The organism is Flavobacterium sp. NRK F7, from assembly GCF_024054195.1.
In the GTDB taxonomy this organism is placed as follows: Bacteria; Bacteroidota; Bacteroidia; order Flavobacteriales; family Flavobacteriaceae; genus Flavobacterium.
Genome location: NZ_JAMXLB010000001.1, coordinates 57,672 through 115,342, shown reverse-complemented (window position 1 = coordinate 115,342; position 57,671 = coordinate 57,672). Strand labels below are relative to the sequence as shown.

Annotated in this window: 51 protein-coding genes and 1 tRNA gene (2 of these 52 cut by a window edge); 31 read left to right on the top strand and 21 right to left on the bottom strand. The window is 31.4% G+C overall.

Annotated elements, in window-relative coordinates; genetic code table 11:
* The 3 genes from metF to NHF47_RS00450 form a co-directional block, all read left to right on the top strand.
* Positions 1-871, top strand: the 3' portion of a protein-coding gene (gene metF / locus NHF47_RS00460) for a methylenetetrahydrofolate reductase [NAD(P)H] (RefSeq protein WP_252763073.1). Its footprint begins 86 nt before the window's first position; 871 of the gene's 957 nt are visible here — the last part of the coding sequence; its start codon lies off the left edge, out of view; its stop codon occupies positions 869-871.
* A gap of 286 nt (positions 872-1,157) precedes the next feature.
* Positions 1,158-1,547, top strand: coding sequence for a tol-pal system YbgF family protein (locus tag NHF47_RS00455; protein ID WP_252763072.1), 390 nt, complete (start codon positions 1,158-1,160; stop codon positions 1,545-1,547).
* A gap of 199 nt (positions 1,548-1,746) precedes the next feature.
* Positions 1,747-2,196 carry a hypothetical protein gene (locus NHF47_RS00450; RefSeq protein ID WP_252763071.1) on the top strand — a complete coding sequence of 150 codons (450 nt, stop codon included), beginning with the start codon at positions 1,747-1,749 and terminating at the stop codon, positions 2,194-2,196.
* A gap of 3 nt (positions 2,197-2,199) precedes the next feature.
* Here NHF47_RS00450 and gldA read toward each other — a convergent pair whose 3' ends face one another.
* Positions 2,200-3,111: a gliding motility-associated ABC transporter ATP-binding subunit GldA gene (gene gldA / locus NHF47_RS00445; RefSeq protein ID WP_252763070.1), complete on the bottom strand. Its 912-nt coding sequence runs from the start codon at positions 3,109-3,111 to the stop codon at positions 2,200-2,202.
* 264 nt (positions 3,112-3,375) lie between these two features.
* Between gldA and NHF47_RS00440 the strand changes: the two genes are divergently transcribed.
* The 12 genes from NHF47_RS00440 (at position 3,376) to aroA (ending at position 17,017) form a co-directional block, all read left to right on the top strand.
* On the top strand, positions 3,376-4,203 hold the full coding sequence (locus tag NHF47_RS00440; RefSeq protein ID WP_252766043.1) for a prephenate dehydratase: 828 nt from the start codon (positions 3,376-3,378) through the stop codon (positions 4,201-4,203).
* A complete protein-coding gene (locus NHF47_RS00435; RefSeq protein WP_252763069.1) occupies positions 4,200-5,342 on the top strand; it encodes a pyridoxal phosphate-dependent aminotransferase in 1,143 nt (380 codons plus the stop codon). Before NHF47_RS00440 ends, NHF47_RS00435 begins: the two co-directional genes overlap by 4 nt.
* On the top strand, positions 5,342-6,196 hold the full coding sequence (locus tag NHF47_RS00430) for a prephenate dehydrogenase (protein ID WP_252763068.1): 855 nt from the start codon (positions 5,342-5,344) through the stop codon (positions 6,194-6,196). The genes NHF47_RS00435 and NHF47_RS00430 overlap by 1 nt, the downstream gene beginning before the upstream one ends.
* 52 nt (positions 6,197-6,248) lie before the next feature.
* Complete coding sequence (locus tag NHF47_RS00425; protein ID WP_252763067.1) at positions 6,249-7,331, top strand: bifunctional 3-deoxy-7-phosphoheptulonate synthase/chorismate mutase type II; 1,083 nt, start codon at positions 6,249-6,251, stop codon at positions 7,329-7,331.
* A 68-nt stretch (positions 7,332-7,399) separates the two neighbouring features.
* Positions 7,400-7,921, top strand: a complete 522-nt coding sequence (locus NHF47_RS00420) for a hypothetical protein (protein WP_252763066.1) — start codon at positions 7,400-7,402, stop codon at positions 7,919-7,921.
* A 153-nt stretch (positions 7,922-8,074) separates the two neighbouring features.
* Positions 8,075-9,055, top strand: a complete 981-nt coding sequence (gene rsgA / locus NHF47_RS00415) for a ribosome small subunit-dependent GTPase A (RefSeq protein ID WP_252763065.1) — start codon at positions 8,075-8,077, stop codon at positions 9,053-9,055.
* Positions 9,056-9,063: 8 nt separating this feature from the next.
* Complete coding sequence (gene dtd / locus NHF47_RS00410) at positions 9,064-9,516, top strand: D-aminoacyl-tRNA deacylase (RefSeq protein WP_252763064.1); 453 nt, start codon at positions 9,064-9,066, stop codon at positions 9,514-9,516.
* 2 nt (positions 9,517-9,518) lie between these two features.
* A complete protein-coding gene (locus tag NHF47_RS00405) occupies positions 9,519-11,417 on the top strand; it encodes a DUF3857 domain-containing protein (protein ID WP_252763063.1) in 1,899 nt (632 codons plus the stop codon).
* A 4-nt stretch (positions 11,418-11,421) separates the two neighbouring features.
* The gene (locus NHF47_RS00400) at positions 11,422-13,368 is read left to right on the top strand and encodes a DUF3857 domain-containing protein (RefSeq protein ID WP_252763062.1); all 1,947 of its coding nucleotides are present in this window, start codon (positions 11,422-11,424) and stop codon (positions 13,366-13,368) included.
* Positions 13,369-13,373: 5 nt separating this feature from the next.
* A complete protein-coding gene (locus tag NHF47_RS00395) occupies positions 13,374-15,389 on the top strand; it encodes a DUF3857 domain-containing protein (RefSeq protein ID WP_252763061.1) in 2,016 nt (671 codons plus the stop codon).
* Complete coding sequence (locus tag NHF47_RS00390; protein ID WP_252763060.1) at positions 15,389-15,715, top strand: nucleotide pyrophosphohydrolase; 327 nt, start codon at positions 15,389-15,391, stop codon at positions 15,713-15,715. The genes NHF47_RS00395 and NHF47_RS00390 overlap by 1 nt, the downstream gene beginning before the upstream one ends.
* Positions 15,716-15,769: 54 nt before the next feature.
* A complete protein-coding gene (gene aroA, locus NHF47_RS00385; RefSeq protein WP_252763059.1) occupies positions 15,770-17,017 on the top strand; it encodes a 3-phosphoshikimate 1-carboxyvinyltransferase in 1,248 nt (415 codons plus the stop codon).
* An 11-nt stretch (positions 17,018-17,028) separates the two neighbouring features.
* Here the strand turns inward: aroA and NHF47_RS00380 are convergent.
* From NHF47_RS00380 to NHF47_RS00370, 3 genes are all read right to left on the bottom strand, one after another.
* Positions 17,029-17,102 (bottom strand) — tRNA-Pro (locus NHF47_RS00380).
* A 23-nt stretch (positions 17,103-17,125) separates the two neighbouring features.
* Complete coding sequence (locus tag NHF47_RS00375; RefSeq protein WP_252763058.1) at positions 17,126-17,872, bottom strand: LytTR family DNA-binding domain-containing protein; 747 nt, start codon at positions 17,870-17,872, stop codon at positions 17,126-17,128.
* Positions 17,869-20,727, bottom strand: a complete 2,859-nt coding sequence (locus NHF47_RS00370) for a histidine kinase (protein WP_252763057.1) — start codon at positions 20,725-20,727, stop codon at positions 17,869-17,871. The genes NHF47_RS00375 and NHF47_RS00370 overlap by 4 nt, the downstream gene beginning before the upstream one ends.
* A gap of 195 nt (positions 20,728-20,922) precedes the next feature.
* On the opposite strand from NHF47_RS00370, the gene NHF47_RS00365 reads away from it, so the two are divergent.
* The 6 genes from NHF47_RS00365 (at position 20,923) to NHF47_RS00340 (ending at position 27,184) form a co-directional block, all read left to right on the top strand.
* The gene (locus NHF47_RS00365) at positions 20,923-22,443 is read left to right on the top strand and encodes a LamG-like jellyroll fold domain-containing protein (RefSeq protein WP_252763056.1); all 1,521 of its coding nucleotides are present in this window, start codon (positions 20,923-20,925) and stop codon (positions 22,441-22,443) included.
* A 162-nt stretch (positions 22,444-22,605) separates the two neighbouring features.
* A complete protein-coding gene (queA, locus tag NHF47_RS00360; RefSeq protein ID WP_252763055.1) occupies positions 22,606-23,655 on the top strand; it encodes a tRNA preQ1(34) S-adenosylmethionine ribosyltransferase-isomerase QueA in 1,050 nt (349 codons plus the stop codon).
* Between the two features lie 197 nt (positions 23,656-23,852).
* Positions 23,853-25,142 (top strand): kynureninase, encoded by a 1,290-nt coding sequence (gene kynU / locus NHF47_RS00355; protein ID WP_252763054.1) that lies wholly within the window; start codon positions 23,853-23,855, stop codon positions 25,140-25,142.
* Positions 25,143-25,190: 48 nt separating this feature from the next.
* Entirely contained in the window at positions 25,191-25,541 is a 351-nt protein-coding gene (locus NHF47_RS00350; protein ID WP_252763053.1) for a four helix bundle protein, read from the top strand.
* A gap of 73 nt (positions 25,542-25,614) precedes the next feature.
* A complete protein-coding gene (locus tag NHF47_RS00345) occupies positions 25,615-26,697 on the top strand; it encodes an agmatinase family protein (RefSeq protein WP_252763052.1) in 1,083 nt (360 codons plus the stop codon).
* 106 nt (positions 26,698-26,803) lie between these two features.
* Positions 26,804-27,184, top strand: a complete 381-nt coding sequence (locus NHF47_RS00340; RefSeq protein ID WP_252763051.1) for a YMGG-like glycine zipper-containing protein — start codon at positions 26,804-26,806, stop codon at positions 27,182-27,184.
* 60 nt (positions 27,185-27,244) lie between these two features.
* Here NHF47_RS00340 and NHF47_RS00335 read toward each other — a convergent pair whose 3' ends face one another.
* From NHF47_RS00335 to NHF47_RS00320, 4 genes are read right to left on the bottom strand one after another with little or no spacing between them, the layout of a single operon-like run.
* Positions 27,245-28,777 (bottom strand): cryptochrome/photolyase family protein, encoded by a 1,533-nt coding sequence (locus NHF47_RS00335; RefSeq protein ID WP_252763050.1) that lies wholly within the window; start codon positions 28,775-28,777, stop codon positions 27,245-27,247.
* Positions 28,778-28,817: 40 nt separating this feature from the next.
* Positions 28,818-30,101 (bottom strand): DASH family cryptochrome, encoded by a 1,284-nt coding sequence (locus NHF47_RS00330; protein WP_252763049.1) that lies wholly within the window; start codon positions 30,099-30,101, stop codon positions 28,818-28,820.
* 36 nt (positions 30,102-30,137) lie between these two features.
* A complete protein-coding gene (locus tag NHF47_RS00325) occupies positions 30,138-30,281 on the bottom strand; it encodes a DUF2256 domain-containing protein (RefSeq protein WP_252763048.1) in 144 nt (47 codons plus the stop codon).
* A complete protein-coding gene (locus NHF47_RS00320) occupies positions 30,271-30,918 on the bottom strand; it encodes a flavin reductase family protein (RefSeq protein ID WP_252763047.1) in 648 nt (215 codons plus the stop codon). The genes NHF47_RS00325 and NHF47_RS00320 overlap by 11 nt, the downstream gene beginning before the upstream one ends.
* A gap of 127 nt (positions 30,919-31,045) precedes the next feature.
* On the opposite strand from NHF47_RS00320, the gene NHF47_RS00315 reads away from it, so the two are divergent.
* Genes NHF47_RS00315 through NHF47_RS00305 form a run of 3 tightly spaced genes read left to right on the top strand, consistent with a single transcriptional unit; the run spans position 31,046 to position 36,158 of the window.
* Positions 31,046-32,392 (top strand): NAD(P)/FAD-dependent oxidoreductase, encoded by a 1,347-nt coding sequence (locus NHF47_RS00315; RefSeq protein WP_252763046.1) that lies wholly within the window; start codon positions 31,046-31,048, stop codon positions 32,390-32,392.
* A gap of 54 nt (positions 32,393-32,446) precedes the next feature.
* Positions 32,447-34,966, top strand: coding sequence for a DUF2339 domain-containing protein (locus tag NHF47_RS00310; protein WP_252763045.1), 2,520 nt, complete (start codon positions 32,447-32,449; stop codon positions 34,964-34,966).
* Complete coding sequence (locus NHF47_RS00305) at positions 34,950-36,158, top strand: hypothetical protein (RefSeq protein WP_252763044.1); 1,209 nt, start codon at positions 34,950-34,952, stop codon at positions 36,156-36,158. The genes NHF47_RS00310 and NHF47_RS00305 overlap by 17 nt, the downstream gene beginning before the upstream one ends.
* Before the next feature lie 74 nt (positions 36,159-36,232).
* On the opposite strand, the gene NHF47_RS00300 is transcribed toward NHF47_RS00305, so the two are convergent.
* Genes NHF47_RS00300 through NHF47_RS00280 form a run of 5 tightly spaced genes read right to left on the bottom strand, consistent with a single transcriptional unit; the run spans position 36,233 to position 39,997 of the window.
* A complete protein-coding gene (locus tag NHF47_RS00300; RefSeq protein WP_252763043.1) occupies positions 36,233-36,598 on the bottom strand; it encodes a cupin domain-containing protein in 366 nt (121 codons plus the stop codon).
* A 42-nt stretch (positions 36,599-36,640) separates the two neighbouring features.
* Positions 36,641-36,946: a GIY-YIG nuclease family protein gene (locus NHF47_RS00295; RefSeq protein ID WP_252763042.1), complete on the bottom strand. Its 306-nt coding sequence runs from the start codon at positions 36,944-36,946 to the stop codon at positions 36,641-36,643.
* A 50-nt stretch (positions 36,947-36,996) separates the two neighbouring features.
* A complete protein-coding gene (locus NHF47_RS00290) occupies positions 36,997-38,535 on the bottom strand; it encodes a helicase HerA-like domain-containing protein (protein WP_252763041.1) in 1,539 nt (512 codons plus the stop codon).
* Positions 38,536-38,595: 60 nt separating this feature from the next.
* Complete coding sequence (locus NHF47_RS00285; RefSeq protein WP_252763040.1) at positions 38,596-39,300, bottom strand: hypothetical protein; 705 nt, start codon at positions 39,298-39,300, stop codon at positions 38,596-38,598.
* A gap of 19 nt (positions 39,301-39,319) precedes the next feature.
* Entirely contained in the window at positions 39,320-39,997 is a 678-nt protein-coding gene (locus tag NHF47_RS00280; RefSeq protein WP_252763039.1) for a hypothetical protein, read from the bottom strand.
* Between the two features lie 150 nt (positions 39,998-40,147).
* Here NHF47_RS00280 and NHF47_RS00275 point away from each other — a divergent pair, with 150 nt between their 5' ends.
* Positions 40,148-40,780, top strand: a complete 633-nt coding sequence (locus NHF47_RS00275; RefSeq protein WP_252763038.1) for a 7-carboxy-7-deazaguanine synthase QueE — start codon at positions 40,148-40,150, stop codon at positions 40,778-40,780.
* 17 nt (positions 40,781-40,797) lie between these two features.
* Positions 40,798-41,199 (top strand): DUF2059 domain-containing protein, encoded by a 402-nt coding sequence (locus tag NHF47_RS00270; protein WP_252763037.1) that lies wholly within the window; start codon positions 40,798-40,800, stop codon positions 41,197-41,199.
* Positions 41,200-41,258: 59 nt separating this feature from the next.
* Here NHF47_RS00270 and NHF47_RS00265 read toward each other — a convergent pair whose 3' ends face one another.
* Positions 41,259-41,972 (bottom strand): bifunctional 2-polyprenyl-6-hydroxyphenol methylase/3-demethylubiquinol 3-O-methyltransferase UbiG, encoded by a 714-nt coding sequence (locus NHF47_RS00265; protein WP_252763036.1) that lies wholly within the window; start codon positions 41,970-41,972, stop codon positions 41,259-41,261.
* A gap of 91 nt (positions 41,973-42,063) precedes the next feature.
* On the opposite strand from NHF47_RS00265, the gene NHF47_RS00260 reads away from it, so the two are divergent.
* Positions 42,064-42,558: a YkgJ family cysteine cluster protein gene (locus NHF47_RS00260; protein WP_252763035.1), complete on the top strand. Its 495-nt coding sequence runs from the start codon at positions 42,064-42,066 to the stop codon at positions 42,556-42,558.
* A gap of 30 nt (positions 42,559-42,588) precedes the next feature.
* On the opposite strand, the gene NHF47_RS00255 is transcribed toward NHF47_RS00260, so the two are convergent.
* Positions 42,589-43,821: an exo-beta-N-acetylmuramidase NamZ domain-containing protein gene (locus NHF47_RS00255; RefSeq protein ID WP_252763034.1), complete on the bottom strand. Its 1,233-nt coding sequence runs from the start codon at positions 43,819-43,821 to the stop codon at positions 42,589-42,591.
* Positions 43,822-43,828: 7 nt separating this feature from the next.
* Between NHF47_RS00255 and NHF47_RS00250 the strand changes: the two genes are divergently transcribed.
* On the top strand, positions 43,829-45,061 hold the full coding sequence (locus NHF47_RS00250) for an ABC transporter permease (RefSeq protein WP_252766042.1): 1,233 nt from the start codon (positions 43,829-43,831) through the stop codon (positions 45,059-45,061).
* Positions 45,062-45,961: 900 nt separating this feature from the next.
* Here the strand turns inward: NHF47_RS00250 and mfd are convergent.
* The gene (mfd, locus tag NHF47_RS00245) at positions 45,962-49,273 is read right to left on the bottom strand and encodes a transcription-repair coupling factor (RefSeq protein WP_374670174.1); all 3,312 of its coding nucleotides are present in this window, start codon (positions 49,271-49,273) and stop codon (positions 45,962-45,964) included.
* Positions 49,274-49,347: 74 nt separating this feature from the next.
* The gene (locus tag NHF47_RS00240; RefSeq protein ID WP_252763032.1) at positions 49,348-49,971 is read right to left on the bottom strand and encodes a hypothetical protein; all 624 of its coding nucleotides are present in this window, start codon (positions 49,969-49,971) and stop codon (positions 49,348-49,350) included.
* Positions 49,972-50,124: 153 nt separating this feature from the next.
* Between NHF47_RS00240 and NHF47_RS00235 the strand changes: the two genes are divergently transcribed.
* Both NHF47_RS00235 and NHF47_RS00230 read left to right on the top strand, forming a co-directional pair.
* Positions 50,125-51,075, top strand: a complete 951-nt coding sequence (locus NHF47_RS00235; protein WP_252763031.1) for an L-threonine 3-dehydrogenase — start codon at positions 50,125-50,127, stop codon at positions 51,073-51,075.
* A gap of 100 nt (positions 51,076-51,175) precedes the next feature.
* Complete coding sequence (locus tag NHF47_RS00230; protein WP_252763030.1) at positions 51,176-52,591, top strand: glycosyl hydrolase family 8; 1,416 nt, start codon at positions 51,176-51,178, stop codon at positions 52,589-52,591.
* Positions 52,592-52,659: 68 nt separating this feature from the next.
* Here the strand turns inward: NHF47_RS00230 and NHF47_RS00225 are convergent, their stop codons facing one another.
* The 3 genes from NHF47_RS00225 to NHF47_RS00215 form a co-directional block, all read right to left on the bottom strand.
* Complete coding sequence (locus NHF47_RS00225) at positions 52,660-53,151, bottom strand: nuclear transport factor 2 family protein (protein WP_252763029.1); 492 nt, start codon at positions 53,149-53,151, stop codon at positions 52,660-52,662.
* A gap of 182 nt (positions 53,152-53,333) precedes the next feature.
* The gene (locus NHF47_RS00220) at positions 53,334-54,671 is read right to left on the bottom strand and encodes an ammonium transporter (protein ID WP_252763028.1); all 1,338 of its coding nucleotides are present in this window, start codon (positions 54,669-54,671) and stop codon (positions 53,334-53,336) included.
* Between the two features lie 458 nt (positions 54,672-55,129).
* Positions 55,130-56,338, bottom strand: coding sequence for a glycosyl hydrolase family 18 protein (locus tag NHF47_RS00215; protein ID WP_252763027.1), 1,209 nt, complete (start codon positions 56,336-56,338; stop codon positions 55,130-55,132).
* A 584-nt stretch (positions 56,339-56,922) separates the two neighbouring features.
* Between NHF47_RS00215 and NHF47_RS00210 the strand changes: the two genes are divergently transcribed.
* A complete protein-coding gene (locus tag NHF47_RS00210) occupies positions 56,923-57,270 on the top strand; it encodes a hypothetical protein (RefSeq protein ID WP_140998001.1) in 348 nt (115 codons plus the stop codon).
* Positions 57,271-57,510: 240 nt separating this feature from the next.
* Here the strand turns inward: NHF47_RS00210 and NHF47_RS00205 are convergent, their stop codons facing one another.
* Positions 57,511-57,671, bottom strand: partial view of a hypothetical protein gene (locus NHF47_RS00205; protein ID WP_252763026.1) — the final stretch only. The gene runs 1,654 nt beyond the window's last position; 161 of the gene's 1,815 nt are visible here — the last part of the coding sequence; the start codon falls outside the window, past its right edge — the gene reads right to left on this strand; the stop codon is at positions 57,511-57,513.

The following is a 57,671-nucleotide window of genomic DNA, read 5'->3' as shown; positions in this document are numbered from 1 at the left end:
CCAATCTATCTTTGATAGTATTGATCCGTTAATGGAATTCAATCCGCCATTTATTGATGTTACCTATCATCGAGAAGAATACGAATTTAAAGAATTACCAAGTGGCTTACTGCAAAAGAAAATTGTTAAAAAAAGGCCTGGTACAGTAGGTATTTGCGCAGGTATTCAAAATAAATATGAAGTAGATGCTATTCCTCATGTTTTGTGTGGAGGCTTTACCAAAGAAGATACGGAGAATTTATTAATTGATTTGGATTTTTTAGGAATTGACAATGTGGTGGCTTTAAGAGGCGATGCTTTAAAGAATGAAATCTATTTTAAACCAGAAAAAGAAGGGAATGCCTATGCTTCTGATTTGGTAAAACAAATTTCAAATCTCAATAAAGGGGTCTATTTAGATGAGGATTTGCAAAATTCTTCCTGTACTAATTTTTGTATTGGAGTGGCTGGATATCCTGAAAAGCATATGGAAGCGCCTAGTATGGATAGCGATTTGCATTTTTTAAAGCAAAAGATAAAAAATGGAGCCGATTACATTATTACTCAGATGTTTTTTGATAATCAAAAGTTTTTTGACTTTGTCGAGAAATGTAGAAAAGCAGGAATTACGGTTCCTATTATTCCTGGATTAAAGCCTATTGCGACAAAAAAGCAACTCAATTTAATTCCGCATCGTTTTAAAGTTGATTTGCCTGATGATTTAATTATGGAAGTGGTAAAGGCAAAAGATAATGATGCTGTTAAACAAATTGGTATTGAATGGTGTTTGCAACAAAGTAAAGAATTAATTCAAGCTGGAATTCCTGTATTGCATTATTACTCAATGGGTAAAGCAGAAAATATCAAAGCAATCGCTTCTGAAATTTTTTAGAAATGGCTAAAATGTTGTATTTCATCGATTAAAAGTATGTTTTTTTAGATGAAATGCACTTTTTTTTCATTTTTACGAATTTTTCACTTTTTTGCATCGTCTCTCTTGATGATATTGAATAATTTTTAAAAAAACAGATTAAAATATAAATTATATTTATCAATAATGTTAAAATGTTGCTTCAAAAACCTTGTTTTTTGGTGTTTTTCATAGGATTTTCATAATGTGAATTTGGTAGATACATTCGAATGTTATACTTTCGTAACGTAATAAATCACAAGACATTATGAAAAAAATTGTATTAATCCTGTTATTTTCTTTAGCATGCCAATTGAATTATGCTAACTCAAATGATCCACTTTTAAATAAAGCTAAAGAATTGAGTTCAAAAGAAAATTATTCTGAAGCAATTTCAGTTTATAATCAATATTTAAGTAAGACTGAAGATAAAAACTTAAAGAATGTATATGTAGACATTGCAAATTGTTATTACAAGTTAAATGATAAGGATGAAGCTGTGAATTATATTAAAAAAGCAATCACTAACTATGGTTTTTCTGAAGAAGATTTTATTTATAATGAAACTTTAGATACTGAATTGTCTAAATATGCTCTAGCTATTGTTTATGATGATTTAGATACCTTACACAATAAGTATATAGCCTCTTTAAACTAAATAAAACAAAACCCAATCAAATGGTTACAACTTTGAATTAGTAGTTGTAACCATTTTTTTATGGATTTAATTCGTTGATAATCAATTTTTTTCCATTTAACGATTATTTGTTTCTATAGAACGAAAAAAAAGAATACTTATCAAATTTTACCACATTTTTGTTTTCAAATTACCAGTTTTATTAACTATTACTATTTTTATGAAAACAAAAGCAATATTCATTCTGTTTCTTTTTTTTGTAGCGAATTTAAGTTTTTCAAATACCATTTTTTCAGTTCAATTAGCTAAAGCTGAAGTTTTTAAAAAAGAACAAAAATTTACTAAAGCTATCAATTGTTATCTAAAAGCCATTCGATCTGTACAAAATGACGATGCAATGGTGAAAGAAGTGTATTTTGATATTGCGGATTGTTTTTACAAATCGGGAAAAGAAAATATGGCTGTAAAAGTATTAAAGTTTTCAATTTATCGCTTTGGAGCCGTAAAGCAAGATTTACTGGATACAAATAAATTAGAAGACCAATTGGTTGATTCCTTATTTGAAGTAATTGGTGATAAATACGATTCGTATAGAAATAAATACGTTTCTAAATTTGATAAAAAAGAAAAACTATTAGCTGAAGTTGCTTCTGAAACTAAAACTTCTTAATTGTTATACGGTTTTATTGTTTGACGTTTTTTCTCTAAAGATTTGCTCTAAGTTTTTGTTTTTTAAGCTTAACTGTAGAATCTTTAATTCTTTTTCTTTTGCAAAATCAAACAATAAAGGACGCATGTCGGTTTCTGATTCAAAAGTTAATTCAAATGAAGTTGGTGTTACTACAACAAGCTGTATTAAATTAGTAAAAATTGCAAAATCTTCTTTTTGTAGCATTTGATCAAACTCAATACTTACCGTTTGATGTAATTGTTCTTTAACCAAATGTTTTAAATTTTTGTCTTCTACTATTTTGCCTTGATTGATAATGATAACTCGTTCGCAAATGGCTTCCACTTCTTGCATAATGTGAGTTGATAAAAATACCGTTTTATCTTTACCAATGTTTTTAATTAATGCTCTTATTTCCACTAACTGATTTGGGTCTAAACCTGTTGTAGGTTCGTCTAAAATTAAAACTTCCGGATCGTGTAACAAAGCGCAAGCTAAACCAACTCTTTGTCGGTAACCTTTTGAAAGTTGACTTATTTTTTTGTCACTTTCAGGTGTTAAACCAGTTAATATAATTACTTCGTCTATTCTTTTTTTAGAAACATGGTAAACGTCTGCATTGAAACTTAAATATTCTCTAACATATAAATCTAAATATAGCGGATTGTGTTCAGGAAGATAACCAACAGATTTTTGTACAGATTTAGTTTCGGTTTGAATATCAAATCCATTTACTTTTCCTGTTCCTTCTTCAGCACTTAAATAAGTAGTTAAGATTTTCATTAATGTTGATTTACCAGCTCCATTTGGGCCTAAGAAACCCACGATTTCTCCTTTTTTTATTGAAAAGGATATTTGATCTAATGCTTTTTGATCTCCATAACTCTTGGAAATATTAACTACTTCAATAGACATACCATATAAGTTTTAGCAAAAATAAAGTTTTTTACTCAAAATATTTTTTTTTGAAAAAGTATTTTGGAAAGTTTTTTTTTATATATTAGCTACTTCAAAATAGAGCAACTAATGTTAGCAACAACAACATTTTATTTTAACAATTCTTTTTATTATTTCTGGAGAGAGATAAGGGATTGTTATGCTATACATTAATTTAAAATAAATTATACAATATAAGATACAATCCCGATGAAAATCGGGATTTTTTTGTTTATAACCATTATGGATTTAAAAATTGCAATACAAGGAATAAAGGGGTCTTTTCATCATCAGGTAGCCCAACAATACTTTGGAGAATCAATTCTTTTGGAGGAATGTGATTCTTTTAATGAAGTAGTACGTGCTCTAAAAACGAACCGTTCTGAGAAAGCGGTTATGGCAATTGAAAATTCTATCGCAGGATCTATTTTGCCTAACTATGCTTTAATTGATAAGAATAACTTGCATATTATTGGTGAATATTATTTAGATATACATATGAATTTAATGGCTTTGAAAGGGCAAAAAATGGAGGACATTAAAGAAGTGCATTCGCATCCTATTGCCTTGCTGCAATGTGAAGTTTTTTTTAGTCAATATCCACATATTAAATTAGTAGAAAGTAGTGATACAGCTGAAACAGCACATCGTATTCAAAAACATAACTTAAAAGGAATTGCTGCTGTTGCAGCTCCTATTGCTGCACAAATGTACGATTTGGAAATTTTAGCAGCTGGAATACATACGATAAAAAGTAACAAAACACGATTTGTTGTTGTCAAAACAAGAAATAAAGAATTGCCTAAAGAAGAAATCAATAAAGCATCCTTGAAATTTGAATTAGATGACACTCCAGGAAGTTTAGCTACTGTTTTGAACGTAATGAATAATTGTAAATTGAATTTAACTAAGATTCAATCACTACCAATCATAGAAACTCCTTTTCAATATGCATTTTTCGTGGACGTTATTTTTGAAAAATACAAGCATTATGAAAAAGCCAAAAGATTATTAGAAATTATGACAACTCATTTTAAAGTTTTAGGTGAATACAAACAAGGTATGCCATGATCACAACAGCCAATAGATTAAACACAGTGGAAGAGTACTACTTTTCTAAAAAACTGAAAGAAGTAAATCAATTAATCATAGAGGGTAAGCCAGTGATTAATATGGGAATTGGAAGTCCTGATTTAGCGCCACATCCAACCGTTATAAATGCCATTCAAGAGGCGCTTCTGGAACCAAATGCACATATGTATCAGAGTTATCAAGGGCTGCCAGATTTACGAAAAGGATTTTGCGATTACTATGTTAATAATTTCAACGTTAGTATTGATGCTACTTCTGAAATTTTACCATTAATGGGATCCAAAGAAGGGATTATGCACATCGCAATGGCTTTTTTAAACGAAGGTGATGGTGTTTTAATACCAAATCCAGGATATCCAACCTATCAATCGGTTTGTAATTTGTTAGGAGCCAAAACGCTGTTATATGATTTAGCAGAGGAAAATCATTGGTATCCTAATTTTGAAGCTTTAGAAAAACAAGATTTGTCGAAAGTAAAATTAATGTGGGTGTGTTATCCTCATATGCCAACAGGAGCTCAAGCGAGTTTGGAATTGTTTGAACAATTAATTGCTTTTGGTAAAAAGCATCACATTTTAATTGTAAATGATAATCCGTACAGTTCTATTTTAAATGATACTCCTTTGTCAATTCTTCAAGTAAATGGAGCAAAAGATATTGCAATTGAGTTGAATTCGTTAAGTAAAACTTATAATATGGCAGGTTGGAGAGTAGGTATGGTCATTGGGAATTCGGAAAACATAGCTTCTGTGTTAAAGGTGAAAAGTAATATGGATAGTGGAATGTTTTTTGGTATTCAAAAAGGAGCTATAGAAGCTTTAAAATTAGGGAATGAATGGTTCGAAAGTTTGAATGAACAATATAAAAGAAGGAGGGAGCTTGTTTATGTATTGTGTGAAAAATTAGGAGTAGTTGTGAATAAAAGACAAGTAGGTATGTTTGTTTGGGCAAAATTACCCCAATCTTCTTCATCTGAATTATTTATAGACGAGTTATTGTATGAAAAAAGTCTTTTTGTTACTCCAGGGACTATTTTTGGATCACAAGGTGAAGGCTATATTCGTTTTTCTTTGTGCGTTAAAGAAGAAAAAATTAAAGAAGCTATAAGTAGGTTGTAATGGAAATAGGAGTTGAAAAAATTGTTGTTATTGGGCTCGGATTGATTGGAGGTTCTTTTGCTTTAGATATTAAAGATAAAAGGCCTAATACATTAATTGTGGGTATAGATACTAATTCAGAACATCTTTTAAAAGCGAAAGAATTAGGAGTTATTGACATTGAAGGAACACAAGAAGACATACAAGAAGCAGATTGGGTGATAGTTGCTGTTCCTGTAGATAAAAGTATGAATGTTTTGGTCGATGTTTTAAATAAAATTAATTCAACTGCAATCGTTTTTGATGTGGGTTCTACAAAAAGTCAAATTTGTGAAGCGGTTAAAAATCATCAAAATAGAAGAAACTTTATAGCTGCTCATCCCATTGCTGGAACTGAATTTTCTGGTCCTCAGGCCGCTTTGAAAGGGTTGTTTGTAGAGCGTACCAATATTATTTGCGAAGTAGAAAAAACAGCCTTTGTTTTTCAAGAGAAAGCATTAGAGTTGTTTAAGCAAATTGGCATGAGAATTCGATATATGGATCCTATTTCTCATGACAAACACATCGCTTATATGTCACACTTATCGCATATTAGTTCTTTTATGTTGGGTAAAACCGTCATAGAAGAAGAAAAAAATGAGCGGGATATTTTTGATATGGCTGGTAGTGGTTTTGAAAGTACGGTTCGTTTGGCAAAAAGCTCACCAGCTATGTGGACACCCATTTTTAAGCAAAATAAAAATCATGTTATCAAATCATTGTCAGAATACATTGCAAATCTGAATAGTTTTAAGGAGCTATTAGAGCAAGAAAAATTTGAAGAAGTATTTACCACATTAGAAGAAACCAATAGAATAAAACAAATATTAAAATAAATTGAGTGGAGTATTAGTAAGCTGATAGTTAACTCAAGAATTAAGTGAAATTATGGAAAATAAAAAAGAATTAAGAACATGGTTAGAGGATTTTAAATTAGATCATCCTTTAGTAATTGCGGGACCATGTAGTGCAGAAACAGAAGATCAAGTTTTAAAAATTGCTCACGAATTGAAAGATTCTGATGTTTCTATTTTTAGAGCAGGAATTTGGAAACCAAGAACTCGACCAGGAGGTTTTGAAGGAGTGGGAGCCATTGGTTTGAAATGGTTGCAAAAAGCTAAAGCAGAAACGGGTTTATTGCTAGCGACCGAAGTTGCCACTGCTGCACATGTTAAATTAGCGCTTGAGCACGACATCGACGTCTTGTGGATTGGTGCTAGAACAACGGTAAACCCTTTTGCAGTTCAAGAAGTGGCCGATGCTTTAGAGGGAACGGATAAAATTGTGTTGTTAAAAAACCCAGTTAACCCAGATTTAGCGCTTTGGATTGGAGGACTAGAACGATTGCATAATGCGAATATTAAAAAATTAGGTGTTATTCACAGAGGTTTTTCTACCTATGATAAAACGAAATACAGAAACAATCCAGAATGGCAAATTGCTATCGAATTACAAAATAGATTTCCAGATTTACCACTTATATGCGATCCATCTCATATTACGGGTAAGAGAGACATGATTCAGGAAGTTTCCCAACAAGCATTAGATTTGAATTATGACGGCTTAATCATCGAAACGCATGTAGATCCTGATAATGCTTGGAGCGATGCAGCACAACAAGTTACTCCAGATACTTTAAAGCAAATTTTTACCGATTTAAGAGTTAGAAAAGTTACTGATGATGAAAGTGAATTCAATCAAAAAATGGCGCAATTAAGAGCACAAATTGATGAATTTGACGGAAAATTACTTGAAATATTAGGTAATAGAATGAAAGTTGCGGATAAAATTGGTTCCCTTAAAAAAGAAAAGAATGTAGCCATTCTTCAGAATAAACGATGGAATGAAATTTTAGGTAAAATGATTTTAGAAGGGGAAGAAAAGGGATTAAGTAATGAATTTGTAATGCAAATGTTTAAAGCAATACATCAGGAAAGTATCCAACATCAAGAAAAGATTGTAAATAAATAAAATTATTTTTTTTGGCATAATAGTTGTATTATTGAGCCAAATAAGTATTAACTAAAAAATTTTTAAAAATGAACAAAATTATTTTATTAGCGGTCTTTCTTGTTGGCTTTATGTCAAATGCACAAACAGACAAAATTTACAAACACAGTGGAGAAGTTGTGGAAGGTAAAGTAAAAAAAGTGGAAGAGTATACAATTGTATTTGTGTATAACGGTGAAGAAGCTGAAAACACAATTGGGAAGTATGCAATTGAAAGAATTGTATATGGTTCAAGTGGTCGTGAAGAAGAAGTAACAGAAAAAATTGTTATCAACAGTGAGAAAGATTGGGAAAAAGTAGTTATTCTTGAAGATAAAGCATATATCGCAGGATTAAAAAAAGCTGGTGAAGTAAGAGGAAAAACAGGATTAATTAATTTTCAAACAGGAAATACTGGAGATAAAAAAGCAGAAAAAAAATTAAAAATGGATGCAGCGGCTCAAGGTTGTGCATTTATTTTGTTAACTGCTGATAAAACAACCGTTGGAGCAAATTCTAATGCTTTAGGAGGTTCACAAGCAATTAAAAAAGGAATTGCATATAAATATTAATACGTTTTTCAAATTATATATTTAAAAGCTACTTTTTTAAGTAGCTTTTTTTATCTTAAATTGTTTTTAATTAATACTATATTTGTAAAAAGACAATAAAGTGAATACGTTATAAGAAATAAGGCGTCTTACTTTCAATTTCTAATTTTTTGCATGACAGGAATCGTTTATAAATCTACAGGTAGTTGGTATACCATAAAAAAAGAAGATGGTAGTTTTTTAGAATGCCGTATCAAGGGTAAATTCCGTATCAAAGGGATAAAAAGTACCAATCCAATAGCGGTAGGTGATATGGTAGATTACCATATAGAAAACTCAACAGATGAAACTACTGGAGTAATTACAGCTATTCATGAACGTAAAAATTATATTGTAAGGAAATCAGTAAATCTCTCCAAACAAACGCATATTATTGCCGCAAATATTGATGTGGTATTTTTACTAGTCACCATTAATAATCCACCTACGACGACTAGTTTTATTGATCGATTTTTAGTTACAGCTGAAGCCTATGGGATTGAAGCAGTGCTTGTATTTAACAAAATTGATACTTTTGACGATACTGCTTTAGATGACCAATTATTTTTGCAATATACATATGAAAGCATTGGGTATAAGTGTTTACGAGTTTCTGCTAAAGAAAATAAAGGAATTGAAGCACTGAAACAACTGATGCTAAATAAGGTTTCTATGTTTTCGGGTCACTCAGGTGTTGGAAAATCTACTTTGGTCAACGCAATTGAACCTTCACTTAATTTAAAAACAAAACAAATATCAGAATCGCACTCTCAAGGGCAACATACCACGACTTTTGCAGAAATGTTTGATTTGTCCTTTGGAGCTCAAATTATTGATACTCCTGGAATTAGAGGTTTTGGAGTAGTTGATATGGAAAAACAAGAAATAGGAGACTATTTTCCTGAATTTTTTGCCTTAAAAGAAAACTGCAAGTTTAATAACTGTTTGCATAAAGAAGAACCACATTGTGCAGTTAAAGAAGCTTTAGAAAAAGATGAAGTTTCTTGGACACGTTATAAAAGTTATTTACAGATTTTAGAAGGAGATGATGAAAACTACAGAGCAGACGAATATGCTGAGGAAAGAAAGGCTAGTGACGAAACTAGAAAATCATAAGAATAAGTATGAAAATAGTAATTCAAAGAGTTGCTGAGGCATCTGTAGTTATTGCTAAAAAAACAGTTGCGAATATAAACAAAGGATTAGTAATTCTTGTAGGTATTGAAGCTGAAGATACATCAGAAGACATACAATGGCTTACATCAAAGATTGTAAATCTTCGAATTTTTCCCGATGAAAATGAGGTAATGAACTTATCCGTAAAAGATATGGATGGAGAAATTATTGTGGTGAGTCAATTTACATTACATGCTTCCACTAAAAAAGGAAATAGGCCTAGTTACATTAAAGCGGCTAGACCCGAAATTGCTATTCCATTGTATACCCATTTTATTGACAGATTGACTTTAGATTTTGGTAAACCCATTCAAACGGGTCATTTTGGAGCAGATATGAAAATAAGTTTAATAAACGATGGTCCAGTTACCATAATTATGGATAGTAAAAATAAAGAATAGTCATGAAAGTGAAAGTGTTGTTTTTCTTATTGGTAAGTATCAATCTGTTTTCTCAAGACAATTGGAATATACTATTAATTCCAAAAGAATTAAAAGAAAAAGCCAATAGTGTGGTACGATATCAAAACATTGATATTGAAATTGTATCTCAAAAAAATTATAAATTAAAAACTAAAAAAGTAATTACAGTTTTAAATGAGTATGGTTTAAGGAATATAGATGCGCGTGAATTTTTTAGTAATTCTGAGAAAATAAATACTATTGAAGCTAGTATTTATGATGCTTTTGGAAAAGAGATTAAAAAAATAAAGCGAAAAGATTTTATAGATCAAAGTGTGGCAGATGGGTATTCCATTTTATCAGATAACCGTGTTTTGTATTTAGATTATACACCTACGCAATATCCTTTTACCATTGTTTATGAAAGTGAAAAGCAAAGTATAAACACCGCTTTCCTTCCTTCTTGGTACGTAATAGATGATTATTTTGAAAGTATTCAAAAATCAGAATTTACTATTAAATTTCCTGAGGACATCGGCTTTAAATATAAAGAACATAATTTTAGTCAATATGATATCTTAAAGCAAGAAAAAGCCAATTCGTTGCATTATTCCATTGAAAATTTATCAGCTTTGAAACCAGAGGATTATTCACCCGCTTTTGAAAATATTGTACCCAATGTTATTTTCGGCTTAGAAAAATTCTCATTAGAAGGTGTGGTTGGTGTTGGTAATACTTGGGAAGAATTTGGGAAAGTTTATTATGATGAACTTATTAATTCAAATACTGAGATAAGTCCTGAAACGATTCAAACCATTACAACCTTGACTCAAGGTGTAAAAGATCCCATTGAAAAAGCAAAAATTATATATAAATATGTACAAAGTAAAACGAGATATGTAAGTATCCAATTAGGAATAGGAGGATGGAAGCCAATGTTAGCAAAAGATGTTGATCGATTAGGATATGGCGACTGCAAGGCTTTGTCTAATTATACGCGAGTACTGCTAGATAATGTTGGAGTAGCCTCTTATTATACCGTAATTTATGGAGATACTAATCGAAAAGATTTAGATAAAGATTTTGTTTCTTATCAAGGGAATCATGTAATCTTAACGATTCCTTCAGAAAAGAAAAATTATTTTTTAGAATGTACAAGTCAAACTAATCCTTTTGCATTTGGTGGGGATTTTACAGATAATAGATTTGCTCTAATGATAAAACCTGAAGGAGGATTTATTGTAAAAACTAATGAATTTACACCCTTGGATAGTTATCAAAAAACCATTGGAAAATATTCCATAGACAAAGATGGGAATTTGAAAGCCAGTGCTCAAATTAAATCTGGTGGAATTCAATATGATAGAAGAGCTTATTTGTCAAGAGTAAACAATGAAAAAGAGTTGCATAAAGCCTACAAAAATAGATGGAATTGGATTAGTAATTTAAATATTCAAAACATTGATATAAAGGAAAATAGAGAGACGATAGAATTAGTAGAAAATTTTTCTTTTTCAGCTGAAAATTATTGTAATAAAGCAGGTAACAGCGTATATTTTACATTAAATGTTTTTAATAAGAATGAAAATATTCCAGATAAGTATAGAAATAGGAAAAATGATTTTGAAATAGTTAGAGGCTATTATGATTCAGATGAAATTGAAATTACACTACCAAATGATTTCGAAATAGAATTTTTACCAGAACAAATTGATCTTACTACAGAATTTGGAACCTATTCAATGTCTATCGAAAAAAAAGCAAATAATCTGTTGTATTATAAGAGAGATTTAACCATTTATAGTGGCGACTTTCCAAAAGATAGTTATGAAGCCTATCGAAAATTTAGAGAACAAATTGCTAAAAATGATAATTTAAAATTGGTATTAATAAAAAAATAGAACAATGAATTTTAAAAAAAGATACATTACTTTTTTATTCGCTTTTTTCTGTTATATGGGGAATGCACAAAAATATGAATTGGGAAATGTAACAATTGAAGAATTAAAAGAAACAAAGCATCCTATTGATTCATCAGCTTCTGCAGCTATCATTTTTAAAACAGGCAAAACAGACTTCAACATAAATAATGATGGAGAATGGAAAGTTACAACGGAAGTGAATTATAAAATTAAGTTTTATAAAAAAGAAGGCTTTGAATATGCCACACATTCCATTCCTTATTTTTCTGGAGGGTCTAGAAATGAAATAGTAAACTTTAAAAATGCTTATACGTACAATCTAGTCGATGGTAAAATTGAAAAGACAAAATTAAAATCGGATGGAGAATTTAAAGAAGAAATAAATGAAAAAGTTAAAGTAAAAAAGATTACAATGCCTCAAGTTAGAGAAGGGTCAATTGTCGAATTTACATATACTTTTACTACACCAAATATTACGACTATAGAGGATTGGTATTTTCAAGGAGATATACCTATGAACCATGTGGAGTATCGTGTTTTTATACCAGAATTTTTTAAATATAGAACCGTTTTAACGGGTTATGAAAAAGTGAATTCAACAAATGAGACAGTAACTTTAGGGCAGTTTTTAAAGCAAAAGTGTAGTTATACGATTGATAATGTACCTTCAATTAAGGAAGAGAATTATATTAATAATATTGATAATTATACAGCTATTTTAAAGTATGAATTGGCTTCTATTAGTTATCCAAACGAACCCATTAGAAACTTAGCAATTACTTGGGATGATGTGGTGAAAAGTATATATGATCATGAAGACTTTGGCAACGAATTAGAAAATAAATCCTATTTTGAAGATGATTTAAAAATTATATTAGAAGGACTAGCTTCAGATGAAGAAAAAATTAAGGCTATTTTTAATTTCGTAAAGAATAGAATGACTTGGAATGAATCCAATGGAGTAATCACAGATAAAGGCGTTAGAAAGGCATATAAAGAAAAAACTGGAAATGTGGCAGATATCAATTTGATGTTGACTGCCATGTTAAGATACGCAAATATTCAAGCCAATCCAGTTCTGTTAAGTACAAGAAGAAATGGGATTGCTTTATTTCCTAATAGAACAGCATTCAATTATGTAATAACAGGAGTAGAAGTAAAAAATGATGTACTGCTATTAGATGCAACAAATAAGAATGCGACAGTAGATTTACTACCTTTGAGAGCTGTAAACTGGAGCGGAAGAATTATCAGAGAAAGGGGAAGTTCAAACGAAATTAATTTATTAGATGTGCCTGTCTCAAAAGATAATGTAATTATTTTAGCAGAAATAAAAGAAGACGGTAAAGTAGAAGGGAAATTGAGAAGAGTATTAACTGATTATAATTCGTTTTTACATAGAGAAAATTATACAAATGCCAATGAAGATTCTTATTTAGAAAAATTAGAAAATAGATATAAAGGAATACGTATAGAAGAGTATAAAGTGGATAATTTGAAGGATTTAAGCAAACCTGTAATTGAACAATATGCTTTTCTACATGAGAATGATGTAGAAATAATTGGTAATAAAATATATATAAAGCCTTTGTTGTTTTTTACCTTGGATGAAAACCCTTTTAAATTAAATCAGAGAAAATATCCCGTCGATTTTCCTTTTCCTTTTAAAGATTCATACAATATTTCGATTAAAATTCCTGAAGGTTATGAAGTAGAATATTTACCAGAAGGGACGAGTATTGCTATGGAAAATAATTATGCGACATTTAAATATTTAGTTTCTGTTACTAATAATAACATACAATTAGTCGCTAATTTAGATGTTACTACTTTTTATGTTCCAGCTGAAGGTTATGAAGCATTAAAAGATTTTTTTAGATTGATTGTTGAAAAAGAAACCGATAAAATTATTTTAAAAACGAAAAATTAATTTAGATGAAAAAAAAGATTTACTATCTCTTTATATTTTTACTTTTTACAGTTGTAAATTTTGCTCAAAAAAACGAATTAGGAGAGGTTACAATAGAAGAATTAAAAGAAAAACAATATCCAACCGATCCTTCAGCTGAGGCTGCCATTTTGTTTGAGAAAGGGAAAACGTATTTTCAATATGATACCAATACAGGTTTCTATACATTAACTGAGGTAGAAACTAAAATTAAAGTGTATACAAAAGAGGGGTTTGAATGGGCTACAAAAATAGTTCCTTACTATATTGTAGGGAATGCAGAACAAAGAGTAACTTTTACCAAAGCGATTACTTATAATCTTGAAGAGGGAAAGATTGTAAAAACCAAATTAAAAAGCGATGGTGAATTTGACGAAAAAAAGAATAAATATTGGTCCTTAAAAAAAATTACAATGCCTAATGTTAAAGAAGGTTCCATCATAGAATATAAATATACCATAAAATCACCTAGTTATGGTATATTTCCTGTTTGGAAGTTTCAATACAAAATACCAGTAAGTTATTCTTCATTTGATACCTACATTCCTGAATACTTTGTATATAATAATCAGTTTAAAGGAAGTTATAACCCTGTTGTAGAAACAGATAGTAAAACGAAAACATTTTCAGGTAGATATACTGCTCAAAAAAACAATCCAGGAGGTTTTTCATTTGATAGAGAAAGTTATGAGATTGAATACAAAGAATATATGACATCTTATACCTTAAAAAATGTTCCTGCAATAAAAGAAGAAAAATATGTGAATAATATTGAAAATTATGTTTCTTCTTTGCATCATGAGTTGTCATCTGTACAAATGCCTAAACAAGCAATACAAAACTATTCAGTAGACTGGGAGTCTGTAGTGAAATCAATTATGGCAGATGAAGATTTTGGTAATGAATTGAAAAAGCAGGATTATTTTAAAAATGATATTGATAATTTACTAAAAGGGATTACTAGTCCAGACGAAAAAATTATTACCATTTTTGAATTTGTAAAAGCAAAAATGAATTGGAATAAATTTTACGGTTATTCTTGTGATGAAGGAGTAAAAAGTGCGTATAAGAATAAAGTAGGAAATGCAGCTGAAATTAATTTAATGTTAACCGCTATGTTAAAATATGCTGGTATTGAAGCTAATCCAGTATTAATTAGTACACGTTCAAATGGAATACCCGTTTTTCCAAATCGATCCGCCTTTAATTATGTAATATGTGGAGTCGAATTAAAAGAAAACGTAGTGCTATTAGATGCAACAAGTAAAATAGCTTTACCTGATATTTTACCTTTCAGAGATTTGAATTGGTTTGGTAGATTAATACGTGAAAATCAATCTTCTACGGTTGTAAATTTAATTCCAAAGATGAAATCCAATTCGAATACTATTTTGCTTTGTGAAATCAATGAAAATGCCAAGATCACAGGAAAATTAAGAAAACAGTTTTCAGACTATTATGCTTTTGAATTTAGAGATAAATACTTGAATGTAAATAAAGAGAATTATTTAGAAATCTTAGAAAATAAATTAGATGGGATTTCAATTAGTGATTACAAAATTGAAAATGACCAAGAATTGTATAAAAAAATAACAGAAACGTTTAGTTTTGAAGATCAAAAAAATGTAGAAAAAATTGGTGATAAATTATATTTTTCGCCACTTCTTTTTTTTCAAATGAAAGATAATCCATTTAAAATTGAAGACAGAAATTACCCAGTAGATTTTAATTTTCCTTTTAAAGATAGTTATGTTTTAAACATTAAAATACCAGATAACTATGAAGTAGAATTTTCACCTGAAGATACTAATTTGTTTATGGAGAATAATTATGGGGCCTTTACCTATAAAATTACACAAATGAATACTACTTTACAAATAGCGATAACTTTTGAAGTAAATACTCCAGCAGTGCCTTCAAAAGATTATAAAGGGTTAAAGAGTTTTTATAATATGATGTTAGAAAAGCAATCTGAAAAAATAATTCTTAAAAAGAAAATATAATGAATATAAGGAACGCTCAACAAGAAGTGGATGCTTGGATTAAAGAGCATGGAGTACGTTATTTTAATGAATTAACGAATATGGCGCAACTAACCGAAGAGGTAGGTGAGGTAGCTCGAATTATTGCGCGTAGATATGGTGAACAATCGGAAAAAGAATCTGATAAAAACAAAGATTTAGGAGAAGAACTAGCCGATGTCGTATTTGTTGTTTTATGCTTAGCTAATCAAACAGGAGTTGATTTACAAGCTGCTTTCGATAAAAAAATGAATTTAAAAGCGAAACGAGATCATGATCGTCATCATAACAACGAAAAACTGAAATAACTTCTTTGTTTTATGCCTAATTTTTTACAATTATTTGAGGTACTCATCTAAATTATGAATGCAACTTTAAAAAAAACAATTGTTCATCAACAAGCTACTATAAAAATTACAGGTTCAAAATCAGAAACAAATCGATTATTGCTTTTGAAAGCCTTATTTCCAAATATACATGTGGAAAATGTTTCTAATTCCGATGATTCTGAAGCCATGCAAAAAGCATTACAAGAAGAATCACAGTCTTCAGATATACGAATTGTTGATATTCATCATGCCGGTACAGCCATGCGTTTTCTTACCGCTTTTTTTGCTACCAAAGCGTCAAGTGATGTGATATTGACTGGTTCACCAAGAATGCAAGAACGACCTATTCAAATTTTGGTAGATGCTTTGCAACAACTCGGTGTGGAAATCACCTATGAGAAAAACATGGGATATCCTCCCATACGAATTAAAGGAAAAAAAATAACCGCTAATGAAGTTACGCTTAAAGCGGATATTAGTAGTCAATATATCTCTGCCTTGTTACTAGTTGGTCCTCAATTAGAAAATGGTTTGCAATTGAACTTAGTAGGAACTATTACTTCAATGCCTTATTTAAAAATGACATTAGCTTTATTGGATGAAATTGGAATAGCTACACATTTTGAAGGCAACTGTATTACTGTAAAACCTAAATTAGAGGTGCTTAACCAAGTAATAACGGTAGAAAGTGATTGGAGTTCTGCCTCCTATTGGTATTCTATAATGGCTTTGTCAGAAATAGGGACTCAAGTAACATTGTCCAGTTATAAAAAAAATAGTTTACAAGGTGATGCAGCCTTAGTTGAAATGTATCAAAAATTTGGAGTTGAAACAGTTTTTAATGCAAACCATTCTATTACCCTTTCTAAAATAAAACATGTAACAGATGAAGTAGTTACTTTTGAATTAAATAATTCTCCAGATATTGCTCAAACTATTGCAGTAACCTGTTTTGGTCTAGGAATGGGATGCGATTTATACGGTTTGCATACGTTAAAAATTAAAGAGACAGATCGTTTAGAGGCACTACAAACTGAATTGACAAAATTAGGAGCTGACATTTCTGTTACCAATGATTCCTTGCACTTGAAAGTTTCAAAGGGAAATCCTTCAGAAAATGTAAAAATTGCGACGTATCAAGATCATAGAATGGCCATGGCTTTTGCACCTTTAGCATTGAAAGTTCCTATTATTATTGAAGAAGCAGAAGTGGTAAGTAAATCCTATCCTGATTTTTGGAATGATTTAAAAAAAGTAGGATTTCTGATAGAACAAAATTAAAAATAAAAAAGTCGGGATGACTGGATTCGAACCAGCGACCCCTAGCACCCCATGCTAGTACGCTACCAGGCTGCGCTACATCCCGAACGCTGCAAATGTAAATAAATTTTATCGTTTTACAATTTGAATTTGATTTAAAATGGTTTGTACTTTATCTGAGGTAATCGATAATTGCAAACCATTTCTTAACTGTACCGAACCGCCATCTGACTTGTTATAGGCGGTAATGTATCTAACGTTTACAATGTATGACTTGTGGATTCTAACAAAATTAGGATTAGCACATAGAATATCTTCAAAATTTTTCAAATTTCTACTCACTACATATTTTACATCGTTAACACATTTAATTTCTGAATAGGCACCATCACCTTTAATAAACATAATATTTTCGGTTTCTAAAAATAGAATGCTATTTCCGCTTGGTACAGCTATGCGTTGTAATACATCCTGTTTTATAGTTTCTTTTAAAAGGGAATAATTTTTTTCGGTAGTTTTTTGCTTTTCAACACGTGAGATTGCATGAATTAACTCTTCTGGATTAATTGGTTTTAATAAATAATCGACAGCTGAAAATTTAAAAGCTTGTAAGGCATATTCATGATAGGCTGTGGTGAAAATAATTTTAAAATGAATTTCATTTTCATCGAAAAAATCTAAAAGTTCTAAACCGCTATGACCTGGCATTTCAATATCAAGCAACACAATATCAGGTTGGTGCTTGCGAATTGCTTTTACACCTTCAGGAAGGTTTTCGCACTCAGCTACAATCTCAATATTTTTACAATATTCATCAATTAGCAACGATAAATTTAAGCGCGCTCTCTTTTCATCATCAATTATGATTGCTTTCATATGTTTACAATAGGGATTATTATTTCTACTAATGTTCCAATAGGTTTGTTTTGTAGATTGTATTTGTCAATTATTTTTAAAGAGATGTTTTTATGATTGTATTCATTTAACAAATCGATACGATTTTGCAAAGCTTCTGTTGCAAAAGATTGATGTTTTTTATTTTTAATTTGATTCAATTCGTTACTTTTTTTTCTACCGATACCATTGTCATCTATACTAATATAAAGTTCATTATTTTGTATTTCAAATTGTAGTGTGACCTTTTTATCGCCTTGTTTGTGAAGCAAACCATGTTTTACAGCATTTTCTACATAAGGCTGTAACAGCATAGTAGGTATTTTTATGTTTTCCTGATCGATATTTTTAGCGACCTGTATCTCGTATTTAAAATTTTCATCAAAACGACCTTTTTCAATGTCTAGATACAGTTGGAGCGTTTTAATTTCCTCTGCAATAGAAACGAAATCTTTTTCTGTCATCTCTAAAATAGTTCGAGTTAAATTTGAAAACTTCGATAAATAATCAATAGCTAATTTTTTTTCATTAGATAAAATAAAGGATTGAAGGGTATTCAATGCATTATAAAAGAAATGAGGATTCATTTGCGATTTAATCGCTTTCAATTTGGATTGGTTCACATTTTTTTCAAGATTAATTTTGTCTAACAATAATTGGTTGCGTTTTTCTAGTTTCTTAATATTTTTTTGGTATAACCAAAATATAAAAGTAAGTACTGATAGAATAGCAATAATAATAAATGGAAGTTGGAGCCAAAAAGGACGATGGATAGTAAAATTAATTTTATGTGTATTTTTAGAATCTGAATTCAACATAAATTCTACTACATATTTACCGTGATTTAATGAATTAAGTACTAATTCTGGATTAAGAATGTCTGCTTTTTGCCATTTGGATTCATTAACTCGATACAATAAATCATGTTCTTCAAAAGGTGCTGTGGATAGAAAACGGTAATTAATTTGAATATTGTTTTCGTTATAATCAAGCTCATTCCAATTTGTTTTTTTGTAAAATGTGTTGTTTACTACTATAGAGTCTATAGCAAAATAAGGGGTAGAACGATGGTGTCTTTCTTCTTTTTTTATAATTAATCCACGATTGGTTGAAATATAATACGTATGCTTTTTTAGTAGTATGTCATTAATTTCTATGTTACTGCTTATGTGAAGAATTTGTTTTAATTTTTTGGAGACTAATTCATATTCGAAAATGTATTTGTTGGTAATTATATAAAGAAAACCATTTTTTAAAAAACTTTTTTCTACATTCTCTTTTGAAATACTATTTGGGAATTCGATTTCTGAAATGGTATTGTTTTTAATTTCAAATACTACTAAATCTCCGTTACATGCATATAATTTTCCGTTTTTAAAGGAAAGTTTTGTGATGTTCAAGGAGTTATTTTTAAATTTTAATTCAGAAAGTAGTCCGTTTAATCCAATAAAGTACAAACCATTATTAGTTGCAAAATAGATTTTTTTATGAATGCTGTCATATACGGTAGACTTACCTTTTGCATTAAAAATAATGTTGTTGTAAGAGGTGTTTTTTAAACGTATAAAAGCATCATACACAAAATCCCAATCACTGTTTTGAGTTGGATTAGTTCTAAAAATACCACACGAGCTGCTGGCAGCAAAAGCAATATAATTTGAATCCACGCTACAAACACTTTTAACCGCAACAGGTAATTCTTGAGTAAGCTCTAATTTAGAATTTAGAATTCCAAATTTGGAAGAAGTGAAAAACAATTCATCACTGTAGGTGTTATAAAAAAGTTGACCCATTTGATGATTGTCTTTACCAACATACGCTGTTTTTAATTGGTCCTCTTGTAAACTAAGAATTTTATCATTTTTAGTACCAATGAAAAGTTGATCATTTTTAAAACACATTGCAGTAAGACTTTCTTGTGAACTCACCAATTGTGTGTTAAAATCTTCAATAAAATACAAACCATCGGTTAGAGTGGCAATCCAATAATTGTTTTTCTTGGTTTTATAGATATAAGAAATATTTGTGTTTTTAAAAAAAAGCTTTTTTATTTCGGTTTCACAATCCATTTCAATAATTCCAGTGGTGGTACAAAGCCAGTTTTTTTCATTGCACCAACTTAAATTTTGTATAATGGTATTTTCAAGAGGTAACTCTTTTCGAATGAATACACCTTTGTTAAAAATGTAATAATAGTTTGAAAATTTGGAACCAATATAAAGACCGTTTTTTGTTTGCTCAACGAGTATAGAGGTAAAATGGGTTAAGAAATCCTTTGGGTACGGAATCTCTTGCTGAATGTGGTCATTTTCAATCACCATTAATTGGTTGGTAAAAACATAAATCCTGTTGTCATTAAAAAAAACAGAACGTATATCTTTAGTGTTGATTACTATTTTTTTCTTAAAATGTAACGTTTCTAAATCATAAACATCTATGGCGTCTTGATTTACAATGTATAATTGGGTTTTAAGGATGCCAAATTTAAAATACCCAATCGATTTATGTTGGTTCAGTTTGTGTAACTGATTGTTTTCTACATAGTATAAATACCCATCAAAATTTTCATACCAAATTCTTCCAAAAGCATCTTGTTGAATACAAGAGCCCGCTTTTGATGTCATACCCTCGAGACTGAAATAGTGAAAAGTATATCCGTTAAACTGACACAATCCTTTATCAGTTGCAAACCACATATAATTTTCCTTGTCTTGAAAAATATCATACACACTATTGGTTAACAGTCCTTGTGATTTGTCAATAGTATTGAAATACGGATTTTGACCCAAAAGAACTTGGGTGATGAATATTAAAAATAAAGTGTAGCCGTATTTCAATTTCAGATTTTTTTCAAATGTAAGTATATATTGAATAATGTAAATATTCAGTTAATGAAATTCGTATTTCAGTTAAGCAACCTATCATTTTTACGTGGTGCTTTCATTCGTTAACTCAAACTGCTGTTTGGTTAACTTCTTCATTTTATGCAGTATCATACTCCTAATTTTACCAAAAATTTAAAAAACACAAGTATGAGAACAAAATTATTTTCTTTTTTAATTGTACTGTTTTACAGTGCCTTGAATGCTCAAGTTCCAACATCTGGACTGATTTATAATTTTAAATTTGATAATTCCCCTACTAGCGAAGCAGGTACTGAAACATTTACTTCCAATTCAACTATTTCTTACACAAGCAATCGTTTTGGTAATACTAATAAGGCTATAGCGAAATCTTATGGACAGCTTATTTATACTAATTTAACAAATTTACCAACAGTGAATGAAAGTAGAAGTATTAGTATTTGGATAAAACCAACTGTGGTAAATTCCGACAATATTATTTTTACTTATGGGACGGGTTCAGGAAGTCAAATTTATGGTGCTTCATTTAACTCAACAACAATTTATAACTTTACTTATTCTTCAAATGTTGCAGCAAGTTCTTCAGTTGTTGAAGATAATTGGAAGCATCTAGTAATTACATATAATAATTCAAATACAGTTGCTAAAATTTATGTTAATGGAGTATTAATAAACCAAGGGAATATTGGTCTAAATACATTTAATACTCAATTTTATTTGGGAAGTTTACTGAATAGTCCTACAGCTTCTCATTTTATTGGTGCTATGGATGATTTATTAATTTATAATAGAGAATTAAGTGCTTCAGAAGTTTCTCAAATTTATATTGATGGAATTCCTCCCTCTAATAGTACTATTGCTGAATATTCATTTGATAACACGTATAATAATATTAATGGGAATAGTCCTTTTTCAAATAATTCAGGAACTTCTTTTGTAATGGATCGACATGGTAATTCAAATGGAGCATTAAATATTAATAACACAGGGACATCAGCAACAATTATTAATTTACCTTATAGTAATACAGCTCGTACAATTTCTTTTTGGGCTAAAGTAAATAGTATGCAAAGTCCTTATAATATGACTTTTTCTTATGGACAATCATCAAATAGTAATGCTTGTGGAGGTTCTTTTAGAAGTGATAGAGTTGAGTTTTTTGGTTTTAATAATAATTTTGCAGGTTTAAGTGCCAATACTACTGGTGTATGGTATCATTTTACGTATACTTACGATGGCAATGAAGCAAAAATTTATAAAAATGGTGTTGTTCTAAATGCTTTTAATTTAAACTTAAACACATTAAACAACAACGATATATTTAAATTAGGTGTTGGAGTAGGAGGTGAATTAAATTTTAATGGTGCTATAGATGATTTAAAAATTTATAATTACGTTTTATCTGACACACAAATCACAAACTTATATACTAATAATACGTTATCAGCAAACGATTTTAATCATGATGAAGTAGCTATTAAAATGTATCCAAACCCTGTTCAAGATATATTAAATGTTGATTTACAAACGAATTTGAAATCAGTTGAGGTTTATACTATACAAGGTCAAAAAATACTTGAGTCAGATCAAAATCAAATCAATGTATCAAGTTTAGTTTCTGCAATTTATATGGTAAGAATTCAAGATGAAAACAATGCAGTTATAACAAAAAAAATCATTAAAAAGTAAGTTTTTTTTAAAATAAATCCTTAGGGGTTGTTAGGTAAATAGAGGTTAGTTAAAAATAAATCTCATTTTACTTGACAACCCCTATTTCACAATCGTATATTTGCACCCGTTTTGATTTCAGAAAAAATCTGATTTCTAAAATCTTAAATTTAAAATTTAACTATGAAGTTATCACATTTCAATTTTAATTTACCTGAAGAGTTATTAGCTGAATTCCCAGCAGAGAATAGAGATGAATCTCGTTTGATGGTTGTTAATCGTAAGACAGGAACAATTGAGCATAAGATGTTTAAAGATATTATCGATTATTTCGATGATGGTGATGTAATGGTATTAAATAATACGAAAGTTTTTCCTGCTCGTTTATATGGTAATAAGGAAAAAACAGGTGCACGTATTGAAGTATTTTTATTAAGAGAGCTTAATGCAGAGCAACGTTTATGGGACGTATTGGTTGATCCAGCTCGTAAAATTAGAATTGGTAATAAATTGTATTTTGGTGATGATGATTCTCTAGTTGCTGAAGTAATTGATAATACAACTTCTAGAGGAAGAACGTTACGCTTTTTATATGATGGATCTTATGAAGAATTCAGAGAAAAATTAGTTGAACTTGGAGAAACTCCAATTCCTAAATATATTAATAGAGAAGTTACTCCTGAAGATGCAGAACGTTACCAAACGATTTATGCAAAAGAGGAAGGTGCTGTAGCTGCTCCAACTGCTGGATTACACTTTTCTAAGCATTTATTAAAACGTTTAGAAATTAAAGGAATTAATTTTGCAGAAGTTACCTTACATGTTGGTTTAGGTACTTTTAATCCAGTTGAAGTGGAAGATTTATCGAAACACAAAATGGATTCAGAAGAAATGATTATCAGTCAGGAAGCTTGTGATATCGTAAATAAAGCAAAAACTTCAAAGAAGAAAGTTTGTTGTATTGGAACAACTTCTATGCGTGCGATGGAAAGTTCGGTTTCTTCTCAAAGAACTTTAAATCCATATGTAGGTTGGACGAATAAGTTTATTTATCCTCCCTATGATTTTAGTATTGCTGATTGTATGGTAACGAATTTTCATACGCCAAAATCAACTTTATTGATGATGGTTTCTGCATTTTGCGGCCATGATTTAATGAAAAAAGCCTATGCAGAAGCGATTGAGCAAAAGTATAAGTTTTACTCTTATGGAGATGCTATGTTGATTTTGTAATTAGAATTAATTCAAAATAAATAAATCTCATCAGAAATGGTGAGATTTTTTATTTAGGTGAGATTTCAAATTGTTTTTTAAAAGACAAACTTTATGTATACAATAAGTTGTTGTTAGCATAAATTCGAATTTTAACTTTTATAAAAACTTTCAAACCTTTAAACTTTTCAATACTTTTACGTGCAAATACAAACACAATGAATTTTCAAAATACGAGAGAATTTGCTCAAGAGTTAGATCGTCAAGACGAATTAGCGAAATATAGAGAAGAATTTATTTTTCCACAAGTTAACGGAAAAGATGTCATTTATTTTACTGGGAATTCCCTTGGATTGCAATCTAAAGCAGCTAAAAAATATGTAGAAGAGGTGATGCAAGATTGGGGAAGCCTAGCTGTAGAAGGCCATTTTTATGCAGACAAACCTTGGTGGGATTACCAAGAACGTTTCTGTCAACCGTTAAGCGAAATTGTAGGTGCAAAACCTACAGAAGTGGGTGTAATGAATACATTAACTGTAAATCTTCATTTGTTGATGGTCTCTTTTTACCAACCTTCATCAAAAAAATTTAAAATAATTTGTGAAGAAAAAGCATTTCCTTCCGATCAATATATGTTTCAATCACAAGTAGCTTTCCATGCGAAGAGTATTGGATTTGATCCAAAAGAAGCCATTGTTGAAATCAAACGAAGAGAAGGAGAACATAATATTAGAATAGAAGATGTACTTTCTAAAATTGAGGAAGTCGGAGAAGAATTGGCTTTGGTCTTAATTGGTGGGGTTAATTATTATACGGGTCAAGTTTTTGATATGAAAACCATTACAGAAGCTGGACATAAAGTGGGTGCTTTTGTAGGTTGGGATTTAGCGCATGCTGCAGGAAATATTGAACTAAAATTACACGATTGGAATGTGGATTTTGCCGCTTGGTGTAGTTATAAATACATGAATTCTGGACCTGGAAACGCTTCTGGTTATTTTATTCATGAAAAACATCATAATGATACCACTTTATCTCGTTTTGCAGGTTGGTGGGGACATAATAAGGAACGTCGATTTTTAATGGAACCTAATTTTGATCCAGCTCGTAGTGCAGATGGATGGCAAATTAGTAATTTACCCGTGCTAACATTGGCTCCATATTTGGCTTCTGTACATATGTTTGCTGAAATTGGTATGCCCAAATTAATTAAAAAAAGAGACCTAATAACGAGTTATTTAGAATTCATTCTTCACGAAATTGATGCAGAAATTGAAGGGACAGAATTTGAAATTATCACTCCTAGTAATCCCAATGAAAGAGCTTGTCAATTATCGGTTTATTTACACGGACAAGGAAGAGCTTTATTTGAGTATTTAATGAAAAATGGTGTTATCACTGACTGGAGGGAACCAAATGTAATTCGATTAGCTCCTGTTCCTTTGTATTCTTCTTTCGAAGACATGTATGAATTTGGACAAATATTAAAAGAAGGGATAATTAGATAGTTCGATTAATAGATAATTAGAAGTTTCAAAAACTTACATAATTAAAATATGCACAGATACAAAGATTTGGAAATTTGGAAATTAAGTAGAAAGTTTTGTGTTTCAATCTATGAACAAACGTCTAATTTTCCAGAATCTGAAAAATTTGGTTTGGTAAGCCAGTTAAGACGTGCTTCAGTTTCTGTACCTTCAAATATTTCTGAGGGTTGCTCTAGAAATTCTAATAAAGATTTTTCTAGATTTCTTGAAATTGCCATCGGTTCATGTTATGAAATCGAAACACAACTTTTAATTGCTACTGATTTAGATTTAATTAATAAAGAAACTTCAATTACGCTATTAAATGAATTGAATAAGATTATACAAATGACTTCAAAATTTAAATCAACATTAAAATAATAACATTCTTTAGAGTTCAAATTGATTTCCAAAAATCAAATAATCTAAAAATCAAATAATCTAAAAATCAAAAATGACAAAACAACAAATTATAGAGAATTTTGATCCTAGTCAACCAGGATTAGCGGATGCAACCATTTTTGGGTTGCCTTTTTCAGCAGAGCAAAGTGAAATTATTGTAATTCCTGTGCCTTGGGAAGTTACTGTGAGTTATGGAGCAGGAGCATCTGAAGGTCCAGATGCAATCTTAGATGCTTCTTTTCAAGTGGATTTATTGCATCAAGATTTTCCAGATTTATGGAAATTAGGGATTTATATGGATGAAGTTCCAGAGCATTGGGCAAAAAATTCTGAAAAATACAAAGGTTTGGCACAGCCAATTATTGAAGCTTTAGAAAATGGTGAAGATGTAGCTACTTTTCCAGCGTTGCAATCCGATTTAGATAAAATCAATAAAGTATGTAGAGACTTGCATACGGAAGTAAAAGAGCGCGTACAATATTGGATGGACAAAGGGAAAAAAGTAGTCCTGTTAGGAGGAGATCATTCTACACCTTTAGGTTATTATGAAGCTTTGGCATCCAAATACGAAAGTTTTGGTATTTTGCATTTAGATGCGCATATGGATTTGCGAATTGCTTATGAAGGATTTACCTATTCGCATGCTTCTATTATGTATAATGCGTTGCAATTGCCACAAATCAGTAAAATTGTGCAAGTTGGTATTCGCGATTTCTGTGAACAAGAAGTAGAGGTAGTCCAAAAAGAAAACGGAAGAGTATTGGTACACACCGATTTAGATTTGAAAAAACAATTGTTTGAGGGCAACACTTGGCAACATTTGTGCGACACCATTATTAATTCTTTACCAAGAAAAGTTTGTGTTTCTTTTGATATCGATGCGATGGATGCTTTATATTGTCCTAACACTGGGACGCCAGTTCCTGGTGGATTAACCTATGAGCAAGCAGTTTATCTGTTAAACAGATTAGTAGAATCGGGCAAAGAAATTATTGGTTTTGATTTAGTAGAAGTAGCACCAGGAGAAAATGATTGGGATGGAAATGTAGGTGCAAGAATGTTGTTCCAAATGTGTGGTGCGTTTGCCAAATCACAAAAAATGGAGGTTGGAGAAAAAATAGTGTTTAAAAAGTAAGATTTTTCTTTAAATATTGTTTAAATATAAACTTTTAAAAAAATAATGTAAAACGAATCATAGCTTTTGCGTGTAATTTTGAATTGTTAATTTAAAGATCAGAATTATGAAAAAGTTAATGATAGTTATAGGATTAATTTCAATGGTTTCATGTAAGCAAACAGATACTGAAATGGAATTAGCAAAACAAGAAGTTTTAGATTCAATACAAGTTGCTCAAGAAAAACAACGTGTTATCGATTCGATGGAACTTGTTGCAGCAAGACAAAAAGAAGTGATATATGTAGATAATACACAAGCAGCACCAGAACGAAAAGGAATGAGTAATGCCGCAAAAGGAGCTTTAATTGGTGCTGGAGTTGGTGCTGCAACAGGTGCTATTGTAAGTGATAAAAAAGGTACTGGTGCCATTATCGGTGGTTTAGCAGGTGCTGGTGTGGGTGCAGGAACTGGTGCCATCATAGATGAAAAGAAAAAGAAAGAATAGTTATAGTTTAGGTTAGGTTGGTAAAAAAGAGTTGGGAATTTTTTTCAACTCTTTTTTCGTTTAATAAGCATCTGGGTTTTCAATAATGTCTTGTGCTTTTTCTTTAATTTTGAATAATTCTTCTGGTTTTATTTTTTCAAGTAGCGCTAACATCATTCCCATTCTTTGATTATTTTTAAAAAATTCTTTTTTATCATCTAAAAAATTCCAATACAAACTGTTGAACGGACAAGCCTTGTTGCCTATTTTTTCTTTTACTTTATAATGACAATTTTTGCAATAATTACTCATTTTATGGATATAACTTCCTGAGGAAACATAAGGTTTTGTTGCTAAAATACCACCATCCGCATACTGACTCATACCTCTTGTATTGGGCATTTCTACCCATTCAATGGCGTCAATGTAAACACCTAAATACCATGCGTCTACTGCATCAGGATGCAACTGAGTGAGTAAAGAAAAATTGCCAATTACCATTAGCCTTTGAATGTGATGCGCATAGGCTTCGTTTAAACTTTGATTTAAACTATGTTGCATGCATTTCATTTTGGTTTTCCCTGTCCAATAAAAATCGGGTAGTTTATTGTAGTTTTCTAATGTATTTAAAGTAGCATATTTAGGCATTTCTTTCCAATAAATACCTCTTACATATTCTCTCCAGCCTATAATTTGTCTTACAAAGCCTTCTATTTGAGCAATGTCAATTGTATTTTTATTTTTTTCATAATAGGAAACTACCGTTTCAATTACTTCTTTTGGAGATATCATTTTCGAATTCATAGCAAATGATAAACGAGAATGAAAAAGAAACGAATCGTTACTATACAAAGCATCTTGAAATGCTCCAAAATGTTCCAAAAGATTTTCACAAAAATAGGTCAATAAAGAAAGACTTTCTTTTCTGTTGGTTGGCCAAGGGAAATTAGTTAGATTAATGGAGCCAAACGTTTTTACGCCCGTTTTTTCAATTTCTTCAACCAGTTTGGTTGCATCTTTAGGATATAATAAGGGTTTTGGAATCGTAACTTCTTCATTGTATTTATTTCTATTTTTATGGTCATAATTCCATTTTCCGCCAATAGGTTGTTCATTGGTAACTAAAATATGATGTTTCTTACGCATCATGCGATAAAAATTTTCCATCAAAAGGATTTTTTTCCCTTCAAAGAATGTGGTTAATTCAGATCGTGTAGTGTAAAAATGTTCCGTATCAAAAGTTTCAGATGTAATTTTTAAATTTTTACAAATTTCTTTCAGTTGTTGGTCTAATCGAAATTCATCAGGTAACTGGTATTCGAATTTTTCAATTTGTTTTTCTTCAATAACTTGTGCAATTATTTTTTCCAAATTTTGAAGGTTTTTTGGGTCTGAAATAGTAAAATAGACAATTTGATGCCCTGCTTTTTCAATGGCTTCCGCAAAATTTCGCATGGACAGAAAAAATGCTACTACTTTTTGAATATGGTGTTTGACATAATCGGTTTCCTGACGCATTTCTGCCATCAGATAAATAGTGTTTTCATCTTTTTCTTTGAACCAAGAATGTTTTGCATTCAATTGGTCCCCTAAAATAAGTCGCAGTTTTTTCATGCTTAGAGTTTATCAGTTATAATTCTTGTCCAGTTTCCTTTTATAGATTCAACCACAGTTTTTGATAGTCACCTTTTGGATCATAAAGTTCCGCTTGTCTTTGAATATTGAATTTTCGATCTCTAGGATCATTTCCCACCCCAGAAGTGTACATCCAATTGCCATAATTTGAATGCACATCATAATCTATAAGCATGCTTTCAAAATAAGCAGCACCTATTCTCCAATCTTGTTGCCATTCTTTTGCCCAAAAACTTGCTACGTTTTGCCGTCCTCGATTGCTCATAAAACCCGTTGCTGCAAGTTCTATCATATTGGCATTCACAAAGGGTTCGTTAGTTTGTCCTGAAATCCACTGGTTAAAAGCTTTTGAATTAGTGTTCCAATGGTATTCTTTATTTAAAACACCTTTTAATTGGAATATTTTGGAGCCTTGTTGTAAGGAAATATATTTAAAATAATCGCGCCAAAGAAGTTCAAAGAATAACCAATAGGTATCTTCATTAGCACCTATGGTACTCTCATATTCTTTAATTTTCCAATAAATAGTTTTGGCTGAAAGGCTGCCATTGGCTAACCAAGGTGAAAACTTCGAACTATAATCAGTTCCAATTAATCCGTTTCGGGTTTGTTTGTATTGCGATAGATTTTGGGTTTCCCAAAAATAATTTTCTAAACGTAGTAAGGCTTGATTTTCGCCACCTTTAAATGGAAATGCTGTATTCGGATGTTTTTCAAATGTTTGAAAACCTAACTCTTCTAAAGTTGGTATGGTAGTATTGTTTGGAATAAAATTATCCTGTTGTTGTTTTTCTATTGAAATTGTTGCTGAAATGGAGCCTTCTTTTTCGCATTTTTTTCGAAAAGCTGTAAATATTTTTGGAATTGTGGCTATTTCAAAAGGAATGTTTTCTGGATGAAATAAGAATTGGTCATAACTTTCTATAAAATCTACTTTTTTAAGTTGCGTTTTCAAATTTTGATTGATTTCGCTTTCTTCATCGGTCCATTCTTTTTGAGTGTAAATGCTGTCAATTTGATGTTCTTCAACTAATTTAGGAATTATATCTTCTGGTTTTTCCTGATAAACGAATAAAGAAATATTTTTCTTTTTTAAATTTTCTTTTAATTCAGCTACGGTTTCAATAAGAAATTGTGCTCGAAACTTTTCTGTTTTTTTAAAACCATAGTTTGTAATTGCAAAATGTCTTGGGTCAAAACAATACACACCAATACATGTTTTTGAGTTTTGAATAGCTTTAAGTAAGGAGAGATTATCCGCTACTCGTAAATCATTTCTAAACCATACTAAATTATTTTTCATATGTATATTTTGAAGTTGCTTCTTATTAAATAACTTTTATAAGTTCTTTTTATTTCTTCTACATTTTTCACTACAATACACTACTTCCTCCCAATTTTTCTCCCATTTTTTTCTCCAAGAAAAAGAAAGTCCACAGGTTTTGCATTTTTTTTGAGGTAAGTTTATTTTTTTATGAGCCATTTTTAAGTAAAGATTGGGCAATAGTGTTTGGACGAGCATATTCAAAACGATCTAAGAGTCTTGGTAAACAATAACCATCTAAACCATTAATCGTTACAATTTTTCCTTTTTCTAAATGTACCCATTTGTCTTTTTGTATAAGATTTTCATCAAGGTATATCGCTTCAATAGAGGCAATTATAAGAATACAGTCATTTTCAATAATAGGATATTCATTTACATATTTACACCATAATTTAACCGGACTTTCTTTTACAAAAGGTTGGTCTATATTTTCTATGAACTCGGATGCAATTTGTGTAACCTCAAATTCTGAAATTATTTCAGGATAATTGGCAGCGGTTTGATGTGCTTTTTGAATTAGACTTTCAGTAACTGCATTAACCGTAAAAGAGCCTGTTTCTTTAATGTTTGCATAGGTGTTTCTTGGAACAATAGTTGGTCTAACAATAAAACCTAATAAAGCAGGATCACTTCCTAGATGTGTTATACTACTAAAAATGGCAAGATTAAGAATGCCTTTTTTTGAAACAGTTCCAATTAAGTTGGCTGATTTATAACCCGTAATGCTGTTTATTAAATTTAAGCGAGCAATTTTATCGAAGTCTTCTAAATCCTTTTTAGTGATTTTTTTCATAATTTATTTTTGTTTAACAAAAATAGTAAATTATTAAACAAAAATATTTTCTTTTTAAAAAAAGTAAGGGTTCTCATAGCTACCTTCTTTTTTTATTACTTATTTTTGTAAGAAGAAATAGTTTAAAATGCAGAATCCCAAAGAAATTGCTGTAGTAGGTGCTGGTTTAGTCGGTTCACTTTTAGCCATATATTTAAAAAGAGCAGGACACACTGTTGATGTTTATGATAGAAGTCCAGATATCAGAAAAATAAATTTTACAGGTCGTTCCATAAATTTAGTATTATCTGATAGAGGTTTACGAGCGTTAAAGGAAGTAAATTTAGATCAAGAAATTATTAAGATTGGTATTCCAGTGGATAAACGTTGTATTCATACGGGACAGGATACCTTAACCTATCAATCTTATGGTAAAGATGGAGAAGTAATTTATTCTTTATCTCGAGGCTTATTAAATAAAAAGATGGTTGACTTAGCAGTAGCTGAAGGAATTAATTTTAATTTTGAAAGTAAGATTTGGGATGTAACTTTATCAACAGCAACCCTACATACAGGTCAGGAAGAAAGAGGAGAATGGACTGAAATAAAACATGATTTAGTTTTTGGTGCTGATGGCGCTTTTTCAAGAATAAGACATCGCATGCAACGACAAAGTATGTTTAACTATTCACAAGAATTTTTACAACTAGGTTATAAAGAATTACACATTCCGGCTAATCCTGATGGAACACACAAGTTAGACAAACATTCTTTACATATTTGGCCTAGAGGACAATTTATGTTGATGGCTTTAGCCAATTTAGACGGAACTTTTACTTGTACCTTATTTATGCCACATGATGGAGACAATTCTTTTGCTTCCTTGAAAAATGAACAAGACCTTGTACGTTTCTTTGCACAGCATTTTCCAGATACCAAAGAGGTAATTCCGAATTTGGTAGAAGATTTCTTCAAAAATCCAACCTCTTATTTGGTAACTATGAAATGTTATCCTTGGACATATGCTGATAAAGTGGCTTTAATAGGAGATGCTTGCCATGCGATTGTGCCTTTTTATGGACATGGTATGAATGCAGGTTTCGAAGATATTACGGTGCTAACAGAAATGATGTCGAAATATGGTGATGATTGGGCGAACCTCTTGAACGATTATGAAAATTCTCGTAAACCAGATACAGATGCTATAGCAGAATTATCGTATCGAAATTTTATTGAGATGAGTACCAAAACAGCTGATCCAAACTTTATCCTACAGAAAAAAATTGAAAGATGGTTTTCTGAAAAACATCCTGATAAGTGGGTACCTTTATATAGTATGGTTACCTTCAGTCATCAACCGTATTCAGAAGCATTAGCTATTGGTGACAAACAAGATGCAATCATGCAGGAAATTTTAGCTATTGATAACATTGAACAAATTTGGGAAACTGAACCTATTGAGCAACATATCTTAGCGTTATTAGAACAAAATTAATTTTTTTGCTTCCAGAAATAAAGATTACATTTGAGAGAATATAATCATTAATGTATGGTAGAGACTTTACTTTTAATTGTTTTAGTGTTGTTGTTGATTGTTTTATCAAACTTGAATTCGAAGCATAAAGAATTACAAAATTCTATTTATAGATTACATGAAAAATTCAATGACTTCAAAAAAGAAATAGATACTAGGACTTTTGGACAACAGCAAGTGAAAGAAACAACGCAAGAATCTATTGATAAAGAAAAAGTAGTTTCATCTGTAGTCGTTGAAAAACCAATTGAAGTTGTTCCTAAAAAAACAGAACCAGAAACCATAAAACCAGTTGCAGAGAAACCAATTGAGATTGTTGCCAAAATTGAAGCAAAACCCATTTCTGAAAAAGCACCTACTACTAAAACACCTTTGGTTCCTAAGAAATCATGGTATGAAGCCTTTAAAGAGAATAATCCAGATTTAGAAAAATTTATTGGTGAAAACCTTATAAATAAAATTGGAATTTTAATTCTTGTTTTAGGAATAAGCTTTTTTGTGAAATTTGCTATTGATAAAGACTGGATTAACGAACCAGCAAGAGTAGGCATTGGTGTTTTGGCAGGTTCTTTAGTGATGTTTATAGCAAATAAGCTAAGGAAAAATTATGCTGCTTTTAGTTCCGTACTAGTCGCAGGAGCAATAAGTATCTTTTATTTTACCATTTCTATTGCCTTTCATGATTATCATTTGTTCAGTCAAACGGTTGCTTTTATAATTATGGTTGTAATTACAGCATTTAGTGCTTTGGTTTCTGTGTTTTACAATCGTCAGGAATTAGCCGTTTTGTCTTTAATAGGAGGTTTTGCAGTTCCTTTTATGGTTAGTACGGGTTCGGGTAATTATGTGGTATTGTTTACCTATATCGCCATTTTGAACTGTGGTATTTTAGGTATTGCTTATTTTAAAAAATGGAATGTAGTTACAGTTTTATCCTTTGTATTTACAACTTTATTGTTTTTATCATGGTACATTAGAGAATTATTTGATAATAAATTACCTCACCAGGGTGCGCTGGCTTTTGCCACTTTGTTTTACTTTATTTTTAGTGTTACTTTGGTAGTCAATAACATTAGGAAAAAGGGTACTTTCTCTTTAATTGAATATTTTATTTTAATTCTGAATACTTTTTTCTTTTTTGGTATAGGTATGGGAATAATCCATAATTGGGGGATCAATTTCAAAGGCCTTTTCACGGTATTATTAGCTGTTTATAACTTAGTATATGCTGCTATTTTATATAAGAAATTTGGTTTAGATAAAAATGCAGTCTATTTATTAATTGGCTTAGCACTAACTTTTGTTACTTTAACGATACCTATTCAATTTGAAGGTAATCAGATTACGATATTTTGGGCAGCTGAAGCAGTGTTATTGTTTTGGTTATCTCAGAAATCAAAAATTGCGTATTTTAAGACGGGAGCTTTTGCGGTACAAGTATTAACCATAATAAGCTTGTTTTTAGATTGGATTAAATATGATTACTATGAGACGAACTATGCTATTATTTTAAACGCATTATTTATGTCTGGTTTTGTTGTAAGTATTTCTTTTTTCTTAACGTATACAATACTTCAAAAAGAAGTAGAAGAAGAGAAAGCTAAAGTCGCTTTATTTTCTATTTCTTTTTATAAAAAGCTAGTTTTTGTAGTAGCCATAGGGGTAACTTATTTTACAGGATTTTTAGAAGTAAATTATCAATCGAGTAAGTTTTTTCTCAACCCTGCTTCTGCGTTATCATTTCCAGTAACGTATCATTTTGTTTTTGTAACCATTTTATTGTTTTTGGTTGACCGATTTAAAAAAATATTTTTTCAAAAAGTAGTATTGCTCATTAGCGTATTTTCCATAGTAACTTATATAATTAATTTTTATAGCTTACCGAATAATGAACTGGTGCAGAATTTTGCTTTGAATACCACTTCTAAATATGCATTTTACTTTCATTATATTATTTTGGGATGCTTGGTTTATTTCGGAGTCCAGTTATTTAAATTGGCGAAATCACAATCTAAAGCGACTGTTTTACAACATAAAATAATGCCTTGGTTGTTTGTATTTGCAACGGTTTATATCTTAAGTAATGAAGTGTTGGTTCATGGTTTGCATTTTTCTGCAACACAGCAGGTAGATATAAAAACAATTAATGCAGATATAACTAAAAGAGGCATTACAGATGCCTATGAAGTGCAATATCAAAGGGAATATTCCGTGAAAGGAGATTTAGAAAAAATAAAACGACAAATTATAAAAATTGGTTACCCTATTTTATGGGGCTTGTTTTCCTTTGTGTTTTTAATTATTGGTATTAAAAGACAATGGAAAAACTTGCGTGTTATTGCGCTTTCATTATTAGGAATAACCATTCTGAAATTATTTATTTATGATATTAAAAATGTTTCTGAAACAGGTAAAATCATTGCCTTTATTCTTTTAGGTGTTTTAATTTTAATTATTTCTTTTGTATATCAGAAAATCAAAAAATTAGTAGTCGATGAGCAACCAAAATCAAATGCAGATGAAAAAGTGGATTAGTTTGGTACTTTTATTTGTTACTTTTTGGGGTTGGTCCCAAAATTATAAAGCCGAAATTAAAAATATTCAGGAAGATGGTTTCCATCAAATACAATTGTCATCAGAAATACGTGCAGTTGCCAATGAAAATCTTGCCTTCTTACGAATTTTAGATACAAACAAAAAGGAAGTCCCTTATGTGATTTCAAATTTTAAAGGAGAATTAGAGAACTATATTTCGTTTAAAATTCTTTCCAAGAACAGTATAAAAGATTCGATTACTGCTATTGTAATTCAAAATGAAACAGGGAAAAAAATCAATCAATTAAATCTGAAAATTGCTAATGCAGCTTTAACAAAACAATATCAAGTAAGTGGCAGTTATGATCAAGAAGAATGGTTTGGATTAGTAGCAAATGAAACTTTAAAAGATTTGGTTGCAACTAAAGGAATTGATTTAGAAAAGACCATTTATTTTCCTGTTAATGATTATCCTTATTTACGAATTGAATTTAATGATAAAAAATCTCTTCCCATTAATATTCAAGCTATAGGGATTAATGAAAACCAATTTTTACCTGATGAGCTAATTGAAGTCAATGCTTTTACTTATAAAATAATAGAAGATAAAGAAAGAAAAGTAACTCAAATTGTGTTTTCTGCACAAAAGAAGTATCAAATTGATGCTATTTCTTTTGCAATTGCAACTGAATTATATGCTAGAGAAGCTAGAATCACTATAAAAAAAGAAATAAAAAACAAGAAATCAACTACTATAAGAGATGGTCTTTTGAGTTCATTCCTTTTGAATTCAAAAATGGATTCAAAAATTAGAGTTAGTAATTTGAATGAAAAAGAATTCACTATTGAAATTGAAAATAAGGACAATCAGCCATTGGAAATCCAAAACATTCAATTGTTTCAAAAACCGATTACTATTATTTCAAGATTAAAAGCCAATGAGAAGTATGAAGTAGTTATCGATTCCACTTATTCAAAACCAATATATGATTTGGTTAATTTTATGGAAAGTTTTACTGTTGGAATGCCTAAAGCAACTATAACTAATTTTTACAAAATTGAAAAAGAGAAACACATAAAAGGAAAGTCTTTTTGGCAAACGAATCTATTTATGTGGATTTGTATTGTTTTAGGAATAGGAATTGTAGTTTATTTTGCTTTAGGTTTGTTGAAAGACATGAAGAATGAATAAATACATGGCAATATCAATGTCAAATTCAAACTTAAATTAACAATTTTAACGTACAACTTAAAGTAGAAAATAAACTAACTCTTTTCTCGATGCACTTTCTGAAAATCAAATGCTGGTTTGCAAATGGCAAGGTATTCACAAGGCAATTCAAATGGATTGGAATATTGGACTCTTGTATTCGCTTCAATTTTTATGGATTGACCCGCTTCTAAAATTAGGGTTTCACCTTCAATGATGAATTGTTTTTTTCCTGAAATAATATAAGTGTATTCTTCAAATTCTGGAGTTTGAAAAGGTTCGCTCCAGCCCGGTGGTGCAATCATGTGTGCTATAGAAATAGCAGGATTATTGGTCGCAACAATACCGTGATGTTCTTCAATTAACTTGCCATCTGTAGTAGGAACTACAAACGGTTTTTTTTGTAGGGTGTATTTTTTCATTCTGATGTCATTGCGAGGGACGAAGCAATCTCCTCATTATAATTAAACAATCATTATATTTTCAATTTCGCTAAATAAATCATTCCATTTAGGATTCGCTTTTTCTATTAAGCCTATTTTTGTAGCTCTTGAACCAGCTTTAAGTTGTTTTTCTCTTGCAATAGCATCTCCAATCTGCTGAAATTGCTCGTAATAAACTAATTTATTCAAATTATATCTAGAAGAAAATGAATTTTCATATCGTTTTTCTATGTGTTCCAAAATCCTTTTTGGTAAATTACTTGTAACTCCGATGTATAAAGTGGTATTGTTTTTATTGGTAACTATATATACGAATCCAGGTTTCATTTGTGTGAAGTTTAGTTTTAGATTGCTTCGTTCCTCGCAATGACTAATTATTACTTCTTCAGCATTTTCATTAAAACACCCATGGCTCCTCTAATGAATGTAGCACTTGTTAATACTTTTACCACTCCTTTGGTAACAGTGTTTGTTGTAGAAGAACTTCTTCTAGAAGAAGCCGCTTTTTTAGCTTCTTTTTCTTTTTCTTTCTGAGCAGCTTCTTTTTCAGCTATGGCTTGTGCTTCTTCCATTTTTTTGCCTAGAATTTCATAAGCACTTTCTCGATCAATGACTTCATTGTATTTTCTAGTTAGTTTAGACTTTGCAATGCATTCATTAATTTCGGTTTCTGTTAAAACGTCCATTCGACTCATAGGAGCGCGTAGCATAGTTGCCGCAAGTGGTGTTGGTATTCCTTTTTCATTTAAAGCGGTTACGAAGGCTTCTCCAATTCCTAATGAAGTAAGCACTTCATCTGTTTTGTAATATTCCGAGATAGGATAATTTTGAGAGGTTTCTTTGATAGCTTTTCTATCATTTGCGGTAAAAGCACGTAAAGCATGCTGGATTTTTAACCCCAATTGAGCCAATACACTACTGGGAACATCCATAGGATTTTGTGTTATAAAATAAACGCCAATGCCTTTGGAACGAATCAACTTTACAATGGTTTCAATTTGATCGAGTAAAGCTTTACTTGCTTGATCAAAAATCAAATGCGCTTCATCTATAAAAATAACCAACTCAGGTCTTCCAGCATCACCTTGTTCTGGCATCGTATTATAAATTTCAGCCAGTAAGCTCAACATAAAGGTAGAAAAAAGTTTAGGTCGATCTTGAATATCTGTCAAACGAATAATATTAATATACCCATTCCCATTTTGATCAATGCGCATTAAATCATCAACTTCAAAAGATTTTTCTCCAAAAAAGAGTTCGGCTCCTTGTTGTTCCAATTCAATGATTTTTCTTAAAATAGAACCCGTGGAGGAAGTGGAAATACGTCCATATTCTTTTTCAAACTCTTCTTTTCCTTCTTCAGTAGAATATTGAAGTGCTTTTTTAAAATCTTTTAAATCTAAAAGTGGAATTTGTCTGTCGTCACAATATTTAAAGATAACCGATACAACTCCTGATTGCGTATCGTTTAAATCTAAAATGCGCGAAAATAAAACCGGACCAAATTCTGAAACAGTGGCACGTAATCGTACGCCATTTTGCTCCGAAATTGTCATGAGTTCTACAGGAAAGCCTTTGGTTTCATACGGCAATGTGATTTTAGCATGTCTTTCGGTTATAAAAGCTTTTTCTTCTCCTGGAACAGCAATTCCGGAAAAATCACCTTTAATATCCATCATTAAAACTGGAATTCCATTTTGTGAGAGCTGTTCTGATAAAACCTGTATGGTTTTGGTTTTACCCGTTCCAGTTGCACCAGCGATTAAACCATGACGATTTAGGGTTTTCAAAGGAATAGTTACATGCGTATTGGCAACGGGTTCCCCATCTAAAATGGCACCACCAAGCGTAATAAAATCTCCTTTACAAGTATAACCATCAACTATATGTTTGCTAAAATCTTCTGTTCTGCTCATTGTTTTTGAATTTTCAACTCAAAAATAATAAAAAATACTTTTGCAGAAGATTTTATTGTCTTATTTCAATTTGGTTATACCAATGTTAAAATTTAAAGCGTCTAATGGAGTACCATTATTATTTAAAACATATTTAAAAGTAACGACATCACCTACTGAGAAATTCTCGACTAATGTTCCAGATGAACCCCATGTGTCTTCAGCACTTAAAACAATTGTTCCTCTTGTAGGATAACCTACTAATGTTCCATTTTTATAAATACCAATTACAAATTTTCTTGTGCCACTTGGTACATTTTCAACTGAAAAAGCAGCATTCATTAAATAAGTTCCCGATTCATTAATAGTAATTTGACCGTTTCCAGTTACCGTATAAACGGAACTTGTGTTCGCAATAACATCAGTTGAATTTAAAGGAAAATTAGCATACGTATTGGTTTGAGTAGCAATAACTGTGTCAGAACCTGGAAAATTTTTATTTAAAGAAATGGTTGGATTGGAAGTTCTGGAAATATTTTCCCAACCTAAATTAGTTCTCATATACAAAGCATCGTCAGAGGTATTATAGATGACTGAGCCAATTAGAGGATTCGAGATGGCTTGCATTTGTGAATTGGTCATTCTTGGAGGTACAAAAGTTTGAGTTGTACTATTTAATTCTAATAAAGATGATGGGCTTGGTGAAGTTGTTCCAATGCCTACTTGAGCATTTATTATAAAAGAACATGTAAAGGTTAATAAGGTAGCAGTAATTTTTTTTATCATGATGTGAATGAGTTTATAATTAATTTATTTTAACAAAGCTGAAAGCAGCAAAAACCAAACTTAGATTTGCATTATAATTAATGAGATATTTAATTTCGATTTCATCGTTTATACTTAGGTTAAATGTCATCATACCACTAGTTCCCCAATAATCTGTTATTGTCTGTTCACTTTCGTTTTTGTTAAGAAGTCCTAATAGAACTCCATTTTTAAATATAGCAAGTGAATACCCTTTCTTGCCGCTTGGCATATTGTTTACAGATAGTTGTGCACCAATCATGTAAATGCCATTTTCTTTAACCCTAATTTTTCCACTAGAGAGGATCTCATAGGTAATAGGGTTTTGGGTCTGTACATGATGATGATTTAGTGGAAAATTGTAGTAGGTGTTTATTGATGTGGTAAGTGATCCTCCATTTTTTTTACAAATCAAACTCGAATTATCGGTGTCGGAAGCATTTTTCCATCCTAGTGAATTGTAAATATAAATAGCATTAAAAGTAGTGTTGTACACAATGGAACCTATAAGAGGGTTTGTAATTGCTAACATTTGAGAGTTAGTCATTCTTGGAGGGACAAATACTTTATCGGTGCTCGAGATTTCTAATAAAGAATTTGGATTGGGTGTATTAGTGCCAATGCCAACTTGACTAAAACAAGTATAGCCTATTAGCAAAAACGCAAATAAGGTTTTCATATCAGTAAAATGTTAATAGCAGTGCAAATATAGTTTTTTCTTGTTAATTATGGAGTTATTCAATTGTTAAAATGGTTGATTATTAAGTGTTTAAAAAAAGAATGCTTTTAGATTAGTTTTCATTACCTTTGCAAACTATTTTTATTAGAAATGTTACAGAAAGAAATACAATTGGCAGTTGATAAAGGAGAAATGTTACCTTTAATGGAGGAGTTTTACACCATTCAAGGAGAAGGCTACCATACGGGAAGAGCTGCCTATTTTATACGAATTGGAGGTTGTGATGTAGGTTGCCATTGGTGTGATGTTAAAGAAAGTTGGAATGCCGATTTACATCCTCCAACAGCTACCGATGTTATTGTTGCAAATGCAAAAAAATATGCTGAAACAGTTGTGATTACAGGAGGTGAACCATTAACTTGGGACATGACCTATATTACATCTCAGTTAAAAGCATCTGGTTTACAGGTACATATAGAAACTTCTGGAGCTTATCCCGTAAGTGGTAGTTGGGATTGGTTTTGTTTGTCACCAAAAAAAATGAAATTACCTGTGCAAAGTGCTTATGATATTGCTAATGAATTAAAGGTAATTATCTACAATAAGCATGATTTTCAATTCGCAGAAGAACAAGCAGCTAAAGTAAATAAAAATGCTATTTTATTTTTACAACCTGAATGGAGTAAAAAAGAAGAAATGACCCCTTTGATTATCGATTATGTGATGAATAATCCAAAGTGGAGAATTTCATTACAAACGCATAAATATTTGAATATACCTTAATAAATTTAATAAACAAAATGAAAAAAATCTTAGTAACATTAGTTGTTGTATTAGCAGCTCAGTTTGCAAGCGCACAAGATGCTTTTAAAGCAGATGTATTAAAAGTATTAAAAGCATCTGGTTCTGCTGCACAAATGGAAATTGCAAAAGAACAAGTAATGAACAATATTCCAGAAAGTAAAAGAGCTGAGTTTTCAAAAGATTTTGATGCATCTTTACCTGCTTTGTATGATAAAATGGCAAAAGTATATATGGAAGTGTATACACACAATGATATCAAAAAAATGTTGGAATTCTACAATTCACCAGTTGGGAAAAAAATAGCAGAAAAAGCGAGTGAGTTGACTAAGAAAAACATGGCTGCTTCTCAGGAATGGGGAATGGAATTACAAGGAATGATGATGAAATACATGCAATAAGTATCAAGTTACCACAATAAAGTAAAACCCAAATTTAAAATTTGGGTTTTTTTATACTTTTATAAAGTGATTCTGGCTAAATAATCAAAATGGTTACCTTCCATAATTAGTTCACATTGTAATCCATTGGCATAACAAGCATTTTGTAATGTGTTATAATCGAGATAGAGCCAAGGAAATGGATCTTCAGTTTCATTTTTATATTGTAAGATAAATGTCAATTCACCATAATAACCAGTAGCAGGGACTTCGTAAGCACCATCTTCATCTTGATCGAACATGTAAATGATATCTGAAGAATCAATTAAAATTTGTCCGTTTGGTTTTAATAAAAATTTTAATTGTTTTAAGTGTTTCGCAATTTGTACTAGTGTACCAAAAATTCCGGTACCATTCATTAATAATAAAATAGTGTCGTATTTGTTTTCTTCATTAAAAGCATCTAAATCCAATATGTTTTTGATATAAGCCTTTTGTAAGCCTCTTAAGGCACAGGTTTTTATGGCATTTGGTGAAATGTCAATACCCGTTACATCATATCCTTTTTTTTGAAGATATAATGCATGACTTCCAGCTCCACAGCCCACATCTAATATTTTTCCTTTTGCCAATTGTAGTGCTTTTTGTTCTAATTTAGGCATTGCCTTAAAATCTCGAAACAAATAACCCACATCCATTTCGTCTGTATCACTAATAGAAGTTTCGGTGATAATAGGCTCAGGATTATTATTCGTTTGATAATCTAAAATAGCTTTGCCAAAAAGATCTTTCATAAAAAAAGTTTAGGAGTTTAAAAATATAAGAGTGTAAAGGTTTAAATTTGCTTAACTTTTGGTAAAAGACAATTGTAAACTTTAGTAAACCATGTTAAACCAACTTGAACAGCTTCAAAAACAAGCCAAAGATAAGCATAACGAAAACAAAAAGTATTTCGATAAGCTAAAAAAGAAAACACCAAAAAATTTAGATTATGTTATGCAAGATTTGCATGATGCTGAATTTAAAAAAACTGATTGTTTGGAGTGTGCCAATTGTTGCAAAACGACAGGACCTTTGTTTACTACTGCCGATATTGAACGAATCTCTAAATTCTTTAGACAAAAACCACAACAATTTATAGCCCAATACTTACGTGTTGATGAGGATAATGATTATGTGTTGCAAAATGTACCTTGTACATTTTTAAATCAAGATAATAAATGTTTTATTTATGATGTTCGACCAAAAGCCTGTCGAGAGTTTCCTCATACAGATCGAAAAAAGTTCCAACAAATCTCCAATTTAACTTTGAAAAATGTGGCTATTTGTCCTGCAGCTTTTAATATCGTGGAAAAAATGAAAGAGAAACTACCTTTATGAATATATATATAAGTTAATAAGTTTTTTTTGCTAGTTCTCAACGTAAAGTAAATACGGTTTTCTCATTTCTTTAAATTGCCTTAATCCTTCTTGCCAAGAAGCCCTAATTTCTGCTTCTAACATACCTTTTTCAATTTGCTCTTGTAATTTTTTAGTTCCCGCAAGTTTAGTGAAGAATGTATTAAAAAATTTTGATTTATCAGAAGTTCCTTTATAAGCCTTAATCAACCACTTTAATTCAAGTTGATTTACTTTAGTAACTTTTGTTAAATCTTCGCCATAACATAATACACCATTATATAAAGGATCTTTAGCACCTTCATTAGGTTTAGGTGTAAAACTATAGTTACTTTTTGGTAAGTAAGGTGAACCATAAATTTGAAATTGATTGCTTGTTCCACGTCCAACACTCACATTCGTACCTTCAAAAAAACACAAACTTGCATATAAATTAATTGCTTTTGCATTAGGTAAATTGGGAGAAGGTTTAATGGGTAAATCATACGATAAGTTTTTAGTATAATTTAAACAAGGAATAATTTGTAAAGCACATTGAATTCCTTCCTTTAACCATTTTTCACCATTTATCATTTGTGCATATTCACCAATGGTCATACCGTGTAAAACAGGAATAGTATGCATCCCTACAAAACTATGGTTTTCTTTCTCTAATGTAGGTCCATCTACAATATTTCCATTAGGATTGGGTCTGTCTAAAACCATTACTAAAACCTTATTCTCAGCACAAGCTTCCATAATGTAGTGCAGTGTAGAAATGTAAGTATAAAAACGAGCGCCTACATCTTGTAAGTCAAAAACTAAAACATCAATATCGTTTAGTTGTTCTGCTTTTGGTTTCTTATTCGCTCCATACAAAGAAATAATAGGTAAGCCTGTCGTAACGTCTTTGTCGTTTTTTATAGTTTCACCCGCATCTGCAGTGCCTCTAAAACCATGTTCTGGAGCAAATATTTTTCTTACATTGATTTTTTTAGACAATAAAAAGTCAACTAAGTGCGTGCCATCACTTAAAATTCCAGTTTGGTTGGTTACAATTCCTATTTTTTTATTCTCTAACAAGGGTAGGTACACCGCATAATTATCGGCTCCAGTCTTTATTCCTTGAGACCATAGTTTTTTATTTGGAATTGTATGTTTAAATTCTTTTTGACCAACTTCTGTTTTTTTAACAGAATTTCCACAAGAAAAAATAAATAAAACCAAGAATAAAAATGTATTTTTGAAGACCAATTTACTAAGCATAAACAGATTGAATTTAGAATATTTTATAGCCAAAAGACTTGTTACCACTAAAAAGGATAAAAGTAGTGTTTCTTCTCCAATTATTAAAATTGCAATTACTGCAATTGCTATTGGAGTAGTAATGATGATTATTTCGGTGGCAACTGGAATTGGTTTGCAAAAGAAGATAAGAGATAAGGTATCTGCTTTCAATGGACATGTGGTTATTTCTAATTACGACGATAATCAGTCTCAGGTAAGTACGGTGCCAATTTCGATTAAACAAGATTTTTATCCTACATTTTCTTCTGTTTCTGGTATCGAGCATATTCAGGCAGTAGCTGCAAAAGCAGCAATGATACGTACCGAAGTGACTGTTGAGGGTATTATCTTTAAAGGGGTGGGTGTGGATTATAAATGGAATAATATTGCTGAATATTTAGTGGAAGGAGAATTGCCTACTATTACAGATAAGTTAACTGATGATGTAGTTATTTCGCAGTATTTAGCAAAAAGATTGAATTTAAAATTGCATGACGTTTGTAGAACTTATTTTATAAAGCCAGATAATCAAGGCTATAATCTAAGAAGTTTTAAAATTGTAGGGATATTTAATTCAGGTTTCCAAGAGTTTGATGCTAACTTCATGATAGGTGACCTCAGGCATATTCAAAAAATTAACAAGTGGAATGAGGATGAGGTGGGGTCTTTTGAAGTTTTTTTAAACGATTTTTCCCAGATCGAACAAAAAGGACAAGAGATTTATAAAGAAATACCACCTACCTATAATAGCGTTACTATATTAGATAAGTATTACAGTATCTTTGAATGGTTAAAACTCTTCGATTTTAATATTATTGTTATTTTGGTTGTAATGATTTTGGTTTCCACTATTAATATGATAGTTGCGCTATTAGTGCTTATTTTAGAACGAACACAAATGATAGGGATTCTCAAAGCAGTAGGAGCCAGTAATTGGAATGTTCGAAAAATATTTGTTTACAATGCAGGACATCTAATTGCGAGAGGTTTATTGTGGGGTAATGCCATTGCTCTAGTGTTACTTTTGTTGCAGAAATATTTTGGTTTGATAAAACTAGATCCTGAAAATTATTACGTGAGTGAAGCACCAGTGGATATTAATATACTATATATAGTATTCATTAATTTAGGAACCATACTCATCTGTTTATTAATTTTAATCATACCTTCTTATATCATAACAAGAATAACTCCAGTTAAAGCCATTCGTTTCGATTAATAATTAGGAGCAGAGGTTTAGTAGTATCAAGCTATCTGTTCCCGCTTTTCGTTCTATCTTTTTATTTTTTAGGGGAAAAAAATAAAAAGGATGCCACTACAATCGGGGCTATTAGAGGTTTTTTGTTATTTAGGAGTTATTTTTCTTTTTACCTTATATATATAGTATGTTTAGAATAGTTTTCTAGAATTCTTCAAAAAAGCATTTGTTTTTGTGATAGGAGTTATACAAGTTGTTTTTTTTTTGTTTTGTAAGTATCTTGTAATCAGTGCGAAGAAAAAAAGATAAAAAAATAGTTAAGAAAAGGTTAGGATTGTACTCGAGAAAAAGTTTAAACCCGAAGGTTCACTTCGGGTTTTTTTATGTTTAAAAGTTTGTATTTGCTTATTTGTAAATTTTAACAAGAAAGGCAGAAATCTTATATCCAAGTTAACAAAATTCAAGCGTATATTTGAAACAGTTAATAGCAGTAAATTTTCCAAATTAAGGAAAGGGTAAAAATTTTAAAGGCCGAATTTCTCATTTTTTCGGCCTTTTTTTATGCTCAAAAGTGAAGCATAAACTTTAACAAGAAAGGCAAAAATATTGTATCCAACTTAACAAGATTCAAACGTATATTTGATGTTAGTTAATAGCAGTAAATTTCCAAATTAAGGAAAAGGGTAAAAATTAAAAGGTCGGTTCTATCTCATTCCGACCTTTTTTTATGGTAAAATATGTAAATTTTAACATAATTGGTAAAAAAGTTGTAATCATTTTAACAAACGATAGTTGTATATTTGTAATGGTTAATAGCAGTAATTTTTTCTACTCGAGAAAAAGTTTGAAAAGCCGAAGCTCATAGACTTCGGCTTTTTGCATTTTATAAAGTTTCTATTCTAATAAAAATCGTTAGAAACATTAAGAAATTCCATTCAATAGTTCTAACGCACGTGTAATGGTTTTTACATTTTCAAAAGTCAGTAATAATCGTAAACCACTCTTGGTTTGTTTTTCCTTCATTTTGCAAATATTCCCATTTTGTTGTACATATTGCAGTACTTTCATAAAACGATTACTCTGATAAAAATTACTTTGTTGGTCACCAATAAAATAACCAATCATTTTTCCTTGTTTTATCACTACTTTTTCAATTCCCATAGCAGTAGCTTTCCATTTCAACCGCACACTGTTTAGTAAAGCTACAGCGGGTTTCGGTAAAGGACCAAAACGATCTATTAACTTTTGTTCGAACAAAACTAAATTAGCCTCGTCTTTTATAAGGTTTAATTCATTATACAAATTCAAACGTTCTGTAATGTTATTGATATATTCATCGGGAAAAAGAATCTCAAAATCAGTATCAATTTGAATGTCTTTTACATATTCTTTCGTCTCTACATCATTATCTTCTGGATATAATTCCGCAAATTCATTTTCTTTTAATTCTTCTATGGCTTCGTTCATGATTTTCTGATAGGTGTCAAATCCTATTTCATTGATAAAACCACTTTGTTCACCGCCTAATAAATCACCAGCACCTCTAATTTCTAAATCTTTCATAGCAATATTAAAACCACTTCCTAACTCACTGAATTGTTCTAAAGCTTGGATTCGTTTTCTAGCATCATCGGTCATGGCTGAATAAGGTGGTGTGATGAAATAACAAAAGGCTTTTTTATTACTTCTTCCTACGCGACCTCTCATTTGATGTAAGTCCGATAAACCAAAATTGTTGGCATTATTAATGAAAATCGTATTGGCGTTGGGTACATCTAAACCACTTTCAATAATAGTGGTGGCAACTAAAACATCAAATTCACCTTCCATAAAGGAAAGCATTAACTCTTCCAGTTTTTTACCATCCATTTGACCATGACCAATACCTACTTTGGCTCCTGGAACCAAACGCTGAATCATTCCAGCCACTTCTTTGATGTTTTCTATCCGATTATTGATGAAAAATACTTGTCCGCCTCGCTCAATTTCATAAGAAATCCCATCACGAATTACTTCTTCGTTAAAAGAAACAACCTGTGTTTCAATTGGATATCGATTGGGTGGCGGTGTTGTAATAACGGATAAGTCTCGAGCAGCCATCAAAGAAAACTGCAAAGTTCTTGGAATTGGCGTTGCTGTTAAGGTTAACGTATCTACTGTTTCAGAAATGGTTTTTAATTTGTCCTTTACGTTTACACCAAATTTTTGTTCTTCATCAATAATCAATAAACCTAAATCTTTAAATTTTACATTTTTATTGACCAATTGATGCGTACCAATAAGAATATCTAAAGTGCCTTCTTCTAATTCTTTTAAGGTTTCTGCTTTTTGTTTGGCAGTTCTAAAACGGTTAAGATACCCTACTTTTACGGGTAAATCTTTTAAACGTTCAGAAAAAGTTCGAAAATGTTGATAGGCTAAAATAGTAGTGGGAACAAGAACGGCCACTTGCTTACTATTGTCCACTGCTTTAAATGCAGCTCTAATAGCAACTTCTGTTTTACCAAAACCAACATCACCACAAACCAAACGATCCATAGGTTTGTCGCTTTCCATGTCCATTTTTACATCATTGGTAGCGGTTACCTGATCGGGTGTATCTTCATATATAAAAGAGCTTTCTAACTCTTTTTGTAAATAACTATCGGGTGCAAAGGCATAACCTTTTTCTAGTTTTCTTTTCGCATATAACTGAATTAAATTAAAGGCAATATGTTTGACTCTTGCTTTAGTTTTTTGTTTTAAAGCTTTCCAAGCATTGCTCCCTAATTTGTAAATTTTGGGTGGTGCGCCATCTTTACCGTTGTATTTTGAAATTTTATGCAGGGAGTGGATACTCACATAAACAATATCATTATCAGCATACACTAACTTTATAGCTTCTTGTTTTTTGCCTTCAACATCAATTTTTTGTAAGCCACCAAATTTTCCAATTCCATGATCAATATGTGTTACATAATCACCTACTGATAATGAGGTTAATTCTTTAAGCGTAATGGTTTGCTTTTTAGAATAGCCGTTTTTAATGTTGAACTTATGATAACGTTCAAAAATTTGATGATCGGTATAACAAGCAATTTGTAACTCTTCATCAATAAATCCTTGGTATAAAGGGAAAACAACTGTTTTATATTGTTTTCGAGTCGCTTCATGATGTTCAGAATCAATATCTTCAAAAATATCATGAAAACGGTTGGCTTGATTTTCATTGGCACAAAACAAATAGTTGGCAATATGATGCGCGTGATTATCACTTAGATTATGTAATAATAAATCAAACTGTTTGTTGAATGAGGGTTGGGGTTGAATATGAAATTCAAAAGTCTTCGAAGTTTTAAACAAGGGTTTCGAATGAAGCTCCACTATTGAGAAGTCCAATGCTTTATGTAAAAACTGTTTTTCATTTACAAACAATTCTTCAGGGGTAGCGTGTTTAATATCGCTTGATAATTTATCAAAAGCTTCACTTGCTTTGTCAAACAATTTATTCAATTGTTGGCCTAATAGTTCGGTGTTTTGAATAAACAGAACGGTTTTTTCATTAATATATTCTAAAAAGCTTTCTCTACTTTCTTGTAATAATTTATTCTCAACATTGGGAATGATACTAATTTTTTTTAGTTTTTCTACTGATAATTGGGTTTCCACATCAAAACTTCGAATGCTGTCTACTTCATTACCAAAAAATTCTATTCGATACGGATGATCGTTAGAGAATGAAAATACGTCGACGATTCCTCCACGAACTGAAAATTCTCCAGGTTCGGTTACAAAATCTACGCGTTTAAAATTATATTCAAAGAGGGTTTCATTGATGAAATCGATAGAAACTTTATCGTTAACACTAAGTTTTAAAGTGTTTTTTTCAAGTTCTCTTCGCGTAACCACTTTTTCAAAAATAGCATCTACATACGAAACAATAAGGGCCGGTTTTTTACGAGAGTTAATTCGGTTTAAAACTTCCGCTCTTAAAAGAATGTTTGCATTATCGGTTTCTTCTATCTGATAGGGTCTTCTATAGGAACCAGGGTAGAATAATACATCTTGATCATTAATTAAATGCTCTAAGTCATTTAAATAATACGCAGCTTCTTCTTTATCATTAAAAAGGAGTAAAAAAGGCACTTCTGATTTTTTAAACAAGGCGTCAATTACAAAAGAAAAGGAAGAGCCTATAAGTCCTGTAACATGTATCTTAGAGTGATGGGTAATAGATTCAGAAATTTGAGAAATTTTAGGAAGTCTCTCATATTTTTGGATTATTTCAGAAGCTTTCAAGATGAATCAGTTTGTTTTAAATTAAAAGATTATTCTTTAGTTATGGTATCAGTTGCTTTATTTTTATCGTTTTCAATAATTTCTTCTTGAAATTTTTTATTGGCTAAACGGGTGGTATCCAAAGCACGAATCATATCGTCTTCTCCTACTTCTTTAGGAATTGCTTTTTTAATAAAGACTTCATCCCATTGGGTGTAAACCCCTTTTATTTCTTCATTAATTTCATCAATTAGAGTCACTACTTTTTTTTCTGGAATTTCATCAAGATGAATATAAGTGTCTAATGATTTAATCTTTGTATTTAAAGTTACCAATCGACTTCTCACTTGAGGAATATCGAAAGTTTCAGGGACAGTAGTGCTTAAACTATCGGCTCTTTTGGAAACATTTTTTGCTTTTAACTGAAACGCTAACAACGAAGTTTTAGGTTTTTCTTGAAGTTCTCTTTTAAACTGTTCCCAATGTTTCCATCCGTCAATGGTTTTGTTTACTTCTGGTCTAGGTTCTGGAAAAACAAATTGCCATTTTTTAGAAATCGTTTCAAAAACAGCTTCTTTTTTTTCTGCTAATTTTAAAGATTCTTCGTTTTGTTTTGAAAAATCATCGCAGGAAAGTAAACTTAGAGATAAGATAAGTGCAACTAGGTATTTCATTTTCATTTGTAATTAAAGCAAAAATACTAATGTTTGTTCAAACTTGGATTTATTTAGGTATTTTCTTAACATTTCACTGCTAAATAATTTCTCAAAAATGAATACGTCGTCCTTACGAAAACCTTATATTTGTTCTCAAATTTCATTTAAAGCATGGATACAAAAATTTTAATCATTGGTGCTTGTGGACAAATTGGCACAGAACTTACTGCAAAATTAAGAGCTACTTATGGGGTGGACAATGTTGTGGCATCAGATATTCGAAAATTAGAGAATGAGGTAGTGAACAATGGTTTGTTTGAAGTAGTAAATGCTTTAGATTACAATCAAATTGAACATTTAATTGAGAAATATAAAATAACCGATGTGTATTTAATGGCAGCATTACTTTCTGCAACTGCCGAAAAAAATCCTGCATTTGCTTGGGACTTAAATATGAATTCGTTGTTTCATGTGCTCAACTTAGCAAAAGCTGGAAAAATCAAAAAGATATTTTGGCCTTCTAGTATTGCCGTTTTTGGACCTACAACTCCTGCTAAAAACACACCGCAATATACTATTATGGAACCGACAACAGTATATGGTATTTCAAAACAAACAGGGGAAAGATGGTGTGAATACTACCATAACCAATATGGTGTAGATGTAAGAAGTATTCGTTATCCAGGTTTAATTAGTTGGAGTACAGAACCGGGTGGAGGAACCACCGATTATGCGGTTGATATTTACCACAAAGCCATTACAGAAGGCAAGTTTACCAGTTTCCTTTCCGAAAATACAGGCTTGCCAATGATGTACATGGACGATGCTATTAAAGCAACCATCAGTATTATGCAGGCACCAAGCGAACAAATAAAAATTCGTTCTTCTTATAACTTAGCTGCCATGAGCTTTACTCCCAAAGAAATTGCAGCTGAAATCAAAAAACATTATCCAAATTTCACCATCGATTATGCACCCGATTTTAGACAGAAAATCGCGGATAGCTGGCCAGAAAGTATTGATGATACAAGAGCTAGAGAAGATTGGGGATGGAAGAATGATTACGACATGGAGAACATGACGGTGGAAATGTTAGAAATGCTTACAAAAAATGTTTATTAGTTAAATTATTGTTTTTTTGGTTGTTGTGCATACTAAACACCTACTTTTATAGTTTAGCTATCAGAAAACAAACAAACAAACAAACAAAAAAACAAACAACATGAAACCACCTTTACTATGGAAGCGCTTCTTTGCGTTTGCAATGCTTCTTTCTATGTATTGGGTTACAGCCCAAACCCAACCTTTTCCTGCTAATCTTACTTTTTCTAATGGTTTAATGCCAACCAATAAAAATGATGCGGATGCAAGCAGTAGTTATACGACTTGGAAAACCAACTTTATCGAGTCTTGTTCCAATGGGCGTTACAGAGTGCGATTTGATAATCCGAATGAAACGGTTTCGGAAGGAATAGGCTACGGCATGTTACTAACAGCTTATAAAGCCGATCAAGCTACTTTTGATGGGTTGTGGAATTATTACAAAGACAATAGGAATTCGAATGGCGTTATGAATTGGAAGATTCAAGGTTGTTCTGTTGCAACACTTGGACAAAATGGAGCAACCGATGCAGAATTAGATGCTGCTATGGCACTTATTGTTGCCGATTACCAATGGGGAAGTCTTGGAACAATTAATTATCGAAGCGATGCGGAAGCTTTAATTGCAGCTATAAAAGCGCATGAAATTGAAGCCAATACCTATGTTTTAAAACCAGGGGACATGTTTGGTGGGAGTTCGCTTACCAATCCTTCTTATTTTGCACCGGCTTATTACAAAGCTTTTGGTGCGTTTACCAATGATACTGCTTTTTGGAATGCAGTGGTATCCAATGCGTATGCCGTTATCAATGCCAATTTAACTCAAAATAATGCAGTTGGAGGTTTGGTTTCCGATTGGTGTGCCGCTTCTGGAGCCTATTCTGCTCAAAGTAATGGCTATCATGCGCAAGGGCATACTTATTATTATGATGCTGCTAGAACGCCTTGGCGTATTGCGGTGGATTATTTATGGTATGGTGATACTTCTGGGAAAGTATATGCTAAAAAATGTTCCGATTTTGTACGCGTAACTTTGGGAGGAACGGCTAATATTAAAGACGGCTACAATCAAAATGGAACCGTTACAGGACAATATCACAATGCTACTTTTGTGGGTGCTTTTGCTTGTGCGGCTATGGCTGGAGAAGACCAAGCGCACTTAGATGCTTCGTATACCGATTTGAAGAATTTAAATGAACCCAACGCATATTTCAATCAAACGTTAAAAACCTTGTACCAATTCCTGTTAACGGGTAACTTTTATTTGCCTGCTAATGCGACACTTTCAAATACAACTTTTACTACGAATACGAATGAGGTTGTGGTATATCCAAATCCTTCGCATGGAATTTTTACCGTAGTTGCAACAGAAACGACTCAAGTTACGATTACCAATATGCAAGGAAAAATTGTTTTAGAAACACCAATCCAAATAGGCAACAATCTCGTAGATATGAGTCAGCAAGCGCAAGGCGTTTATTGTATGAAAATAACACAGCAAGGACAACCAATCTTTAAAAAGATGGTCCTGCATTAAAAATACATCCTTATTTACAAAGGACACTCGAGCAGGAAGAGGGACCTGTTATAATCCTCATCTCAAAATTACTTAGTATAACCGTCTATTAAAGCATCCTCTATGGGTGCTTTAATTTTTATAGCTGCATCCACTTGGTCGTTTGGAACAGTCATAGACAAGACATAATGTTTGATTTTCCAAGCTTTACCTTCTTTAACCAAAACACCACTTCCTCTACAAATTTTCATTTGGGTATTTAATAATTCGTCAAACCAAGCCGTTTTACCATCTTTCGAAACAAAAATATGTCTTTCCAATGGTGTAAAACTCCACGCTTTTCCTTTATCGAAATAGGGTTTTGCAAAAGCGATAAATTCTTTTTTGTCCCAATTCTCGGTAGCATCGGTTCCAATGAAAATGGATTCATCAGCCATAGCATTGAAGTAAGCGTCAAATTGCGCTTTCGCTGCAGCTTGATGCCAAGCATCTAATAAAGCATGTATCGTTGCTTTTTCTTTTTCCTGATGTTGAGCCACTACAAAAGAGGTAAAGCAAAGAAGTAGGAGTATTTTTTTCATAAGGATGTATGGTTTTGTGCTATAAAAATAGTAAAAAGAAGGCAGTTATCCATCTCTTATTTTACAGTTACTTTTCCTTCTAAAAATGGTTCCTTATGTTGTACTCGACTTTAATATGGCTTTAATAAGGCTTTGATACGGCTTAGTAGCTTTTTATAAACCAATCTTTTTTTAGCTGTCCCTTAGAATTTTTCACCATGTTGGGATTGGTCTAATCCTATTTCTTCTGATTCTTCTGTAACTCTTAAAGGAATAATCGCATTGGTAAATTTAAACAACAAATACGCGCCTCCAAAAGTAAAAATAGAAACCAAAAGTAAAGCAGTCATATGATGTGCAAAAACACCCCAACCGCCATGTAGTAAACTGGCATCTTCGCCATGTGCAAAAATAGCGGTTAAAATCATTCCCATAATACCACCTACACCATGACAAGCAAATACATCTAGAGTATCGTCAATTTCTTTTAGACGTTTCCAATACACCATTTTATTGGATACAATAGCACCTATAAAACCAAAGAAAATACTTTCTGGAATGGTCACAAAACCTGCAGCGGGGGTGATGACTACTAAACCTACCACGGCTCCAATACAAGCTCCTAATGCAGATACTTTTCTTCCGTTGATGCGATCAAAAAAGATCCAAGTAATCATAGCTGAGGCAGAAGCAATAGTAGTGGTTGCAAAAGCCATGGCAGCTGTACCATTAGCAGCTAAAGCCGAACCCGCATTAAAACCAAACCAACCAAACCAAAGCAATCCAGTACCTAAAACTACAAAAGGAATATTGGTAGGAATATGTTCGTTGTTTTTGCGTTTTCCTAAAACAATTACTCCCGCTAAAGCGGCAAAACCCGCACTCATGTGCACCACCGTTCCACCAGCAAAATCTTTAACACCAAAAAAACTACCCAATAAACCATTCGGATGCCAAATCATATGACACAGGGGAGCATAGATGATTAAAGTAAACAAACAAATGAATAATAAAAAAGAGATAAAACGGATACGTTCTGCTAAAGCACCTGTAATAATTGCAGGTGTAATAACGGCAAACTTCATTTGGAACAAGGCAAATAAAATAAAAGGAATACTCGCTCCTAAACTTGAATGCGGTAGTACTTCCACTTGGTCAAAAAATAAAAAATCCAAGGGATTCCCAATGATACCATAGGTTTGGTCTCCAATTGTAATTCCGATACTATCTCCAAATGACAAACTAAAACCAACAGTTACCCAAAGCAAGCTAATTACGCCTAAACAAATAAAGCTTTTCAACATGGTCGAAATCACATTTTTTCTCCCCACCATACCACCATAAAAAAAGGAAAGTCCGGGTGTCATTAATAGTACCAAACAAGAAGCGGTTAATAACCAAGCCACGTCGGCAAAATTAATAGCAGTTGTGTCTAAGAATTGATTGGAAACAGCTGCTGGTTGGTGTGACCAAAATAAAGAAGTCAGTGCAATAAGTACAATAATTACAAAAGAGGCAATCCAGCGTTTTTCTAGTGTCATTTTTATGTTATTTGATAGTTAACCCTATTTTTTGAGTAGTAAAAATATAAAAATACTCATTTTAAAGAAACGATACCCTTTAAAAAAAGACGACTATTTTAAATAATTATTGTTTTAATAAAATAAAGTCTTTATTTTGAGAAATCCTCATTTTGAAAACCTTACTTTCTGTTGAAAAAGTAGTTTTATCAAAATAAGCCCTTAAACTTCAATACGTTATTGTTTCTATTTGTGAGCCATTGGTACAAAAAAACATCCCAAAGCATCGAAGGGATACTAGGGATGTTTTCACAAATTAAAATTTAAAAAATAGGAGTTGTATTGTGGGTTGAAATATTCCTTTTCTCGATACGCTAGTATCCCTAAAATTAAGGGATACTAGCACTCGTAATGACGGAATTATTTCCTAACTAAAATTTGTTCTATTCTAGGAATGTAAATAATGGTTTCAAAATCTTTTATTGCTTGATTATTTTAACCGTGGTTTGTTGGCCATCAGCTGTAATTTTCGCGAGATACATCCCTTTGGTATAACTTGCTAAATTCAATACCGTCTGACTTTCCTGAGGTACACGTATTTCTTGTAGTTTTTTGCCTAAAACATCATAGATGGCAACCTGTTCGATTCTTTGAGTAGTTGTCATTGCAATCGTAACATTATCTTGAGTAGGATTTGGATACAACGTATACGCTAAAGACTCAAAAGAAGTGGTTTTTAAAGTCGATACAGTATTGGCAATAGTTGTTAGTAACGAATACTGATTGAATGCATCTTGACCCAGTTCCCAAATCATCATACCGCCTAAACCTTCGTTATAAGCAAGCGTTACCTTGTCAGCCATCGTAGGACGACCGTTATAATATTCGTTATAGCCATTTGGATCGTTACCAATTTGGTCCACATCGGCATTGGCAGGATTGGCAGCCACAATTTCGCTGTAATTTCTATCCGGTCCTGCCGTAGTGGAATTTATAAAAGAGTGACTGTAAAAAGGCACCCCTAAATTCAGTTTGTCAGCTGTAACATATGATTTCCAAAAAGTAATCGCACTTTGCGCTTGTGCATACGAACTGTGTTGGCCTGGATTGCTCGGTTGCCAAGGACCCGTATAATCATACGCCATGATATTGATAAAATCGAAAGCAGCCAAAGCTTGCGGTGTAATTACACTAAATAGCGTGCCACCCGGTAAAGCAGCTGTCATTAATTTGTTTTCAGCATCTAGAGCTGCTTTTAATTCTAGTACGAACGGACTGTAATTGTTGTTCGCTGCAAAATCCCATTCCAAATCCACATCGATACCTGCGATATTATTGGTTACCGTATAATTCACCAATTGCGTAATAAATGACGCACGCGAACTAGAAGAAGCCAAGACCGCATTCCAGTTGGTCACATTCACCACACCACCACCAATAGACAGTAAGATTTGGATACTTGGATTAGAGGAAGCGATGGCATTTTTTAGAGGTGTAATATCGGTTACCACCAAATTTCCATAAGCATCGGGATTTCCAAAAGAATAGTTCACATGAGTGATTTTCGTAAAATCGATTTGGTTAACCGCATACAAGCGATAATCGGGTACGTAGCCAATCACGCGAGTCGTTTGAGCCGTTAGTAAAGAGCTTCCTAAAAGGAATAGCAAAGCGGCTCTTTTTTTCAAAAAAATAATTGTAGTTGTCAGCATGTTTGTTTTGTTTGTGAGTAGTAAGCATTACTATGTTTGTTGCTTCAAACATAAACAGAATGTAGGGATTAAAAAAATATTTTAAACGAATGGCTATTTTTGATAAACGAACAGCAGTTTTTGAAGGGTGAAAGGAAAGATAGGTATTCGTTACTTAATTGGGTTGAAAGTATATTAAGTTTTGTTTTCTACAAATTAAGTTCGGTTTAAACCAAATCAAATTCGGTTTATTATGAATTAAGTTTTGTTTAATGCGAATTAAGTTTGGTTTAATGTGAATCAAGTTTTGTTTAATACAAATTAAGTTTGGTTTAATGTGAATTAAGTTTTGTTTAATACAAATTAAGTTTGGTTTAATGTGAATTAAGTTTTGTTTAATACAAATTAAGTTTGGTTTAATGCGAATTAGATTTGGTTTAATATGAATCGAATTGATAATAAGCAAAAAGACAAGTTTTAATTTTAATACATAAATGTTTGTTAAAATGATTTTTTTGGCACAGCAATTGGATTGCGTAAAGTAAGTAAAAAACCAAATGTTGAATTTAAAACTTTAAAAGATGTCACGTAGAAAATTAGCGCGAGTTTTAGACCTTGAGAAGGGAATTACTCGATTATCAGCAGTAAGAAGTATTGATGCTTCTTTAGATTTAGGAAATGGTATTACGGTTCCTAATTATGAAACCGAACTTAATGCGATGTCTAGCAAATTAAGTGCTTACAACACGGCCTTGAGTACCATTGACAATTTGTATAATGATTGTATCGCACAAATTGCAGTATTAAAAGACTGGAACGAACGCATTTTAACAGGAGTAGCCACTAAGTTTGGTAAAAACAGTTCTGAATATGAAATGGCTGGTGGAAAGAGAAAAAGTGAACGCAGAAAACCGACTTCTAAAAAGTAACGCATGAAAAATTGGATTTAAAAGCCATCAGGTGTAAGCTTGGTGGTTTTTTTGTGAATGGTTATATATGTTATTCTTTAAGCTCTTTTATTTTTTTAATTAAATCCTCAACCTCATTTAAATATTTTATTTTAAATTCAGATTATGGATGAATCTCTAATTCTTGAATATTTCTTTTATAATAATTTAATGATTCTAAAATTATTCCTATTTCATTTTCAGTAAAGTTTTTCATATTTCCTAGTTTGTGAAATCATGTTCAAATGCATTTCGTGAAAGGTATTGCATAAACTGCTGTAATAAGTCATCAGAATATGGCGATTTATAATGAGAAACTCTTTTTAATTTAAACTTGAATATTTTTGTTCCAAAATCATAAATATCAGGTCCATTAATTTTTA

Coding starts and splice junctions, on each gene's coding strand:
- NHF47_RS00265 (WP_252763036.1), bottom strand. CDS start 41,972: ATGAAAGATCTTTTTGGCAAAGCTATTTTAGATTATCAAACGAATAAT.
- NHF47_RS00450 (WP_252763071.1), top strand. CDS start 1,747: ATGAAAACAAAAGCAATATTCATTCTGTTTCTTTTTTTTGTAGCGAAT.
- rsgA (WP_252763065.1), top strand. CDS start 8,075: ATGACAGGAATCGTTTATAAATCTACAGGTAGTTGGTATACCATAAAA.
- NHF47_RS00440 (WP_252766043.1), top strand. CDS start 3,376: ATGGATTTAAAAATTGCAATACAAGGAATAAAGGGGTCTTTTCATCAT.
- NHF47_RS00325 (WP_252763048.1), bottom strand. CDS start 30,281: ATGGCTCATAAAAAAATAAACTTACCTCAAAAAAAATGCAAAACCTGT.
- NHF47_RS00340 (WP_252763051.1), top strand. CDS start 26,804: ATGAAAAAGTTAATGATAGTTATAGGATTAATTTCAATGGTTTCATGT.
- NHF47_RS00435 (WP_252763069.1), top strand. CDS start 4,200: ATGATCACAACAGCCAATAGATTAAACACAGTGGAAGAGTACTACTTT.
- NHF47_RS00315 (WP_252763046.1), top strand. CDS start 31,046: ATGCAGAATCCCAAAGAAATTGCTGTAGTAGGTGCTGGTTTAGTCGGT.
- NHF47_RS00285 (WP_252763040.1), bottom strand. CDS start 39,300: ATGATAAAAAAAATTACTGCTACCTTATTAACCTTTACATGTTCTTTT.
- NHF47_RS00280 (WP_252763039.1), bottom strand. CDS start 39,997: ATGAAAACCTTATTTGCGTTTTTGCTAATAGGCTATACTTGTTTTAGT.
- NHF47_RS00375 (WP_252763058.1), bottom strand. CDS start 17,872: ATGAAAGCAATCATAATTGATGATGAAAAGAGAGCGCGCTTAAATTTA.
- NHF47_RS00395 (WP_252763061.1), top strand. CDS start 13,374: ATGAAAAAAAAGATTTACTATCTCTTTATATTTTTACTTTTTACAGTT.
- queA (WP_252763055.1), top strand. CDS start 22,606: ATGAAGTTATCACATTTCAATTTTAATTTACCTGAAGAGTTATTAGCT.
- NHF47_RS00220 (WP_252763028.1), bottom strand. CDS start 54,671: ATGACACTAGAAAAACGCTGGATTGCCTCTTTTGTAATTATTGTACTT.
- NHF47_RS00230 (WP_252763030.1), top strand. CDS start 51,176: ATGAAACCACCTTTACTATGGAAGCGCTTCTTTGCGTTTGCAATGCTT.
- NHF47_RS00295 (WP_252763042.1), bottom strand. CDS start 36,946: ATGAAACCTGGATTCGTATATATAGTTACCAATAAAAACAATACCACT.
- NHF47_RS00225 (WP_252763029.1), bottom strand. CDS start 53,151: ATGAAAAAAATACTCCTACTTCTTTGCTTTACCTCTTTTGTAGTGGCT.
- NHF47_RS00305 (WP_252763044.1), top strand. CDS start 34,950: ATGAAAAAGTGGATTAGTTTGGTACTTTTATTTGTTACTTTTTGGGGT.
- NHF47_RS00345 (WP_252763052.1), top strand. CDS start 25,615: ATGACAAAACAACAAATTATAGAGAATTTTGATCCTAGTCAACCAGGA.
- dtd (WP_252763064.1), top strand. CDS start 9,064: ATGAAAATAGTAATTCAAAGAGTTGCTGAGGCATCTGTAGTTATTGCT.
- NHF47_RS00210 (WP_140998001.1), top strand. CDS start 56,923: ATGTCACGTAGAAAATTAGCGCGAGTTTTAGACCTTGAGAAGGGAATT.
- NHF47_RS00320 (WP_252763047.1), bottom strand. CDS start 30,918: ATGAAAAAAATCACTAAAAAGGATTTAGAAGACTTCGATAAAATTGCT.
- NHF47_RS00430 (WP_252763068.1), top strand. CDS start 5,342: ATGGAAATAGGAGTTGAAAAAATTGTTGTTATTGGGCTCGGATTGATT.
- aroA (WP_252763059.1), top strand. CDS start 15,770: ATGAATGCAACTTTAAAAAAAACAATTGTTCATCAACAAGCTACTATA.
- NHF47_RS00260 (WP_252763035.1), top strand. CDS start 42,064: ATGTTAAACCAACTTGAACAGCTTCAAAAACAAGCCAAAGATAAGCAT.
- NHF47_RS00290 (WP_252763041.1), bottom strand. CDS start 38,535: ATGAGCAGAACAGAAGATTTTAGCAAACATATAGTTGATGGTTATACT.
- NHF47_RS00300 (WP_252763043.1), bottom strand. CDS start 36,598: ATGAAAAAATACACCCTACAAAAAAAACCGTTTGTAGTTCCTACTACA.
- NHF47_RS00405 (WP_252763063.1), top strand. CDS start 9,519: ATGAAAGTGAAAGTGTTGTTTTTCTTATTGGTAAGTATCAATCTGTTT.
- NHF47_RS00420 (WP_252763066.1), top strand. CDS start 7,400: ATGAACAAAATTATTTTATTAGCGGTCTTTCTTGTTGGCTTTATGTCA.
- NHF47_RS00240 (WP_252763032.1), bottom strand. CDS start 49,971: ATGAAATACCTAGTTGCACTTATCTTATCTCTAAGTTTACTTTCCTGC.
- NHF47_RS00235 (WP_252763031.1), top strand. CDS start 50,125: ATGGATACAAAAATTTTAATCATTGGTGCTTGTGGACAAATTGGCACA.
- NHF47_RS00275 (WP_252763038.1), top strand. CDS start 40,148: ATGTTACAGAAAGAAATACAATTGGCAGTTGATAAAGGAGAAATGTTA.
- NHF47_RS00400 (WP_252763062.1), top strand. CDS start 11,422: ATGAATTTTAAAAAAAGATACATTACTTTTTTATTCGCTTTTTTCTGT.
- NHF47_RS00365 (WP_252763056.1), top strand. CDS start 20,923: ATGAGAACAAAATTATTTTCTTTTTTAATTGTACTGTTTTACAGTGCC.
- NHF47_RS00310 (WP_252763045.1), top strand. CDS start 32,447: ATGGTAGAGACTTTACTTTTAATTGTTTTAGTGTTGTTGTTGATTGTT.
- NHF47_RS00255 (WP_252763034.1), bottom strand. CDS start 43,821: ATGCTTAGTAAATTGGTCTTCAAAAATACATTTTTATTCTTGGTTTTA.
- NHF47_RS00425 (WP_252763067.1), top strand. CDS start 6,249: ATGGAAAATAAAAAAGAATTAAGAACATGGTTAGAGGATTTTAAATTA.
- gldA (WP_252763070.1), bottom strand. CDS start 3,111: ATGTCTATTGAAGTAGTTAATATTTCCAAGAGTTATGGAGATCAAAAA.
- kynU (WP_252763054.1), top strand. CDS start 23,853: ATGAATTTTCAAAATACGAGAGAATTTGCTCAAGAGTTAGATCGTCAA.
- NHF47_RS00330 (WP_252763049.1), bottom strand. CDS start 30,101: ATGAAAAATAATTTAGTATGGTTTAGAAATGATTTACGAGTAGCGGAT.
- NHF47_RS00335 (WP_252763050.1), bottom strand. CDS start 28,777: ATGAAAAAACTGCGACTTATTTTAGGGGACCAATTGAATGCAAAACAT.
- NHF47_RS00390 (WP_252763060.1), top strand. CDS start 15,389: ATGAATATAAGGAACGCTCAACAAGAAGTGGATGCTTGGATTAAAGAG.
- NHF47_RS00455 (WP_252763072.1), top strand. CDS start 1,158: ATGAAAAAAATTGTATTAATCCTGTTATTTTCTTTAGCATGCCAATTG.
- NHF47_RS00350 (WP_252763053.1), top strand. CDS start 25,191: ATGCACAGATACAAAGATTTGGAAATTTGGAAATTAAGTAGAAAGTTT.
- NHF47_RS00270 (WP_252763037.1), top strand. CDS start 40,798: ATGAAAAAAATCTTAGTAACATTAGTTGTTGTATTAGCAGCTCAGTTT.